This is a genomic window from Caballeronia sp. GAWG2-1 (genome assembly GCF_023631405.1).
Taxonomy (GTDB): Bacteria; Pseudomonadota; Gammaproteobacteria; order Burkholderiales; family Burkholderiaceae; genus Caballeronia.
The window spans coordinates 57,198-114,742 of the sequence record NZ_JALQDD010000039.1 but is presented as its reverse complement, the minus strand read 5'-3'; the positions used below and the strand labels follow the sequence as shown (position 1 = coordinate 114,742).

At 63.1% G+C, this 57,545-nt stretch carries 52 protein-coding genes (2 of these 52 cut by a window edge); 13 read left to right on the top strand and 39 right to left on the bottom strand.

Annotated features, from left to right (window positions below; all coding sequences use genetic code 11):
* Window positions 1-479, top strand: the 3' portion of a protein-coding gene (locus NCR98_RS26575) for a TauD/TfdA dioxygenase family protein (RefSeq protein WP_250527821.1). It extends 346 nt beyond the left edge of the window; only the last 479 of its 825 coding nucleotides appear in the window; its start codon lies off the left edge, out of view; its stop codon occupies window positions 477-479.
* A 40-nt stretch (window positions 480-519) separates the two neighbouring features.
* Here the strand turns inward: NCR98_RS26575 and NCR98_RS26570 are convergent, their stop codons facing one another.
* The 9 genes from NCR98_RS26570 to NCR98_RS26530 all read right to left on the bottom strand — a co-directional run bounded on the left by NCR98_RS26570 (window position 520) and on the right by NCR98_RS26530 (window position 10,506).
* A complete protein-coding gene (locus NCR98_RS26570) occupies window positions 520-1,392 on the bottom strand; it encodes an SMP-30/gluconolactonase/LRE family protein (RefSeq protein ID WP_250527820.1) in 873 nt (290 codons plus the stop codon).
* Window positions 1,389-2,783, bottom strand: a complete 1,395-nt coding sequence (locus NCR98_RS26565; protein ID WP_250468295.1) for an MFS transporter — start codon at window positions 2,781-2,783, stop codon at window positions 1,389-1,391. Before NCR98_RS26565 ends, NCR98_RS26570 begins: the two co-directional genes overlap by 4 nt.
* A gap of 32 nt (window positions 2,784-2,815) precedes the next feature.
* Window positions 2,816-4,264 carry an MFS transporter gene (locus NCR98_RS26560; RefSeq protein ID WP_250468294.1) on the bottom strand — a complete coding sequence of 483 codons (1,449 nt, stop codon included), beginning with the start codon at window positions 4,262-4,264 and terminating at the stop codon, window positions 2,816-2,818.
* Between the two features lie 282 nt (window positions 4,265-4,546).
* Window positions 4,547-5,890: a citrate synthase gene (locus NCR98_RS26555; protein ID WP_250527819.1), complete on the bottom strand. Its 1,344-nt coding sequence runs from the start codon at window positions 5,888-5,890 to the stop codon at window positions 4,547-4,549.
* A gap of 165 nt (window positions 5,891-6,055) precedes the next feature.
* Window positions 6,056-6,988, bottom strand: coding sequence for a hydroxymethylglutaryl-CoA lyase (locus tag NCR98_RS26550; RefSeq protein ID WP_250527818.1), 933 nt, complete (start codon window positions 6,986-6,988; stop codon window positions 6,056-6,058).
* Between the two features lie 46 nt (window positions 6,989-7,034).
* Window positions 7,035-8,204, bottom strand: a complete 1,170-nt coding sequence (locus NCR98_RS26545) for a CaiB/BaiF CoA transferase family protein (protein WP_250527817.1) — start codon at window positions 8,202-8,204, stop codon at window positions 7,035-7,037.
* Window positions 8,204-9,487 carry a CaiB/BaiF CoA transferase family protein gene (locus NCR98_RS26540; RefSeq protein ID WP_250527816.1) on the bottom strand — a complete coding sequence of 428 codons (1,284 nt, stop codon included), beginning with the start codon at window positions 9,485-9,487 and terminating at the stop codon, window positions 8,204-8,206. The genes NCR98_RS26545 and NCR98_RS26540 overlap by 1 nt, the downstream gene beginning before the upstream one ends.
* On the bottom strand, window positions 9,484-9,969 hold the full coding sequence (locus NCR98_RS26535) for a hotdog family protein (RefSeq protein WP_250468289.1): 486 nt from the start codon (window positions 9,967-9,969) through the stop codon (window positions 9,484-9,486). Before NCR98_RS26535 ends, NCR98_RS26540 begins: the two co-directional genes overlap by 4 nt.
* Window positions 9,970-9,981: 12 nt before the next feature.
* On the bottom strand, window positions 9,982-10,506 hold the full coding sequence (locus NCR98_RS26530; protein ID WP_250527815.1) for an FAS1-like dehydratase domain-containing protein: 525 nt from the start codon (window positions 10,504-10,506) through the stop codon (window positions 9,982-9,984).
* Window positions 10,507-10,663: 157 nt separating this feature from the next.
* On the opposite strand from NCR98_RS26530, the gene NCR98_RS26525 reads away from it, so the two are divergent.
* Together NCR98_RS26525 and NCR98_RS26520 are read left to right on the top strand one after the other, a co-directional pair.
* Window positions 10,664-11,737 carry an Ldh family oxidoreductase gene (locus NCR98_RS26525; RefSeq protein WP_250527814.1) on the top strand — a complete coding sequence of 358 codons (1,074 nt, stop codon included), beginning with the start codon at window positions 10,664-10,666 and terminating at the stop codon, window positions 11,735-11,737.
* Between the two features lie 90 nt (window positions 11,738-11,827).
* Complete coding sequence (locus tag NCR98_RS26520) at window positions 11,828-12,730, top strand: LysR substrate-binding domain-containing protein (RefSeq protein WP_244830394.1); 903 nt, start codon at window positions 11,828-11,830, stop codon at window positions 12,728-12,730.
* 18 nt (window positions 12,731-12,748) lie between these two features.
* On the opposite strand, the gene NCR98_RS26515 is transcribed toward NCR98_RS26520, so the two are convergent.
* The 10 genes from NCR98_RS26515 to NCR98_RS26470 form a co-directional block, all read right to left on the bottom strand.
* Complete coding sequence (locus NCR98_RS26515) at window positions 12,749-13,672, bottom strand: SMP-30/gluconolactonase/LRE family protein (RefSeq protein WP_250527813.1); 924 nt, start codon at window positions 13,670-13,672, stop codon at window positions 12,749-12,751.
* A gap of 16 nt (window positions 13,673-13,688) precedes the next feature.
* The gene (locus NCR98_RS26510) at window positions 13,689-14,714 is read right to left on the bottom strand and encodes an ABC transporter substrate-binding protein (RefSeq protein WP_250468285.1); all 1,026 of its coding nucleotides are present in this window, start codon (window positions 14,712-14,714) and stop codon (window positions 13,689-13,691) included.
* Between the two features lie 32 nt (window positions 14,715-14,746).
* Window positions 14,747-15,502 carry an SDR family NAD(P)-dependent oxidoreductase gene (locus NCR98_RS26505; RefSeq protein WP_250527812.1) on the bottom strand — a complete coding sequence of 252 codons (756 nt, stop codon included), beginning with the start codon at window positions 15,500-15,502 and terminating at the stop codon, window positions 14,747-14,749.
* 38 nt (window positions 15,503-15,540) lie between these two features.
* A complete protein-coding gene (locus NCR98_RS26500; protein WP_244830399.1) occupies window positions 15,541-16,347 on the bottom strand; it encodes an ABC transporter permease in 807 nt (268 codons plus the stop codon).
* The gene (locus NCR98_RS26495) at window positions 16,328-17,200 is read right to left on the bottom strand and encodes an ABC transporter ATP-binding protein (protein WP_250527811.1); all 873 of its coding nucleotides are present in this window, start codon (window positions 17,198-17,200) and stop codon (window positions 16,328-16,330) included. The genes NCR98_RS26500 and NCR98_RS26495 overlap by 20 nt, the downstream gene beginning before the upstream one ends.
* Window positions 17,197-18,222, bottom strand: coding sequence for an ABC transporter substrate-binding protein (locus NCR98_RS26490; RefSeq protein ID WP_250511233.1), 1,026 nt, complete (start codon window positions 18,220-18,222; stop codon window positions 17,197-17,199). The genes NCR98_RS26495 and NCR98_RS26490 overlap by 4 nt, the downstream gene beginning before the upstream one ends.
* A 143-nt stretch (window positions 18,223-18,365) precedes the next feature.
* Window positions 18,366-19,436 carry a 3-isopropylmalate dehydrogenase gene (leuB, locus tag NCR98_RS26485; protein WP_250527810.1) on the bottom strand — a complete coding sequence of 357 codons (1,071 nt, stop codon included), beginning with the start codon at window positions 19,434-19,436 and terminating at the stop codon, window positions 18,366-18,368.
* Between the two features lie 49 nt (window positions 19,437-19,485).
* The gene (leuD, locus tag NCR98_RS26480; protein WP_250527809.1) at window positions 19,486-20,082 is read right to left on the bottom strand and encodes a 3-isopropylmalate dehydratase small subunit; all 597 of its coding nucleotides are present in this window, start codon (window positions 20,080-20,082) and stop codon (window positions 19,486-19,488) included.
* Window positions 20,083-20,084: 2 nt separating this feature from the next.
* Complete coding sequence (leuC, locus tag NCR98_RS26475) at window positions 20,085-21,515, bottom strand: 3-isopropylmalate dehydratase large subunit (protein ID WP_250527808.1); 1,431 nt, start codon at window positions 21,513-21,515, stop codon at window positions 20,085-20,087.
* Window positions 21,516-21,662: 147 nt separating this feature from the next.
* The gene (locus tag NCR98_RS26470; RefSeq protein WP_244830407.1) at window positions 21,663-22,601 is read right to left on the bottom strand and encodes a LysR substrate-binding domain-containing protein; all 939 of its coding nucleotides are present in this window, start codon (window positions 22,599-22,601) and stop codon (window positions 21,663-21,665) included.
* A gap of 209 nt (window positions 22,602-22,810) precedes the next feature.
* Here NCR98_RS26470 and NCR98_RS26465 point away from each other — a divergent pair, with 209 nt between their 5' ends.
* From NCR98_RS26465 to NCR98_RS26445, 5 genes are read left to right on the top strand one after another with little or no spacing between them, the layout of a single operon-like run.
* On the top strand, window positions 22,811-23,488 hold the full coding sequence (locus NCR98_RS26465; protein WP_250468278.1) for an aspartate/glutamate racemase family protein: 678 nt from the start codon (window positions 22,811-22,813) through the stop codon (window positions 23,486-23,488).
* A complete protein-coding gene (cuyB, locus tag NCR98_RS26460; RefSeq protein WP_250468277.1) occupies window positions 23,485-24,258 on the top strand; it encodes a cysteate racemase in 774 nt (257 codons plus the stop codon). The genes NCR98_RS26465 and cuyB overlap by 4 nt, the downstream gene beginning before the upstream one ends.
* Window positions 24,240-25,766 carry a dihydropyrimidinase gene (gene hydA / locus NCR98_RS26455; RefSeq protein WP_250527807.1) on the top strand — a complete coding sequence of 509 codons (1,527 nt, stop codon included), beginning with the start codon at window positions 24,240-24,242 and terminating at the stop codon, window positions 25,764-25,766. Before cuyB ends, hydA begins: the two co-directional genes overlap by 19 nt.
* Window positions 25,763-26,719, top strand: a complete 957-nt coding sequence (locus NCR98_RS26450) for an N-carbamoyl-D-amino-acid hydrolase (RefSeq protein ID WP_250527806.1) — start codon at window positions 25,763-25,765, stop codon at window positions 26,717-26,719. The genes hydA and NCR98_RS26450 overlap by 4 nt, the downstream gene beginning before the upstream one ends.
* A 22-nt stretch (window positions 26,720-26,741) precedes the next feature.
* Window positions 26,742-28,022, top strand: coding sequence for an MFS transporter (locus NCR98_RS26445; protein WP_250527805.1), 1,281 nt, complete (start codon window positions 26,742-26,744; stop codon window positions 28,020-28,022).
* Between the two features lie 73 nt (window positions 28,023-28,095).
* Here NCR98_RS26445 and NCR98_RS26440 read toward each other — a convergent pair whose 3' ends face one another.
* Entirely contained in the window at window positions 28,096-29,505 is a 1,410-nt protein-coding gene (locus NCR98_RS26440) for a DEAD/DEAH box helicase (protein ID WP_250527804.1), read from the bottom strand.
* 862 nt (window positions 29,506-30,367) lie between these two features.
* On the opposite strand from NCR98_RS26440, the gene dacB reads away from it, so the two are divergent.
* Window positions 30,368-32,035 carry a D-alanyl-D-alanine carboxypeptidase/D-alanyl-D-alanine endopeptidase gene (gene dacB / locus NCR98_RS26435; protein ID WP_350029529.1) on the top strand — a complete coding sequence of 556 codons (1,668 nt, stop codon included), beginning with the start codon at window positions 30,368-30,370 and terminating at the stop codon, window positions 32,033-32,035.
* Between the two features lie 34 nt (window positions 32,036-32,069).
* On the opposite strand, the gene NCR98_RS26430 is transcribed toward dacB, so the two are convergent.
* From NCR98_RS26430 to NCR98_RS26420, 3 genes are read right to left on the bottom strand one after another with little or no spacing between them, the layout of a single operon-like run.
* A complete protein-coding gene (locus tag NCR98_RS26430) occupies window positions 32,070-33,173 on the bottom strand; it encodes a porin (protein WP_250527803.1) in 1,104 nt (367 codons plus the stop codon).
* Between the two features lie 54 nt (window positions 33,174-33,227).
* Entirely contained in the window at window positions 33,228-34,556 is a 1,329-nt protein-coding gene (locus NCR98_RS26425) for a uracil-xanthine permease family protein (RefSeq protein WP_250527802.1), read from the bottom strand.
* Between the two features lie 38 nt (window positions 34,557-34,594).
* Window positions 34,595-35,710: an aryl-sulfate sulfotransferase gene (locus tag NCR98_RS26420; RefSeq protein WP_250527801.1), complete on the bottom strand. Its 1,116-nt coding sequence runs from the start codon at window positions 35,708-35,710 to the stop codon at window positions 34,595-34,597.
* Window positions 35,711-35,813: 103 nt separating this feature from the next.
* Here NCR98_RS26420 and NCR98_RS26415 point away from each other — a divergent pair, with 103 nt between their 5' ends.
* A complete protein-coding gene (locus tag NCR98_RS26415; protein WP_244830425.1) occupies window positions 35,814-36,767 on the top strand; it encodes a LysR family transcriptional regulator in 954 nt (317 codons plus the stop codon).
* A gap of 11 nt (window positions 36,768-36,778) precedes the next feature.
* Here the strand turns inward: NCR98_RS26415 and derI are convergent, their stop codons facing one another.
* The 12 genes from derI to NCR98_RS26355 all read right to left on the bottom strand — a co-directional run bounded on the left by derI (window position 36,779) and on the right by NCR98_RS26355 (window position 49,259).
* Entirely contained in the window at window positions 36,779-37,231 is a 453-nt protein-coding gene (derI, locus tag NCR98_RS26410; protein ID WP_244830427.1) for a D-erythrulose-4-phosphate isomerase, read from the bottom strand.
* A gap of 43 nt (window positions 37,232-37,274) precedes the next feature.
* Window positions 37,275-38,036, bottom strand: coding sequence for a triose-phosphate isomerase (locus NCR98_RS26405; protein WP_250527800.1), 762 nt, complete (start codon window positions 38,034-38,036; stop codon window positions 37,275-37,277).
* 98 nt (window positions 38,037-38,134) lie between these two features.
* Window positions 38,135-39,088: a D-ribose ABC transporter substrate-binding protein gene (locus NCR98_RS26400; RefSeq protein WP_244830431.1), complete on the bottom strand. Its 954-nt coding sequence runs from the start codon at window positions 39,086-39,088 to the stop codon at window positions 38,135-38,137.
* 69 nt (window positions 39,089-39,157) lie between these two features.
* Window positions 39,158-40,252: an ABC transporter permease gene (locus NCR98_RS26395; protein ID WP_244830432.1), complete on the bottom strand. Its 1,095-nt coding sequence runs from the start codon at window positions 40,250-40,252 to the stop codon at window positions 39,158-39,160.
* A gap of 27 nt (window positions 40,253-40,279) precedes the next feature.
* The gene (locus NCR98_RS26390; protein ID WP_250468269.1) at window positions 40,280-41,836 is read right to left on the bottom strand and encodes a sugar ABC transporter ATP-binding protein; all 1,557 of its coding nucleotides are present in this window, start codon (window positions 41,834-41,836) and stop codon (window positions 40,280-40,282) included.
* Window positions 41,833-42,489 (bottom strand): DUF2291 family protein, encoded by a 657-nt coding sequence (locus NCR98_RS26385; protein WP_250527799.1) that lies wholly within the window; start codon window positions 42,487-42,489, stop codon window positions 41,833-41,835. The genes NCR98_RS26390 and NCR98_RS26385 overlap by 4 nt, the downstream gene beginning before the upstream one ends.
* A gap of 27 nt (window positions 42,490-42,516) precedes the next feature.
* A complete protein-coding gene (gene dhaL / locus NCR98_RS26380) occupies window positions 42,517-43,170 on the bottom strand; it encodes a dihydroxyacetone kinase subunit DhaL (RefSeq protein ID WP_250527798.1) in 654 nt (217 codons plus the stop codon).
* Window positions 43,167-44,189: a dihydroxyacetone kinase subunit DhaK gene (locus NCR98_RS26375; protein WP_244830439.1), complete on the bottom strand. Its 1,023-nt coding sequence runs from the start codon at window positions 44,187-44,189 to the stop codon at window positions 43,167-43,169. The genes dhaL and NCR98_RS26375 overlap by 4 nt, the downstream gene beginning before the upstream one ends.
* A gap of 10 nt (window positions 44,190-44,199) precedes the next feature.
* Window positions 44,200-45,132, bottom strand: a complete 933-nt coding sequence (locus NCR98_RS26370) for a sugar phosphate isomerase/epimerase family protein (RefSeq protein ID WP_250527797.1) — start codon at window positions 45,130-45,132, stop codon at window positions 44,200-44,202.
* 15 nt (window positions 45,133-45,147) lie between these two features.
* On the bottom strand, window positions 45,148-46,656 hold the full coding sequence (locus tag NCR98_RS26365; protein WP_244830443.1) for a glycerol-3-phosphate dehydrogenase: 1,509 nt from the start codon (window positions 46,654-46,656) through the stop codon (window positions 45,148-45,150).
* A 21-nt stretch (window positions 46,657-46,677) separates the two neighbouring features.
* A complete protein-coding gene (locus NCR98_RS26360) occupies window positions 46,678-48,282 on the bottom strand; it encodes an FGGY-family carbohydrate kinase (RefSeq protein WP_250511219.1) in 1,605 nt (534 codons plus the stop codon).
* Entirely contained in the window at window positions 48,282-49,259 is a 978-nt protein-coding gene (locus NCR98_RS26355) for a sugar-binding transcriptional regulator (protein WP_244830446.1), read from the bottom strand. Before NCR98_RS26355 ends, NCR98_RS26360 begins: the two co-directional genes overlap by 1 nt.
* Before the next feature lie 178 nt (window positions 49,260-49,437).
* Between NCR98_RS26355 and NCR98_RS26350 the strand changes: the two genes are divergently transcribed.
* The 3 genes from NCR98_RS26350 to NCR98_RS26340 all read left to right on the top strand — a co-directional run bounded on the left by NCR98_RS26350 (window position 49,438) and on the right by NCR98_RS26340 (window position 53,641).
* Window positions 49,438-50,955: an FGGY-family carbohydrate kinase gene (locus NCR98_RS26350; RefSeq protein ID WP_250527796.1), complete on the top strand. Its 1,518-nt coding sequence runs from the start codon at window positions 49,438-49,440 to the stop codon at window positions 50,953-50,955.
* A gap of 15 nt (window positions 50,956-50,970) precedes the next feature.
* Complete coding sequence (locus NCR98_RS26345; RefSeq protein WP_250527795.1) at window positions 50,971-52,698, top strand: glycerol-3-phosphate dehydrogenase/oxidase; 1,728 nt, start codon at window positions 50,971-50,973, stop codon at window positions 52,696-52,698.
* 112 nt (window positions 52,699-52,810) lie between these two features.
* Window positions 52,811-53,641: a MetQ/NlpA family ABC transporter substrate-binding protein gene (locus NCR98_RS26340; protein WP_250527794.1), complete on the top strand. Its 831-nt coding sequence runs from the start codon at window positions 52,811-52,813 to the stop codon at window positions 53,639-53,641.
* 169 nt (window positions 53,642-53,810) lie between these two features.
* On the opposite strand, the gene NCR98_RS26335 is transcribed toward NCR98_RS26340, so the two are convergent.
* The 4 genes from NCR98_RS26335 to NCR98_RS26320 all read right to left on the bottom strand — a co-directional run.
* Entirely contained in the window at window positions 53,811-54,203 is a 393-nt protein-coding gene (locus NCR98_RS26335) for an EAL domain-containing protein (RefSeq protein WP_250511217.1), read from the bottom strand.
* A gap of 121 nt (window positions 54,204-54,324) precedes the next feature.
* Entirely contained in the window at window positions 54,325-55,971 is a 1,647-nt protein-coding gene (locus NCR98_RS26330; protein ID WP_250511216.1) for a carboxylesterase family protein, read from the bottom strand.
* Between the two features lie 276 nt (window positions 55,972-56,247).
* Complete coding sequence (locus NCR98_RS26325) at window positions 56,248-56,994, bottom strand: dienelactone hydrolase family protein (protein WP_250511215.1); 747 nt, start codon at window positions 56,992-56,994, stop codon at window positions 56,248-56,250.
* Between the two features lie 67 nt (window positions 56,995-57,061).
* Window positions 57,062-57,545 carry the 3' portion of a 3-oxoacyl-ACP reductase gene (locus NCR98_RS26320; RefSeq protein WP_250494728.1) on the bottom strand. Its footprint extends 278 nt past the window's final position, so only the last 484 of its 762 coding nucleotides appear in the window; its start codon lies beyond the right edge, outside the window; the stop codon is at window positions 57,062-57,064.

The window sequence follows — 57,545 nt, the reverse complement described above, 5'->3', positions numbered from 1 at the left end:
TTCCGCCCTATGGCGGCGACACCCTGTTCGCGAACCAGCAGCTTGCGTACGACGCGTTGTCCGACACCATGAAGCGGCTCCTCGAAGGACTGAAGGGCATCAGTTCATCGGCCAAGGCGGATGTGTCGCGTACCCGGGAGGATCGCATTCGAACGGACGGCGCGGGCAAGAAGCCGGACGATTTCGTGGCGAAGCATCCCGTCGTGCGCACGCATCCGGAAACGGGACGCAAGGGGCTTTACGTGAACATTGCGCATACGGTCGGCATCGACGGCATGACCACCGACGAAAGCGCGCCGCTGCTCGACTTCCTGTTTCGACATCAGGTGAAACCGGAGTTCACGTGCCGGTTCGTCTGGTCGAACAACGCGATTGCGTTCTGGGACAATCGCGCGGCTCAGCATAATCCGGTGAACGATTATCACGGGTTTCGGCGGGTGATGCAGCGGATCACGCTCAAGGGGGACGTGCCGCGATGAGGGGGGCGACGTGGGATTGGCTCGAGTTTGTAAGGCGCGCTCAGCCAACGTATGCCGCTTCAGCGCATCCTTCAATATCGGTGCGCAAACAAAACAACGCCCCTGCAAGCGGTTGCGTCTCGAGCGCTTCCACGGACAACTTACGCGTACCGCTCGTCACAAAAAGCGTACGCATATCCGGCCCGCCGAACGTGCAGCTTGCTGGCTGCGTGACCGGCATCGGCACGACGCGGTCGATGCGTCCATCGGGCGCGTATCGCTTGACGACACCGCCGCCATATTGCGCGCTCCACAGGTAGCCATGACGATCGACGGTTGCGCCATCGGGAATTCCCGTGTCGCGGTCGAGCCGCGCGAAGAGACGTCGCTCGCCCGGCATGCCCGTCGAAATATCGAATGGAAACGCCCAGATCACGGGCTCGATGCCGTCCGCAAAGTACATCGTCGCGCCGTCCGGCGAGAAGCACAGGCTATTGGGCACGGCTACGCGTTCGATCACGCGCGTATAACGCCCCGCTTCGAAGCGATACAGCGCGCCCACCGGCGCGCGTCCGATGTCATCCATCGAGCCGACCCAGAATCGTCCCTGTCTATCGCACTTGCCATCGTTGAAGCGCATTTGTGGCTGGCTTGCGTGCGGCGCGTCGAAACGTTCAATGGCGCCGCTCGCCGGATCGAAGAACGCGATGGCCGAGCGTAGTGCCACGATTAATCCGAGCCGCGACGCGCATGGCGCGATCGAGCCTACGAGTTCGGGCATGGTCCAGGTTTGCGTGTGGTCGTCGCCCCATTTGCGGCGGCGGATCAGATGGCTGCGGATGTCGACCCAATACAGCGCCTTTTCTTCGACCGACCAGTACGCAGACTCCCCGAGTACATCGCGCGTATTGCCGACACATTCCAGCTCGCTCAATGGGCGATCTCCTCCAGCGCGCGGCCGGTGACACGCGGACCGAGCCACGCCACCGTCGTGGCGATGATCGCCATTGCACCGCCGATGAACGCAAACACGCCAGCCTGCCCGAATTCACGCAGGAAAAAGGCGATGAAGAAGCCTGCGAATATCGAACTCAACCGGCTCCACGAGAACACGAAGCCGACCGCGCGAGCGCGCATCCAGGTTGGAAACAGTTCCGACTGGTAGGCATGCACGATGGTGGACATCCAGTTGACGACAAGCGTCTGCAGGCATCCAACCATAATGAGCCAGCCCGGCGCGTTCAGCATGGCGAAGATCGTGCCGATGATCGCCACGGATATCACACTGCACACGAGCTGCCATTTGCGCTCGAAGCGGTCGATCACGAGCATGACGAGAAGCGGCGCGACCGGATAGGTCAACACGATGAGAAACGTGTATTCGAGACTTCGCGTGACAAGAATGCCCTTCGCTATCAGAAGCGTTGGAATCCAACTCACGAAGCCGTAATAGCCGATGGTCTGGCAGAAGTTCACGATCATCAACATGATGGTGCGCGTGCGGTAAACCGGCCCGAACATTTCGGCGATACGCCCTTCCGGATGTACCGTGCCAACGGCCTTTTCAGGTTCGGGCAACGCTTGGCCGTACTCCTTTTGCACCTTCGCTTCGATAACCGAAAGCACGCGGTCGGCCTCGGCGAGCCGCCCATGTTGCGCGAGCCAGCGCGGCGACTCGGGCAAGCGGCGCCGCAAGAACAGCACGAGCACCGCGCCGAACGAGCCGAAAAGAATCACCCAGCGCCAGCCATCGAAGCCGAACGGTCTCGTCGGCACGAACATCCACGCTAGAAAGGCCACGAGCGGCGCGCTGATTTGCGCCAGCCCGTAGAACAACGCGAATGCTTTGCCGCGCGCACCGCGGGGCGCGAGTTCGGAGATGTAGGTGTCGATCGTGATCATCTCGACGCCGATGCCTATACCGCCTATCAGCCGCCATATCTCGAGACCGTGCACCGAGCCCTGAAACGCCAAAATGAACGTCGTGACGCTATACCAGATCATCGAGCCGAGAAAGACCACCCGCCGCCCGAAGCGATCGGCGATATAGCTGAAACAGATCGTACCGATGAACAGCCCGAGGAACAGCGACCCGAGAAAGGCTGCAAGACCGTTGAGATCGAAGAACGATGCAGTGGTCGAAGTCAGCAGCTTGCTCTGGAACAAACCCGGCGCGATATAACCTGTGAAATAGATATCGTATTGTTCGAAGAGACCGCCCGCTGCGATCAGCATCAAGAGCGTCCACATGTGCCGAGTCATCGGCAGCCGGTCGAGCCTGCCGTTGATGGTGCCGGATACGACCTTCGGGTCTACGGAATCCATTGGCTGCTCCGCAAGGGCGTCGATGCGCGTACTCACCGCGCGATGTCGTCGAGCGCCAGCCCCGTGGTGCGCGGCCCGAAGAGCGCCACCGCCACGACGACGATCGCCATCGCGGCGAAGATGAAGGCGAACACGCCCGGCACGCCGAACTCGCGCAAAAAGAACGCGATGAAAAAGCCCACGAAGATCGACGACAGCCGGCTCCACGAATACACGAAGCCCACCGCGCCCGCTCGCATGCGCGTCGGGAACAACTCGGCCTGGTAGGTATGCACGATAGTCGACAGCCAATTGACCACGAGCGTCTGCACGATCCCCACCGCGATGAGCCAGCCCGGCGCCTTGAGCATCGAAAAGATTACGCCGATCACGGCCACCGAGATCGCACTGCACACGAGCTGCCATTTGCGCTCGAAGCGGTCTGCCACCAGCATGACGATGAATGGTGCGATTGGATAAAGCAGCACGATCAGAAAAGTGTATTCGAGGCTGCGCGTCACCATGATGCCCTTGGCGATGAGCAGCGTCGGAATCCAGCTGACGAAGCCGTAGTAACCAATCGTCTGAAAGAAGTTCACGACCACGAGCATCAGCGTGCGGCTGCGATAACGCGGGCTGAATGCCTCGCGCAACGTGCCTTCCTGCTCCTCGGCTTCGGGCGCGTCGGCCGGTGGCGGCAGGTCCTTGCCGTAGTCACGGCGAACGCGGGTTTCGATCATCTGCATGACGCGTTCAGCCTCGTCGAGGCGACCTTTCTGCACGAGCCAGCGCGGCGATTCCGGCAGACGCAATTGCAGATACCACACGAGCAGCGCGCCCACCGATCCGAGCGCGATCACCCAGCGCCAGCCCTCGAAACCCAGCGGGGAAATCGGCACCAGCACCCACGCAAGGAACGCGATCAGCGGCGCGCAAATCTGCGCCACGCCATATACAAGCCCGAACGCCATGCCGCGTGCGTGTCGCGGCGTCAATTCGGAGACGTAGGAATCGATCGTCACGTACTGCACGCCGACGCCGATGCCGCAAATCACACGCCACACGTTCAGTCCTAGCGCCGTATCCTGAAACGCGATGAAGACCGTCGCAATGCAATACCACAGCATGGATGCGGCGAAGACGCGGCGCCGGCCGAATCGGTCAGCGAGACTGCCGAAGCAGATCGTGCCAATGAAAAGCCCGATGAACAGCGACGCCAGAAAGCCGGCGAGACCGTTCATCGCGAAGAAAGTGGGCGTGGTCGCCGTGAGGATGCCCGAGCGGAACAAGCCCGGCGCGATATAGCCCGCGAAGTACACATCGTAGAGTTCGAAGAAGCCGCCGAGTGCGACGAGGGTGAGGAGCTTCCACAGCGTGGCGGTCATTGGCAACCGGTCGAAGCGTGCGGTCACGCCGCCTGCCGTGATGACGCGCGCCGGATAATCCGCGCTGTCGAGCGACCCGGCGACATCGGCGCCGATGGCCCTGTTCGGGGTGTTCATCCTCTTCTCCTCCTGTGCAGCCGGCTGAATGCCTAAGGCGCATCGTACCGGTCGTGAATATCGGGGATACTAACTATTCGATGAGGACGGTGTGGAATTGCTGGCTTGGTTCGCATTGTCTGTCGCTAGCTTGTCCGGGCCGCTGTCTCCTTTCGATTAGCCCAGTCTAGTGACGCATGGAGCGGCCCACAATACTTGATCGTTGAATCAACTTGATCGCGGCGCCCAAGAAAAACGGCCCTCGCGAAGGGCCGTCGGCGTCATGTCGTGCGATGCGGAGATTCAGGGCGGCAGGATCGACGTCAACAAGCGCCTCTCGTCCGAATCGTTCTGCGGGGCGTTCGCCTCGAGGTAGTCCGCGCGTGGGCGTATCAAAGCGCCGGATTCGCGCTGCTCGATGATATGCGCCACCCACCCCGCCGACCGTCCGATGATGAACAGGCAAAACGCGCTGCGCGGCGGCAGCCCCAATGCCACGGTTAGCATGGTCAGGCCAACTTCCAGGCTCGGCAGACAGCCGTAGCCCGCTGCGATCTTGAGTGCCGCGAAGAGCGGATCGACCGCGGCGTGCCGCCCTTCGAGCCGCCGCGCGAGATCGATCAGGTAGCTCGCGCGCGGGTCGCCATCCGGATACAAGGGATGATTGAAGCCCGGCAGATTCCGGTGTGCCGCATAGTGCTCCGTGAAGAGCCGTTGCGCTTCTGCAACCGTGCGGCATGCGCGCAGCAGGTCCTCGGTGGCTTCGTACGATCGCGCGGACGTGAGCCCCGTCTGCGTGAGGATGGCCGCCGCCACGCATTCGCCGATATCCGCTCCCGCCGACGCCGCGATACGCGCCACGAAGGTCGCCTGCGCGAGTTCGTGATCCGCGCACAGCACGAGCGCGGCGTCGAGCGCGGCACGATGCGCGGCAGACGCCGAACCACCGAGCACGGTCAACAGCGTCGCGGCGAGACCGTCCGCGCGTTTGCGCGTGACGCCCGCCGCAGCGCCCGGCGTTGCGCGTCGCAAATGCGCAAGGCAATGCGCCATCGTTGCGATCATGCGACTGCATTCGATGAACTGCGCGTCGCCGGCCTGCAACGCGCGCAGATGCTCGCCGCCGAAGCGCATTGCAATATCGGCGAAGAAGCGCACGAGTTCTCGACGTGGCTGGAGACCCGCCGTGCGCGACCAGGCATCGGCGAAACGTAACGTGCGACCGCACGGCTGCCACGAAAGGATCACGTCGTCGCGTGGATTCCAGAGCGCTTTCACGACCTGTTCGAAGGTCTTTCCCTTGCGCGCGAGTTCGAGCGCCGCGACGCCGCGATAACGCGGACCTTCGGCCGTGATTTCGGTGAGCGTGCTCGATATGATCGGCTCGCCCCAGCGCATGGCGGCCGCGGCGACGGGCGCGTGGCCACTGCGGGCATCGGCGCGCGATTTCATGCGTTCGACATCCTGGCGCGCATAAAGCCGGCGCCCCTTGTCGCCTTGCGGCACGCTGCGAATCAAGCCGCGGCTGACGTAGGCGTACAACGTTTGCAGCTTGATCTGCAGCAGCGCGAGCGTTTCAGCGCGTGTCAGGTAATCGCCGGGCGCGTCGGGCGGCGCGCTGGCGGCATCATGCGGGTTCGATTGCACCTCGGTCTCCTGTCGACCCAGGACGGGCGCCGAAGCGCCCGTCCTGGTCCCATGCGAAGCTGCCAGCGCAAAAGCGCCGGACGGGGCACAGTGAACCACAAGATAATCAAACGCGTGGATGCTCACAATCGGGTCATGCCAGTACCGCGGTCGAACACGCTCCGTTTATGCATGAAGTCCAGCCGTCCGGCGGAAAGTCTTGGGAATGCCGGCCTTTGGCACCTGCCCGTACATCGGCTCGCCAGGCAGCCCTTCGTGCAGCAGTTCGCGCGCGGCGATCAGCCGTTCCAGGTCTATTCCAGTATCGAAGCCCATGCTTTCCAGCATGAAGACGAGGTCTTCCGTGACGATGTTGCCCGACGCGCCCGGCGCGAACGGACAGCCGCCAAGGCCCGCGAGCGCGGAATCGAAGGAACGGATGCCTTCTTCGAGCCCCGCCAGCGCATTGGCGAGGCCGAGTCCCATCGTGTCGTGCAGATGCAGTTTGGTCAGCTTGTCGCCGATCTCCGCGCGCACGGCCTTGACCATCTTGCGTACCTGAACGGGATTGCCGTAGCCGACGGTATCCGCGAGCGCGACGGCATCGACGCCTGCTTCGGCTAGCGCGACGGCCGTTTCGATTACCTTTTGCAAGGGAATCTCGCCGTCGATGGCGCAGCCGAAGGCCGTCGCGCAACCCGGCTCGATCGCCATTGGCCGCTCCTGCTCGCGCACCCATTCGACGATTCGCCGTACTTCGTCCACCTGCTCCATGGTGCCCTTGCGCGTGTTCGAGCGGCTGTGTCCCTCGCTCACCGAAACCGGTATGCCGACGCCATGTGCGCCCGCCGCATATGCCGCCTGCGCACCGCGCAGGTTGGGCACGAGTGCCATCACGCGCAAGCCGGGTTGTAGCAGCGCCGCCTTGACGATTGCCTCGGTGTCCGCCATTTGCGGCACGAGCTTTGGCGGAACGAAACTGCCGACCTCTATTTCGCCGATACCCGCTTGCGCGATTGCCGCGATCCAGCGCGTTTTCTGCTCGGTCGGCATGATCTCGTGAGCCATTTGCAGACCGTCACGCGGCCCGACTTCGCAAACCATCGCTTTTTCTTTCATGGTCCTGCTCCTTCAAAAATGAGTCTTTGCACGAACGCGCTCGTCATCAACGCAGCACGCCCGCTTCGGTCAAGGTTTCAATTTCGTGCGCATCGAGGCCGAGCAGCTCACCGAACACGTAGTCGTTGTGTTCGCCGAGGCGCGGCGGCGGCGTGAATTCGCCGCGAAAGCCGGCGTTATCGCGCCACGGAAGCGCAATGCTGCGTGAGCCGTCCGCGAGCAGCGGGAAGAGGCCGCCATCGGCGAAATACGGGTCTTCCATCACCACGCCAATGTGTCTCGAACGCGCGGCCGGCACGCCACGCGACTGCAGCGCATCGAGTGCTTGCGCGGGCGTCTGGTCGCGCAGCCACTCTGCCAGTAAATTGTCCGCCGCTGCGCGATGCGCGGCGCGGCCGAACGCATCGGAGAAGCGGGGATCGGTAGCAAGTTCGGGCTTGCGCATGGCGTCGCAGAGCGCTCGCCATTGCCGGTCGTTGCCAATGGAAACGGCGAGCCAGGCGTCGTCGCCTGAGCAGCGGAAGCATCCGGATGGTGCGGCGTCCCATTCGCGCGCGCCCGTGGCCGTTGGCGTCTTGCTGCCGAGCGCCTCGCGAAACAGCTGTTCGGGCAATAGCGCGACGGTGCTTTCGAGCATCGACAGATCGATGTACGCGCCCTCGCCGCTCACGCGCCTGTGCCGGATGGCCGCAAGCACCGCGCAGCTTTCCCAGAGCGCAGTAATCGGATCGGTCCACGCAGGCAGAATGCCCATGGCCTCCACGCGCTCGTTCGGCGTGCCCACCACGCTGGCGCGACCGCTGTACGCCTGCAATAACGAGCCGTAAGCAAGCGCATCGCGCTGCGGGCCTTCGCGACCCGTGCCCGACGCGGACACGAAAATCAGATCGGGGCGAATCTGCGCAAGCGTCGCGTAATCGAGGCCAAACTTCGCCAGCACGCCGTTGGAGAAGTTTTCGACGACCATATCGCTCTGCGCGATCAGACGCCGGATCAGTTCCGGACCTTGCGGCCGGCTCAGGTTGATCGTGCAGCTCTTCTTGCCGGCGTTCACCACTGCCCACCAGGGCGGACGCTGCGTATGTTCGGGCCGCGTCGCGGATTCGATCTTGATGATCTCCGCGCCCATGCCCGCGAGCATCTTGGTAGTCATGGGTCCGGCCAGCACCCAGCTGAAATCGACGACGCGCAAGCCCGCCAATGCTTTCTGTGTCATCACACGACTCCATGCCGGCGCAAGCTTTCGACTTCATCCGGCGACAGTCCGAGGCGCTCTTCGAACACCGCGCGGTTAGCGGAGCCAAGTGCGGGCGATACGACATCGCGCGCGCGTGGCAACTCTGCGCCCGAAGTCGTGCGCATGGCAAACGGCAGGCCGGGCATCGACAGTGGCGTGCCGCCCGCGCACTGCCAGCGATCGAAAAACCCGCGCGCATTCAGCTGCGCGTTATCCAGAAGATCGCGCGCACCGCTCACCGGAAAACACGCCACGCGCGCCGCCTGCGCGCGCTCGAAGACGTCGGCGCGGCTATGCTCGCGCGTCCACTTCGACATCTCGTCTTGCAGGATCATCCAGTTTTCGTTGCGCGCCGTGCGTTCGCCGCACAGCGTCTCATCGCGCGACCACGCCGGGTTTCCGAGCAATTCGACCCAGCGTTCCCATTGATGTTGTTCGCGCGGCGAAATCATCACGAAGCCGTCCTTGCACGGCAACAGCCAGATCAGCCCGCCCGCGACCTCGGTGCCCTGCAGTTCCTCGCGCAGCCGGCTGAAGCTGCGTTCGCCGCGCCCATGATCGGCGACGGGCTCGATCATCAGATGCGCGATCACATCCAGCTCCGCGCATTCGATACTGCGTCCCTCGCCATTCATCTGCGCTTCGAGCAAGCCCCAGAGCGCGGCGTTCGCGGCGGCCACACCCGTGGCCAGCGCCACTTCGCGGTCGGCACAGGCGACGGGCGCTTGCTGATCGGGTGCGTGAACGGGGCGCGCCTGATGGAACGCATAGCCCGCGTGATGCGTGAGGGTGAAGTCGGTGTACGCGGACGGCGCGTCGGGTCCCGCATGCGTAGCCCAGGGCGTGACGGAAAGCGTGACGAGCGCGGGCTGAATGTGCCTGAGCGTATTGCCGTCGAGTTGCAGTTCCGCAAGGCGGCTTGTATTGGACGTAATCAGCAGATCGGCGGATTCCACGAGACGCCGCAGCAACGCAGCTCCTTGCCGATGCGACGGATCGAGCGTGGCGCTTTCCTTGCCGTGATTCAGATACGCGAAGAGCGCGGCATCTTCACCATAAGGAGCATTGGGTGCGAACGGGCCGGTTCGACGCAACGTATCGCCAGTACCGGGCGGTTCCAGCTTGAGCACCTGCGCGCCGAGGTCGCGCAGCACGCGCGCACAGAAAGCGGCGGGCATGGCGTCGCTCCATTCGATCACGCGCACGCCGGCGAGCGGCGCGGCGACCACGCGCGCTGGGGATACGAAGTCAGCGGCGCTCATGCGGCCTCTTCGAGAACGGCTGGATCGAAGGGATAAGGCACGGGCGCGCCGTTGCGCAAGGGCAGAACGACCGTTGCGCTGCCGGGCGTGCTTTCCCTGCCTTCCTGATTACGCAAGCCGATTTCCAGATGCGCGAGACCGAAGCCGCCGCGCCGTTCGGTTCCGGTCACGCGGCCCCACGCCGTGAGCAGATCGCCCGGCACGTTCATGCCGCGAAACTGGAACTGGAGCTTCCATGCCCAGCCGCTTTCACCGGCCCAGTCCGTCAGCAGTTGCAGCATGATGTGCTGTTTCCACGAGCCGTTGACCATTACGTCGGGTAACTTGTCGTGTTGCGTGGCGAAGCGCCAGTCGTAATGAATGCGATGCCAGTTCTCCATGGATGCCGACCAGCGCACGATATGCGCCGTGGTCATCGGTCCCTTGACGAGCGCCGGGATCTCCATGCCTGTTTCGACATCCTCAAAATACAGTGCAGCCATGATGACCCTCGCCTAGCGCATGATCTGGGTGTTCGTGACCTTCAAAAGCTTCTCGCCCTTCTCGTTCACGTAGGTCTCTTCGATGATGACGAGCACCATCGGTCCGCTTTTGCCGTCGCGCTGCACGATGTCCTTGTAGCGCGCCTGACGCAGCACCTTCTCGCCGATGCGCGCATAACGGTAGAGCTCGTATTCGTAGCCGCCGTTCAGATCGCGTGGCAACTCCACTTCGACGGCCGGCAGGCCGCTGAAACTGCGGCTCAGGCCATCGTAGTCAGGCTTGTTCATGTCATCCAGCGGGTCGGGCGATGACGGCGGTCTGCGAAAGGCATGCACCGGAAAACCCGGCGGCGCGACCAGTGCGCCATAACGACTTGTCGCGGCCCAGTCTTCGTCCCAGTAACGACGCGCGTCATCCATGGTTGCATGATGGAAGCGGCGCACTTCGCTTGCTTCGACGGCATGCGTCGACGTGACCCACTCGGTCTCGGCGCCGATGATGGCTTTCACCTTGCCGGTGATGTATTCGTTGCTCACGGCTCTAGTCTCCTGTCGCTACATCGACGAAGCCAGTCTAGGGGAGCCGCCCTTTAGCGCACAATACTTGATCGTTGAATCAACGTCTTCTCAGGGTCGCATCGATCGACTATCGTGCCTCACGTACCGCTCGACGCATGACACCACCAAGGGAGAGATGTCGATGAGAACGACCCGCTACGACGCGAACGCGCTCTTTGAATATGCAATGGAAGTGCTTTGCCGGGCGGGGCTCGCGAGCGCTCATGCGCGGGACGTGGCACGCACTCTCGTCGATGGCGACTTGATGGGACACGACACGCACGGACTCGCGCTGTTGCCAGGCTACGTGAAGCAGCTCGAACAAGGCGCCATGACACGCGACGGCGCGCCCGCAGTCATCTCTGATCGTCCTGCCGCGTTGCTGTGGGACGGACGGCGTCTGCCCGGACCCGCGCTCGTGCATGCCGGCATCGACGTCCTTGCCCCGCGCGCCCGCGAACTCGGCGCCGCTACGCTCGTGATCCGGCGCAGTCATCACATTGCATGTCTTGCCGCGTATCTCCTGCGCGCCACCGAAATGAACCTGGTGATGATGCTGGCGAGCTCCGATCCGAGCGTGCAAAGCGTCGCGCCGTTCGGCGGCACGCGGGCCTTGTTCACGCCGAACCCGATCGCTCTCGGCATACCGACATCGACGACTCCGATGCTGATCGACATCTCGTCCTCCGTGACGACCAACGCGATGAGCGCGCGCCGCCATCAGAACGGCCAATCGTTCGACGAACCTTGGATGATGGATGCACAAGGTAACGCGACGCATGATCCCGGCGTGCTGTTTGCCGATCCACCCGGATCGATCCTGCCGCTCGGCGGACTGGCCGCCGGTCACAAGGGATTCGGCATGGCGTTGATGATCGAGGCGCTAACAGGCGGACTGGCCGGCTTTGGCCGCGCCGATCCACACGAAGGCTGGGGCGCGACCGTGTTCATGTCGCTGCACGATCCGGCAGCATTCGGCGGTATCGAAGCATTCCAGAGGCAGATGGATTGGCTCGGCGACGCCTGCCGCACCAACCCGCCTCGCACGATCAACGACCCCGTGCGCCTTCCCGGCGAGCGCGCAATGGCAAGGCGGGCCGAGCAACTGAAGAATGGCGTGCATCTGCATGCCGATCTCGACACACCGCTCAAGGCTTGCGGAGAACGCTACGAGGTGCGCTTTCCGCAGCCCAAGCCGGAGGCAGCATGACGCCTAAACCTTTGCGCTCACCCCAGACCCGATGCATACTTTCTCTTCGGAAGCAGCGCTGCGGCGAAAAGACCGCACCCCGGAGACTCGATGCGATTCGACCTGCAATCGTTGAAACTGTTCATCGCCGTGTGCGAGCACGGCAGCATTGCCCGCGCGGCGGAAGCGGAAAACATTGCGCCTTCCGCGCTCAGCAAGCGCATGTCCCATCTTGAAGACACGCTCAAGAACGCGCTCTTCGTGCGCAGCAACAAGGGACTCGAACTGACGACCGCCGCTGCGGCACTCCTGCAGCACGCCCGCGTGCTGTTGCGAGACATCGCCCAAATGGAGAGCGAGTTACTGGACCACGCCGAAGGCGTGCGCGGTCAGATTCGCTTACATGCGAGCCTCTCGACCATCGTTCAGTACATCGCCAACGACATACGCGTTTTTCTGGAGATGCACCCCGGGCTGCGCATCGATCTTCAGGAAAGCCTGAGCCCCGCGGTGGTCCGCGCCGTGGCGGAAAACGCGGCGGATATCGGCGTGTTCGGCGGCACGACGGTTACCACCGGCCTGCAGGTCTTCCCTTATCGCAGCGACCGGCTGGTGGTCATCATGCCGCCCGATCATCCGCTTGGCCGCGCCGAACGGGTCACGTTCCGCGAAGTCGCCGAGTATCCGCTCGTGGGGCCGCAAGTGGGCAGCTATCTGAATTCGTTGGTGCTGCGCGCGGCGGCGGATCTCGATCACCCGCTCAAGCTGTCGATTCGCGTCAACGGTTTCGAACCGGTGCGCAGCATGGTGGAAGCGCGGCTTGGCATCGGGCTCGTGCCGGAGCATCACGCCGAACGGTACGTCAGTTCCGCGCCGCTGATCGCCGTGCATCTGGATGAAGCCTGGGCGGAGCGCCACTGGAAAATCTGCGTACGCGAAGCCGAGTCGCTTCCCGTGCCGGTGCAACTGTTTCTCAAGCATCTGCTTGCAAGTCAGGATGCGGCACACCATTAGGCGCCGGCAATCGGTCAATCACGAATAAGCCAGCTGCAATCCTGCTTGCCGCCATTGCAGCCTGGCCAGGCGGCCCGTGCCGGAGAGCGTCACGTAGGCCGTCTTCATGTCGGCGCCGCCGAAGCAGATGTTGGTCACCATGCCATCGGGCACCGGCACCTGTCGCAGCACTTCACCGGATGGCGCGACGACCGTGATGCAACCGGTCACGAGCGTGGCCACGCAAATGTTGCCCTCGGCGTCCAGCGCCAGGCTGTCGAAGCGCTGATAACCCGGCAAGCCGCAAACCAGACGCCCGCCATGCGGCGACGGATAAGGGTGCCTGCGCGCCCGGCCGGGCGCTTCCAGATCGAATGCCCAGAGCCGCGCGGTCTCGGTCTCCGCCACATAGACGATGCTGTCGTCGGGCGACAGACCGACGCCATTGGCCGTGGTGAGCGGATACGCCACCTCGACGATGGCCGAACCATCGGCGCGAGCGTAATAGAGGCCCGCGTGATCGCGCTCGCGCAGCCGGTTCTTTCCGAAGTCGGTGAAGTAGAAGCCGCCGTCGTGGTCGAACACGATGTCGTTCGGACCGCACAGCGGATGATCGCCGCAGTGGTCATACAGCGTCGTGAGCAAGCCCGACTGCGGGTCGAAGCGCTCGATACGCCCGCTCGTATAGCGCGGATGCACGCCCGGTTTCGTGCGATTCAGTCCGGCAACGGTACGAAACAGAAAACCGCCGTTATTGCAGATGTAGAAGGCGCCATCCGGCCCGAGCGCCAGACCGTTGGGGCCGCCGTCCACCGCCGCCAGCACGCTCACTTTACCGTCGGGCGAAATGCGGCTGATGGTCTCCCGCTCGATCTCGACGAGCACCACGGAGCCGTCGGGCATCGCCACCGGCCCTTCCGGGAACTTCAAGCCTTCCGCCAGGATTTGTATTGGGCTTTCCATCGCTGTCGTCCTCCCTTCAGCGCTTGTCGGCATGCTCGACAAAACGATTGTCGTAAGTCGCCTTCAGATCGATGGACGCCTTGCCGATGTCGGGATCGAACGCGGCCAGCACGTCGTGCACGGTGTGGGCCGCCGCATCGGTCATCAGGCCATCGCGCGAAATGCAGTCATGCATGTTGGCGTAGGCTTGCGCGAAGACATCCTTGTCGGCTAAAGCGTATTGAGCCGGCACGGCGGCGGCGACTTGTTCGGGCGTCGCCTGCGCCATCCAGCGTTCGGCTTCCAGAATCGCATTGGTCACCGCCTGCACCGTGTTGGGATATTTGGCCGCGAACTCCCGCGTGGTGTAGATGGAGGCTTCCGGATAATCGCCGCCAAGCGTTGCTCGGGTGCCGGCCGGGTCGCGCATCACGGCAAGCGGAAAGAGATCGCCACTCGTCTGCAGCACGGTTGCGACCGGGTCGTTGCTCATCAAGGCGTCGATCTGCCCGCTGCGCGCGGCGGCAATCGCGCCTGCCGACGAGCCCACGCCGATGATCGAAACATCGCCCGGTTTCACGCCCGCCTTGTTCAGCAGATAGTTCGCGCCCATATGAAAGCTCGACCCCGGCGAACTCACGCCGATGCGCATGCCCTTCAGATCGGCGTAGGTCTTGACCTTGTCGTGACTCGCTCGCGTCACGCCGAACACCCAGCCGGGGCACGAAGCCAGCGTGACGAACGACACGAGCTTCTGGCCTTTCGCGGCCATCGTGATGGTGTTCGAATACGCGCCCGCGACGATATCGGCGCTGCCGCCCATCATCGCCTGAAGCGCTTTCGCGCCGCCGCTGAAGACGCCGATTTCGACTTCCAGCCCGGCCTGTTTGAAGTATCCGCGGCTATCCGCAATGACGAACGGCAGATACGGAAAGCCCACACCCGCCGCGGCCAGATGAAGCCTGGGCTTTTCCGGCACGGGAGCGGCGCTGCTCGCCGACTGGCTGACCAGTGCCGCACAGATGGCGAGCGCTGGCAACGACAGGCGCCTGAGCGTTCTCACGATGATGTCTCCCTCTTCCCAGGCTGACGTTGCTAGTAAGTGGCCCGACCGCCGGACAGATCGAAAACCGCTCCGGTGGTGAATGAGTTTTCCTCGCTGGCGAGCCACGCGATCATCGCGGCGGCTTCGTCGAGTTCGAGAAAACGGCCGCGCGGAATCTTGCCGAGCATGTAGCGGATATGCTCGGGCGATTGCTCCATCGCGCCGGGCGTTCGCGCCACGGCGGGTGTCACGCAGTTCACCGCGATATCGTGGCTTGCCAGTTCCTTGCCGAGCGACTTGGTCATGGCGATGACGGCCGCCTTCGCCGAGCTATACGCGGCCGCACTCGGATTGCCTTCCTTGCCGGCGACCGAGGACAGATTGACGATGCGCCCATAGTTCTGGTCGATCATGACCGGGGCCACGGCACGGCAGCAGTGGAAAGTGCCGTTGACATCGATATCCATCACCTGCTTCCAGATATCGATCGGATACTCGATCAGCGTGGCGTTCGGGCCGACGATAGCCGCGTTGTTGATGAGAATATCGATGCGCCCCGCGGCCTTCAGCGTGCCCGCCACGGCGGCCTGCACGCTGGCGTAATCGGCAATGTCGACACGCTCGAAGTGGACATCGTGCTCGCCCAGTTGCTCGCGCGCCTCGTCCATGCCGGCGGGGTTGATATCCCAGATGGCAAGCCGCGCGCCGGAAGCAAGCAGCCTGCGGCCGACCGCGAAGCCGATCCCCTGCGCGCCGCCCGTCACCACGGCAACGCGGGCCCTCAAATCGATTGCATTGGTCTGCAAAACGGTCTCCTCTAGTGATCTTCGATTGCGCCGGGGGTTTAAGCGCTCGTGGCCACCGTCTGTCCGGCGACAGGACGCCAGCGCAGCAAATGATCCTCGACCATCGACACGGCGGTATCGAGTATCAAGGCGAACACGGTCAGCACCAGAATGCCGGCGATCACCGAGTTGATATCGAATACGCCTTCGGCCAGCAGGATCAGGTAACCCACGCCCTTTTCCGAGCCGAGATATTCGCCCACCACGCTGCCCACGAAGGCGATGCCGATTGCGTTATGCAGGCTGGAAAAGACCCAGCTCGTCGCCGATGGCAAGTACACATGCCGCAACAATTGACGTGAGTTGGCGCCCAGCATCCGCGTGTTGGACAACACCGTCGGGCTGACCTCGCGCACGCCCTGAAAGACGTTGAAGAACACGACGAAGAAGACGAGCGTCACGCCCAGCGCCACCTTGGACCAGATGCCGAGTCCGAACCAGAGCGCGAAGATCGGCGCGAAGATCAGGCGCGGCATCGAGTTCATCGCCTTGATGAACGGATCGAAGACCGTGGCGAGAAACGGGCTGAGCGCAAGCCACAGGCCGCATGCCAACCCGAGGACCGTGCCGATCACGAACGCCAGCATGGTTTCGACGAGCGTCGTGTACAGATGACGGTAGATCGAGCCCGTCACGAACCAGTCGACGATACGCACCGCCACGCCGAGCGGATCGCCGAAGAAGAACGGCGACAGCCACTTCTGATGCGTGCCGAGCCACCACAGGAACAAGACACCGAACAGGATCAGAAGCCGCGTGACCAGGACGGTGAAGCGATTGTTTGAGTCAAACTCGATTGCGCGCATAGCTTTTCAGAACCTCGCCTCTGAGCACGTCCCAGATCTGGGTGTGCAGTTGCAGGAAACGCTGCGTCATGCGGATTTCCGACATCTCGCGCGGACGTTCGAGGTCGATCTTGAACTCGGCGATAGGCCGCGTTCCAGGCCCGGCCGAAAGCACGATGACGCGGTCCGACAACGAGATGGCCTCCTCCAGATCGTGCGTCACGAACATCACGGACTTGCGGTCGTGCGACCACAGTTGCAGCAACTCGTTTTCCATCAGGTGCCGCGTCTGGATATCCAGCGCGCTGAACGGCTCGTCCATCAGAATGATGCGAGGGTTGAGCGCGAGCGCCTGCGCGAGACCGGCACGCTTGCGCATGCCACCGGACAACTGATGCGGATACTTCTTGCCGTGTCCTTGAAGTCCCACGCGATCGAGCCAGCCGCGCGCCACGCTGAGCGCCTGTTCGCGCGGCGTTCCCCGAAAGATCAGACCCATCGCGATGTTGTCTTCGGTCGTCTTCCAGGGCATGAGCGCGTCGACCTGAAAAAGATAGGCTGCCTGCGTATTCAAGCCGTGCGTCAGCTTCTTGTCGAAGACGCTGATGCTGCCCGACGAGGGCCGCGTAAGCCCGGCAGCAACGTTGAGCAAGGTGGATTTGCCGCAGCCCGTGGGACCGACGATCGACACGAACTCGCCGTCGCCGATCGACAACGTGGCCTCCGAGACGGCGGTGTAGGTCTGCGCCCTCTTGCCGTTGCCGGCGAAGGTGCAGGTCACATTGTCGAAACGCAGGGCTTCGCGCACTTCGGTTTTTTCGCTGTCTAGGGGGACGCTCGGGGTGCCCTTGATTCCATACGTTGCCGTGCTCATGGCTGGATCTCCGCCGCTTTCCTGACGAACCGGTTGTCATACGTCGATGCAAGATCGATCTTCGCCGATGCCACTGCAGGGTCGAATGCCGCCAGCACCTCGCGCACCGTCTGCGCGCCCTTCGGCGTGATCTCGCCGTTCTGCGCAATGCAACGGCGGCTGTTCGTGAAGGCCTCCGCATAGAGCGCCTTGTTCTCGCCGATATATTGCGGGGGCACGTTGTCGGCGACTTCCTGCGGCGTCGCCTTGGCGATCCACTTCTCGGCGCGCACGATCGCATTGGCAACGGCCTGCACCGTCTTGGGATTCTTGCCGATGAACTCCTGCGTCGCGAAGAGGCTCGACTCGGGGTAATCCGAACCGAACACCTTGACGTTCCCTTCAGCCGTGCGCATGTTCTCCAGCGGCTTGAGGCTGCCATCCTTCATGAGGATAGTGGCGCTCGGGTCGTTGACGATCAGCGCATCGATCTGCCCGGCCCGCACGGCCGCCACCGCGCCGGCCGCTTGTCCCACGCCGATGATCGACACGTCGGAAGACTGCAGCCCCGCCTTGTGCAGAATGTAATTGAGTGCCATGTGCGTGCTGGAACCCGGCGCGCTCACGCCGATTCGCATGCCCTTCAGGTCCTTGGCCGATTTCACTTCGCCCTCGCGTTTCTGCGACACCCCGAAGATCCATCCCGGACAGATGACTTGCGCCGCGACCACCACGAGATGCTGTCCCTTGGTGGCCATGGTGATGGTGTTCGAATACGCGCCCGCCACCATGTCGGAGCTGCCGCCGAGCAGCGCTTCCAGTGTCTTCGATCCGCCGGAGAATGCGGCGATGGTCACGTCGAGCCCTTCGTCCTTGAAATAGCCGCGCTGTTTGGCGACGAGCATGGGCAGGTAGGTGATGCCCACCGAAGCCGCCGCGATGTGCAGTTCGGGCTTCTCAGGCACATCCTTGGCTGCGGCCGTCAAGGAACCGCAGGCGAGCGCGAACGCGGCACACAGCGCGATGGCGAGTTTCAGCTTCATGGTTGTCTCCTCCCTTTTTAGGGATTTTTAGGTACTTCAGGGACGACAGAGTGTCAATTGCGGACCGGCTTATGAATATCCTGGCATCTCCCGCGACTGCTGATTATCGACATAGCGGAGCCGGTCCGCGCAACGCGATCTTCTTAGGCCGCCTGTTTGCGCAGCGCCTCGACCACGGCATCGCCCATGTCGCGGGTGCCGACGCGCTGCGTGCCTTCCTGCTGGATATCCGCGGTCCGGTAACCGGCCGCGAGCACCGCGCGCACGGCCTGCTCGACCCGGCGCGCGTCGTCTTCCATTTCGAAGCTCTCGCGCAGCATCATCGCGCACGACAGAATCGCGGCAAGCGGATTGGCGATGTCCTTTCCGGCAATATCCGGCGCCGACCCGTGGACCGGCTCGTACAAGCCCTTGCGGTTATAGCCGAGCGAGGCCGAAGGCAACATGCCGATCGAGCCGGTCAGCATGGCGGCCGCGTCCGACAGAATATCGCCGAAGAGATTGCCCGTGACGATCACATCGAATTGCTTGGGGCGCCGCATCAGCATCATCGCGGCGGCGTCCACGAAGAGATGGCTCAGTTCGACGTCCGGGTATTCCCGCCCGACGCGCGTGACGACCTCGCGCCACAACTGACTTGCTTCCAGCACGTTGGCCTTGTCCACCGAGCAGAGCTTGTGATGACGGCGCTGCGCGGCCTTGAAGGCAGCATGCGCGACGCGCTCCACTTCCGACTCCGAGTAACGCATGGTGTTGAACCCCACACGCTCGCCCGCCTGATTGGTCTCGAAGCCGCGCGGCTGGCCGAAGTAGGCGTCGCCGTTCAACTCGCGCACGATCACGATGTCGAGTCCATCCACCACTTCCGGACGCAACGTCGAAGCGCCGATCAGCTCCGGGAACATGAAGGCCGGGCGAAAGTTGGCATAGAGCGTCAGTGCCTCGCGCAATTGCAATAACCCGGTGCCGGGACGCTCCTCGCGCGGGATATCGGCTTCGTCGGCCACGCCTACCGCGCCGAAGAGAATCGCGTCGGCCTTGCGCGCCACTTCGAGCGTGGGCGGCGGCAGCGGCACGCCGTGCGCCCGAATGCCGGCATCGCCGATGGCAGCCTCCTGCGTCTCGGCGTGCGGCGCCACGATTCGCAGCACCTTGAGCGCCTCCGCGACAACTTCGGGGCCAATACCATCGCCGGGCATGACTGCAATCTTCATCTGTAATCTCCTTGGTCGTTATTGGAAACAGCGCGCCGTGTGCGCGCCGTCAAAAGGTTTCGGCACGGTCGCGCTCGAATGCCACGATGCGGTCCAGATGCGAAAGCGTGTAGTCGATCTCGTCCATGCCGCGCAACAGGCAATCCTTGGCGAAGGGCTCCAGCTCGAAGGCGTGCGAGGACCCGTCGGGCAAGGTGACGGTCTGCGCGGGCAAGTCGATGGCGATGCGGCTGCCCGGACTCTCCGACAACCTATCGAGCAGCGGCAGCACCACGGCCTCGGGCAACACGATCGGCAGCAGTCCGTTCTTCAGGCAGTTGATGAAAAAGATGTCGCCGAAGCTCGGTGCAATCGCCGCGCGGATGCCGTAGTCGTAGAGCGCCCAGACCGCATGCTCGCGCGACGAACCGCAACCGAAGTTATGGTTGGCCACGACGATGCGCGACTCCCGCAAAGACGCCTGGTTGAGCAGGAAGTCGGGACGTTCCGCGCCATTTGCATCGAAGCGCAGCGCACGAAACAGGAACTGGCCGAAGTCGTCGGAGCGGGGTTTTTGCAGATAGCGCGCGGGCAGAATCTGGTCGGTATCGCAGTTGATCGCGACGATCGGCGCCGCGACTGCATCGAGGTACTCCAGTCGTTCCATGTTCACACTCCCAGGAGACGGCGGACATCGGTGAGACGTCCGGTCACCGCCGCGGCGGCCGCCATCGCCGGGCTCATCAGATGCGTGCGCACGCCGGGTCCCTGACGGCCCACGAAATTCCGGTTGGATGTCGAAGCGCAGCGCTGGCCGGGTTCGGCAATATCGCCGTTGGTCGCGAGACACATCGAACAGCCGGGATAGCGCCACTGAAAACCCGCTTCCATGAAGATGCGGTCGAGCCCTTCCGCTTCCGCCTGCGCACGCACTTCATGCGAACCCGGCACGACCCACGCTTCCACGCTCGGCGCGATATGACGGCCGCGCGCCACTTCCGCCGCGCTGCGCATGTCCTCGATGCGCCCGTTGGTGCACGAGCCGATGAACACCCGGTCGATCGCGACGCCTTCGAGCGACTCGTTCGCCGCGAGGCCCATGTAGTCGAGCGCACGCGACATCGCCGCGCGCAGGTCGGGATCGGGCTGCTCCATGGGGTCCGGTACGCGGCCGTCGATGGCGCAGGCATAGCCGGGCGTAGTGCCCCATGTGACCATCGGGACGATCTCGGTCACGTCGATAAGCACTTCGCGATCGAACACCGCGCCTGGGTCCGTGAACAAGCCGCGCCAATACGCGAGCGCCCTTTGCCACCGGTCGCCCGTGGGCGCGTAGTGCCGTCCGGCGAGATAAGCGAAGGTGGTTTCGTCCGGGGCGATCATGCCGGCGCGACCGCCCGCCTCGATGGTCATGTTGCAGAGCGTCAACCGCCCTTCCATCGACAAGCCGGCGATGGCGGAGCCGGCATATTCGATCACGTGTCCCGTCGCGCCAGCCACGCCGATTCGCGCGATGACCGCGAGAATCAGGTCCTTCGCCGTTACGCCAGCACCCGGCGTGCCGTCGAGCGTGATACGCATGTTGCGCGACTTGCGCTGCCACAGGCATTGCGTGGCGAGCACGTGAGCCACTTCGGTGGCGCCGATACCGAAGGCCAGCGCGCCCACCGCGCCATGCGTGGACGTGTGGCTGTCGGCGCAAACGACGGTCATGCCGGGCAGACTCAGGCCCTGCTCCGGCCCGACCACGTGGACGATGCCGCGCCGCGTGTCGTTCATGTCGAACAGGGTGATGCGCGATTCGTTGGCGTCGCGTTGCAGCGACTCGATCATGGCGCGCCGTTCGAGGTCGGTCACCGCCGCGATATCGTTCGCCGTGCTGGAAACGTAGTGATCCGGCGTGCCGAAAATGCGCTCGGGCGAACGCGGCTTGAGCCCGCGCTGGCGCAACAGGTCGAACGACTGCGCGGTGACATCGTGAATGTAATGACGATCGACGTAGAGAAGATCCTGCCCGTCGTCGCGGGACATCACGCGGTGGCTGTCCCAGATCTTGTCGTAAAGCGTGCGTGGACCCGCGCTAACCTGATCGAGTTGCATTGCTTCGTCTCGCTCCGTCAAATGACCGCCTCGTCAGGCGCGGTGCAGTTTTGTTGTCGGTGGCTGTTTGAGAAGCATCTTGCATCAGGCCGGCTTGCTTGGACGTGGTCATTTGGCAAGGCACCATCGCCAATGGCGATGACAAAGCTACGTCGAACGGCTGACGCCATGCGCGTTCAGCACGTCGCGCAGGATCTCGACGAAGCGCCGGGCCGCGTTCGACAGCGGCTCGACGTGCGAATAGATGAGACTCGCGGTCAGCCGATGCTCGGCTTCGGCACGCAACGGCACGACATCGAGCAGGTCTCGCATGGCGGAATCGATGCAGAACGGATCGACCACCGCGACGCCGACGCCTTCCCTCGCGAGCGTGCAGGCGCTGATGGCCGAGCGCACGCGCACGACCGGCTCCGGCCGACGCTCGTTCCTGAATACGTGCCCGACGATCCGTCCGAGCGGCGTGTCCTGCTCGTAATCGATCCACGGCATGGCGGCGACCTGTTTCGGGTCGAGCGCACGCCGCCGGGCCAGCGCGCCTTTTTTCGCGACACAGAGAAGCCGTCCGCTTGCAATCGGCATGGTGACGAGGTTCGGGTGCTCGACGGCGAACATCGATACGCCGATGCAGTTCTTGCCGAACAGCACGCGAGGCACGAGATGGTTGTGCGTGAGCGGTTCGAACTGAATGGGCAACTGCTGGAATTCGGCGTGGAATCGTGCAATGGCGAGCGGCACGAGATGCACGCCGAGACTCGGGCTGCATACGATGTTGAGCTTGCCGCTCGTGCCGTCGGCGAGAGAACGGACGAGATTATCGACGCGCTCGATGCCTTCATACGCGCGCATGACTTCGTCGAAGATACGTTTTGCCTCGGGCGTCGGATAGAGCCGGCCGCGCATGCGTTCGAAGAGCAAGAACCCGAGTCGGCTTTCCGTCACCTGCAAGACACGGCTCACGGAGGGCTGCGCCACATACAGCGAACGCGCGGCCTCGCTGATTGAACCCGTCATCATGATCGCGCGGAATACTTCAATCTGCCGCAGGCTCATGGTGCGCGTGTTGGGAATTTCCTCGTCGTAATTCATGGGCTTGGTCGTTGTTCATCGCGCCGTCATGTTGCCGCGCCGCCGCTTTCGGATGTAAGTGAACCGCCCGCAGTGTAGCGCGGGCACCGCCGCGCGACGAATCCATGCAGCGCGTCTATGGGATACGAAATTTGAACTATTTCACGGCGAATATCGACGTTGCTATGGTTCGTTCTAGTCGAGCCCCGCGAAGAGAGTCGATCCGAGCCATGCCCAAGCTTATCCATTTCCTGAATCCGAACGGTCTCGCCACCGTCACGCGCGAGATCGAAAAGACCGTGTGCGCGCTTCGAGGCGCGGACGACGCGCCCGTTTGCTTCGAGACGCTTTTCGCGGTCGACGGCGGCATCGAAACCCAGCGCGATGCCGACCGCGCCGCCGTCGCCGTGGCCGAGTACGTCGCGCGGCATGAAGCGTCGGCGAGTGCGTTCGTCATCGCGTGCTACAGCGATCCCGGCTTGCACGCCGCGCGCGAACTCACGCAACAGCCGGTGCTCGGCATCGGTGCCGCGGCCATGGGCGTCGCGCTTGCGCGCGGGTCGCGCATCGGCGTGATCGCGGCGAGCACGCACGGCATGCTGCGTCACTGGCGGTCTTATCATGCGGCGCGCATCGCACAGACGGTCGCGGGAGAACGCGCCGTGAATCTTGGCGTGGCCGAATCGGGCAACCGAGACGCCGCGCTCGACAAGCTCATCGCGACCGGCCGCGCGCTGTGTGACGAAGATGGCGCCGATGTCATCGTGCTCGGCTGCGCGGGCATGACGCCGCTTCGCGCCGATATCGAAGCGGCGCTCGGCGTGCCGGTAATCGATCCGTGCTCGACGGCCGCCTCGCTCGCCTTCGCCATCTGTCGCGAGCGGCAGGACCCATGGCGTCCGACATGAACGCCGCGCTCATTGCGCTTCCGCGTCTCGGTGTGCTTGGCGGCATGGGGCCGCTCGCCACCGCCGACTTTCTCGTCAAGCTGATTCAGGCGACGCCCGCCGCGTCCGATCAAGAGCATATGCCGGTCATCGTGCATAACGTGCCGCAAGTACCCGATCGCAGCACGGCCTTTCTCGCGGGATCGGACGCGCCTTGGCCGCATCTGCTCGACGGCCTGCGCACGCTCGAAGCGGCCGGTTGCGCGGCCATCGCGATTCCTTGCAATACGGCGCATGTCTGGCACGAGCGGCTCGCGCAGGAGACGGCACGGCCGGTGCTGCATATCGGCGAGGCAGCGCTTCGAGCGCTTGCGGTGACGTGCCCCGGTGCGCGGCGAGTCGGCATGCTCGCGACGACAGCGACGCTCAAAGCGCGCATCTATCACGATCAACTGGCTGCAAGCGGCATAGACGCGATCGAACCGGGTCAGATGTCGCAGACGACGCAGGTCATGGGCGCAATCGCCGCCGTGAAAGGCGGGAGAATCGACGAAGCGCGTGCGTGGCTCAAACGCGCCGCTCATGCACTGATCGATCGCGGCGCCGACGCGTTGCTCATGGCGTGCACGGAAATTCCGGTGGCGCTGGCGGGCGTTGCGCTCGACGTGCCCGCAATCGACCCGACCGAAGCGCTCGCCCGTGCAAGCGTCGACTGGTGGCTCGCCGCGCGCGAGCGAACCAACACCTCTGAATTCTCAAGCGGACAAAAGACATGCAGCAATTTGATCTGACCATACGTCATGGACTCGTCGCGTCGGACGAGGCAGTCTTCGAGGCGGACGTCGGCGTGGTCGGCGACCGGATCGTCGAAGTGGCGCGCGGCCTGCCCGCAGGCAAACGCGATATCGACGCGACCGGACGCTACGTGCTGCCGGGCGGTATCGACACGCACTGTCACGTCGAGCAACGCTCGGGCATGGGAAACATGGGCGCCGACGACTGGTACTCCGCAAGCGTCGCGGCGGCCCACGGCGGCACCACCATGATCGTGCCGTTCGCCGCGCAGCATCGCGGACAATCGCTCAAACAAGTGGCCGACGACTACGCGGCGCTCGCGCGGGCAAAGTCGGTGATCGACTATAGCTATCACCTGATTGTCTCTGAGACGGACCACCGCACGCTTCAGGAAGATCTCGTCGAGCAGATTCGCCGGGGCATCACGTCATTCAAGGTCTACATGACCTACGATCAATTGAAGATCGACGACTACCAGATGCTCGACGTGTTGGCTCTCGCTGCACGCGAACGCGCGCTCGTGATGGTACATGCCGAAAACAACGACGTGATCCGCTGGGTCTCGCAAAAGCTGCTCGAAAGCGGCCGCACCGCGCCGAAGTACCACGCGACGAGTCACGTGGCGCTGGCGGAATCCGAAGCGACGAATCGCGTGATCCAGCTCGCCAGGCTTTTCGACGCGCCCGTGCTCATCGTTCACGTGTCCGCGCAGGACGCGCTCGCGACCATCGGCGCGGCGCAGCGCATGGGCGCGCAAGTGTACGGCGAAACTTGTCCGCACTATCTGCTGCTCACCGAAGACGCGATGGACCTTCCCGGCGTCGAAGGCGCGAAGTATTGCTGCAGCCCGCCGCTGCGTGACGCGAACGCTCAGGAAGCCTTGTGGACGGCGCTGAAGGCGGGCGTGTTGCAGACGGTGTCGTCGGATCATGCGCCGTATCGCTTCGACGAATCCGGCAAGCTGCCGCATGGCGAAGCCACCACGTTCAAGCAGATGGCCAACGGCATGCCCGGACTCGAAGTGCGCCTGCCGCTGCTGTTCTCCGAAGGCGTTCACAAGGGGCGCATGACGTTGCCCGAATTCGTCGCGCTGAGTTCGACGAATCATGCGCGCATGTACGGCATCGCGCCGCGCAAAGGGCTGATCGAAGCGGGCGCGGATGCGGACATGGCGGTTTGGGACCCGCACCATGAAGTCGTGCTGACAGCCTCCGCATTGCACGATCGCGTGGGCTACACGCCCTACGAGGGGACGAAGGTAACGGGCTGGCCGCGCACGGTGGTGAGCGCGGGCCGCGTGATCGTCGATGACGCCGGCTTTCATGCCGAACCCGGCAGCGGCCGCTTCATTGCACGCTCGACGCCGTTGCCCTATCAGGCCACGCGCGAAGTCTCCGCGAGCGGCCGGTTTTTCCGCGCGCTTGCCGACGCCGGGACAGGCGCTCTCCACCCGTCTTTCGGATACCCCGAACATCAACACCCGGAACAAAAGAGGAAGTCATGAGCAAGTCACGCAAAATCGGCCTGGCCGTCGCGCAAATGGGACCGGTCCATCTCGCAGATGACCGTCGGGCGGTCGTCGAGCGGCTCGTCGCCATGCTGTACGAAGCGAAGGCGCGCAGTGCAAAGCTGGTCGTGTTCCCGGAGCTCGCGCTCACCACTTTTTTTCCGCGCTACTGGATGAGCGAGGAAGCGGCCATGGAACGCTTCTTCGAGCGATCGATGCCGAATCCCGACGTACAGCCGCTTTTCGACGCCGCGCGCGACGCGGGCATCGGCTTCTATCTCGGCTATGCGGAACTGACGGCGCAAGGCGAGCGCTTCAATACGTCGATCATCGTCGATGACAGCGGCAAGATCGTCGCGAAGTATCGCAAGACGCATTTGCCGGGGCATTCGGAGCACAAGCCGGACGCGCCTTTCCAGCATCTGGAGAAGAAGTTTTTCGCGGTGGGCAACTCGGGTTTTCCTGTCGTCGACACGATGGGCGCGCGCCTCGGCATGTGCATCTGCAACGACCGCCGCTGGCCGGAAACATGGCGCGCGATGTCGCTGCAAGGCGCGGAACTCGGCGTGCTCGGCTACAACACGCCGTCCGAGAACATTCATTGGCCCGAACCGGTCCATTTGCGCATGCATACCCATCTCGTCACGTTGCAGGCGAGCGCTTATCAGAATGCGATGTGGATTGCCGCCGCCGCCAAATGCGGCAAGGAAGACGGCTTTCATATGATCGGCGGCTCGGTGATTGTCGCGCCTTCGGGCGAGATCGCCGCGCAAAGCATGAGCGAAGACGACGAGGTGATCTTCGCGAACGTCGATCTCGCGCTTGGCGACACGTTCCGCGAGCACGTCTTCAACTTCGCGAAGCATCGGCGGCCGGAACATTACGGGCTGATCGTCGAGCGCACCGGCGCGGGCGCGCCGCTGCCGCACGATCCGGACGCGCTCAATTAAGGCGTCCACGGGGAGACCACACATGAACGACGACATCACGCAAGATGTATCGGCGTCGGCACGGCCGGCGTCTTACGGCAGCTCGCCACAAAGCGCCACGGACAAATCGATATTCGGACCGCCGCACGTGCGCGCGCTCGTCGCATCGATTTCCGGCTACGCCATGGACGGCTTCGACCTGCTGATCCTCGGTTTCATGCTGAGCCTCATCTCGGCGGACCTTGGACTCAGCTCCGCGCAAGCGGGCTCGCTCGTTACGTGGACGCTCGTCGGCGGCGTCGCGGGTGGCATCGGCTTCGGGATACTCAGCGATTATCTCGGCCGCGTGCGCGTGCTAACTTACACCATTCTGCTCTTTGCGCTGTTCACCGGTCTGTGCGCTTTCGCGACCGGATACCACGACCTGCTCGCGTATCGCTTCGTGGCGGGCCTGGGACTTGGCGGCGAGTTCGGTATCGGCATGGCGCTCGCCATCGAGGCGTGGCCCGCCGAAAAGCGCGGACGCGTCTCCTCGTATGTCGGCATGGGCTGGCAGATCGGCGTGCTGATCGCCGCGCTGCTGACGCCGGTATTGTTGCCGCATATCGGGTGGCGCGGCATGTTTCTCGTGGGACTCGCACCCGCCGTGCTGTCGTTTGTCATCCGCAAGGCGATTGGCGAACCGAAGATCTTCATCGAGAAAGCAATCAGGAGGCGGCACGAATTTCCCCTCAAGACGCTGTTTCGCGATCGGGAAACGCGACGCCGCAGCATCGGCATGATCGTCATGTGTTCGGTGCAGAACTTCGGCTACTACGGTCTCATCATCTGGATGCCGGGCTATCTGACGAAGGCGTTCGGCTTCACGCTCGCCAAGTCGGCGACATGGACGGCGGCGTCGATTCTCGGCATGCTGGTCGGCATCTGGATCTTCGGGCAGCTCGCGGACAGAATCGGCAGGAAGCCTACCTTCGTGATCTATCAGTTGGGCGCGCTCGTCATGGTGTTCGTCTACTCGCGCATGACGACGCCCGAGGCGCTACTGATTGGCGGCATGGTGGTCGGCGTGTTCGTAAACGGCATGATGGGCGGCTATGGCGCACTCATGGCCGAGTTGTATCCGACTCATGCACGCGGCACCGCGCAGAATGTGCTGTGGAGCATCGGTCGCGCGGTCGGCGGGTTCGGACCGCTCGCGATCGGCGCGGTGGCGAGCTATTACTCGTTTGGCACGGCCATCGCGGCGCTAGCTTGTATCTATATCGTCGATGTCGTCGCGACTGTCGTGCTGATTCCGGAGTTGAAGGGCGTGGAGTTGGAGTGAGCGGACGTGACAGGCGGAAAACGCTGGCCGGCGGTCGGGATGCATTGCGAGACCGATCACACCCCGACGAGGGCTAGCGTTTGCCACGCCCGCCAGCCGGCTTACCTGCAACCGCGGCTGGCTTGTTGCCGGATTTACTACGCGGCTTCTTCACGCTAAACGGATTGACGCCAGACAATCCTGTGTCTTGTTGTGCCACAGGCTTGCGCTTGTTTTCACCATCCTGCGGGCGCGACTTCTTGCCGGGCACCGGCGCCGCGCCCGGCGTAACCTGCGGCACTTTCGGCTTTTTGGGCTTTTTAGGTTTTTTGACGATCTCGCCCGTCGCGCTGGTTTGCGGCACGCGATGCTCGGCTTCGAAACCTGGTTCTTCCCGGCGTACCAGCGTTTGCCGGATCAGCGCTTCGATCGCGGCGAGTTGCGGCGCTTCATCGGCACATACGAGCGACACCGCCACGCCGCTCGCGCCCGCGCGGCCGGTGCGGCCTATGCGGTGCACATAGTCTTGCGCCACGATCGGCAGATCGACGTTGATGACCAAAGGCAGGTCGTCGATATCCAGTCCGCGCGCAGCCACATCGGTGGCGACCAGCATATGGACTTCGCCGGTCTTGAAGCGTTCGAGTGCACGCAAACGCGCGGGTTGCGGCTTGTCGCCGTGGATGGTGTCGACCGAATAGCCCGCTTCATCCAGCATGGCCGCCAGATAGTCGACGCCATTACGGGTCTTGACGAACACCAGCGCGTGCTCCCACTTGTTCTCGGCCACGAGGTGCATGAAGAGTTCAGGCTTGTTCCTCTTATCCACCGTCACCACCCACTGCTTGATATTGCTGGCCGTGGCATTGGGCGGGCTAACGCTGATATTCACCGGGCTGCGCAGAATGCTCGCGGCCATCGTGCGGATTTCATCGGAGAACGTGGCGGAGAACAGCAGCGTCTGGCGCTTTGCGGACAAGGCGGCGAACACGGCGTTGAGTTCGCGTGCGAAGCCCAGATCGAGCATGCGGTCGGCTTCATCCAGCACTAGCGTCTGTACTCGATCGAACTGCACCGCGTTCTGGCGATTCAGATCCAGCAAACGGCCCGGTGTGGCGACCAGCACATCGACGCCTTTGCGCAAGGCCATCATCTGCGGATTGATACTCACGCCGCCATACGCGGCCAGGAATCGCAGGTCGAGGCCTTCGCCGTAATCGATAAAGCTTTGCAGCACTTGTTCAGCCAGTTCGCGCGTGGGCACGAGCACGAGAATGCGCGCGCGATTGCTGGACACCGCCGGCCCGTGTTGCACCAGCCGTTGCAGCAGCGGCAGCGCGAAACCCGCGGTCTTGCCCGTGCCGGTCTGCGCGGCCGCCATGACGTCCTGGCCACCGAGCACAGCAGGAATCGCCTTGACCTGCACCGGCGTGGGTGTCTGGTAATTGAGCTTCTGCAGGTTGCGCAGCAACGGATCGATCAGGCCAAGCGAGGCAAAAGACATGCAGGTATTCCGGGCTAAAACCGCAATTTTAGCGGTTACGGCGCTCGTTGCATGCGCCGAGCCATATCGACAGTGAGCAGCGTCGGCAGCCTCTCTTACAGGACGTCGACGGAATCCAACGGTAAGGAGCGCTCATGCAGCAGGAAGCGGCTTGAGTGACGCCCTTCACTTCTCGGTGCGTGGTTTCTCGATGGTGACTTTCGCCATGGCCGACCAGTCTCGCTCGCCCAATCCCGCCGCGACGGTTTCAGTCATGCGTTCCTAGACGGCGGCGAGCATCGGCAACGCGGCGCCCAGCTCTTGCGCGGCTCCAGACGCGAGTCGCAGATCCTTCAGTCCGAGCGATGCCTTGAACCCGGTTCGTAGTGTCCATCCGCGATATTCGCCGAATAGACTTGATACGACCGGCTGCCGAACGACGTATTTAGATCGTGAGATTTGCCGCTGCCGGCATTAGGGCGCTCGTCGCGACAAGTCCGGACGCTGTGCCGAAACTCGCTGCGACACCGCCAGCGGCGAAGCGTTCGAAGCGCGTGGAGCAGTCGGGTTCAGCATGACGGGAGCCTGACGGAATGATCATGCAAGGTGTCGGGGCACGTGCAACGCCTGACGCGACGCGAACGTGTTGGCTATCCGGTCGTTTCCATTCCCGCAGAATTCGGACAGCCGCGTCTCTGTTCGTCATCGCACAGTTCGTGTATGGGAGTACGTAGTCAGTCTCGCCTTCCTAACTTATATTTGCATCGGCACCGCAAAAAAAAACGTCCCCGCCCTGATCACCCGCGACCGATGTCCGGTCAAATGCTTCCTCCAAGCGGCGACTCTCAACGCATTGCGCTACAACCAAAAAGGATACGACGCAATGATGTCTTTCCGCTCGGCGATCAAGCCTTTGATGGAACCGACCGTCACGCGCTGCATGGCGCTGGCGTCCGCCGTGTTGCTGGCATCGTGCGGCGGCTCGGACCATACCGATACCACGGTGCCCGACACCATCATGCAGGTGATGAAAAAGCCTGCGTACAGCGGCGCGACGTGGACCATGCAGGTCGTCGATCTGGACTCCGGACATGTCATCTACGATCTCGACTCGGGCTCACAGGTGTTCATCGCGTCCGTGCGTAAGCTCTTCTCCACAGCCAATGCGCTCGACGTCATCGGTGCGCAGCATCGACTGGTGACGCCGGTCTACAAGCAAGGCACCGTCGATGCAAACGGCACGCTCACCGGCAATCTCGTACTCGTCGCGAGCGGCGATCTCACCATGGGCGGTCGCGCGAATCCGGACGGGACGATCGCGCTCACCGCGTTCGATCACAACGAAGCCAATAGTGTCGGCAACGCGCAACTGACCACGCCCGATCCGCTCGCCGGTTACAACGCGCTGGCCGCGCAGGTCGCCGCCTCGGGCATCAAGACGGTCAATGGCGATGTGGTGATCGACGATCGTCTGTTCGACGCGTTCGACTTCCGCGATGAATTCAACGTGACGCCGATCCTGGTCAACGACGATCTCGTGGATGTCGCCTTCAGCGCAAGCGCGCAAGGTGCGCTGCTGCCGTTCGTGTACCGGCCCCAGTCGGCGGCGTTCACGGTGCAATCGACGCTCACCACGGGTGCGCCGACGTCGGACTTTGCCGTCGTGCTCAATCAGGCATTCCCGGATGAGCCGCTCAACTGTATCGGCCAGGCTACCTGTGTCGGCGAAGTGAGCGGCACGGTGCCGGCGGGGGTTCCGCCCGCGCTGACCGGCGCGTATCCGCTGGTGCAGACGTTTCGCATCACCGATCCCTCCACATATGCGCGCACGGTGCTGATCGAAGCGCTCGCACGCGCGGGCGTAACCGTGACGGCCGCGCCCGTCAAGGCGAATCCGGTTGCATCCTTGCCGGCGCAAGGTTCTTATTCGAGCGCGCAACGGGTCGCCCAACTCACCGCCGCTCCGTATGCGCAGGATCTGCGTTTCGTGAACAAGGTCAGCTACAACATCGGCGCGGACATTACGCTGATGCAATACGGACTGGCGAAGAACGGCTCGCGCACCATGGCCACGGCGCTTACGACCGAACAAGGCGAACTGTCTTCGACCTTCGGCATTTCGCCGGACCAGTATCACTTCATCGACGGCAGCGGCGGCGGCGATACCACCGCGAACGCGAAGGCTGTCATCACGCTGCTGCGCGCCATGCGGCTCAAGCCCGACTATGCGACATATGTCGATACTTTGCCGGTACTCGGCGTCGATGGCTCGCTCACGACCGTCACCGGCTTCGAGGCCGATCCGACGCTAGCCGGTGCCAAGGGTCGTGTCTACGCCAAGACCGGCACGTATGGCGGTTTGAGCAACACCACACCGCCCGTGCCGCTTCTCAAGTCACAGGCGCTTGCGGGGTATATCGATGCAAAGAGCGGCCGGCGGCTTGCCTTCTTCCTGACCGTGAATAACGTGCCGTTCGTGGGCCTGGAGACCATCCTCGATGCTTTCCAGGACGAAGGCGAGATCGCGGCGCAAATCTGGAAACTGCAATGATGCGGCGCAAGCCGTGCCGAAAGATCGATCATTCTCAGAACAGGTGATGAATCCCGGCAAGACACACCACCTGCTTCCCACCCGAAGCCGCCCCGATGCCAAGCGTATTGGCCACCGCGCCGCCGCCCGCCGTTTCGAACATCACATCGGCATAAAGCTGGGTTGTCTTCGATAGCGAATACACATTGGCCGCTGTGAATTGCGTCCAGCGACGCGCGCTGAGCGTCGCCGTCCATGCGCCCACGCCGATTTCCTCCGCGGGTGTCACGCGCAGATTCGCGCCGCCGTCGATGCTGCGAAAATGTTCGCTGCCGCCCTTGGACGCGATGCGCATATCGGTTGCGAGCGCATGCAGCGTGACGCGCTCGAACCGGTACGAGCCACCAATACCCATCTCCCGCACCTGGCTCGCATTGAACGTGACGCCGGGCGCGAGCGTCTGACCTTCGAACGAAGTCAGCCCGAGCCCGCTGGATAGCGGCAGCAGCCGGTCGCGGTACTCCGAATACACCGCCACCAGTTTGAGCGGACCATTGGCATAGTTTCCACCGAAACTGATTGTCCGCCCGTTGGTATTGCTGGCCGACGCGCCCGGAAATCCATAAAGCGCGCCGACGCTCAGGCCGCGATAAGCAGCGCTCTTCCACTTGACCGTGCTCGATAACTGCACGGGAAGCGTGCTGCCGAGACCATCGAGATTGCCTGGATGAAACGCGGAAAAGTCGCCGAGCAACTGCGCTGTCGAAACCGAGCCGAGCCAGTCGAAGTTCCAGTCGGTTTGACGCCCGAGCGTGACCGTGCCGAGCGTCGCGTCGGACATTCCGACATAGGCTTGTCGATTGAAGAACGTCGTGCTGCTGGCGGATGCACCCGTCGTCGTGACAAAACCGCTTTCGAGCCTGAACAGCACCGAGCGCCCCGCGCCGATTTCCTCGACACCCTGAAAGCCGAAGCGGTCCGCCTGCAGGGTCCCTTGCTGCGCGATATAAGCCGACGAGCCGCGCAAATTGCTCACGTATCCAATACCCGAATCGATGCTGCCGTATAACGTGACGCTGCTTTGCGCGAATGCCAGCGGCGAAACGACGAGCGTGGTCAAACCCGCGACGAGTGTCGCGCGATGAGTTTTTGTTGTCATGCTGTCTGGGAGGAGCGTTAGAAGGAGAACTGCCTGAGCTCGAAAGTCCGGAAATCAGGTTGACTGAACCTTCTCCACCGGCGCGAGACGCCACGCGCCGAATATGAGATTGACGATGATCGCCGTCAGCGTGCCCGCCGCCATGCCGTTACCCATCACGATCTGCAGCGAGCCGGGAAGCGCTGCATAGACGTTGGGCACGAGTATCGGTAACAGACCCATCACGAGCGCCGCAGCCAGCGTGTACTGATTGCCGCGCGCGTGCAGATCGACCTTGCCGAGCAGGTTGATCCCCATCACGCCGATCATCGCGAAGACGATCAGCGCGGTGCCGCCGACCACGGGCGCCGGAATCGCGTAGGCAAGGCGTCCGAGCGGCACGAACAGCGCGATGAGCATCAGCATCACGCCCGCCGTCGCGGTGACGTAGCGAGACCGCACACCCGTGGTCTGCACGACGCCGATATTCTCCGCGCTCGTGATGATGAGCGACGTGCCGAGCAACGAGCCGATCAGCGACGCGAGCGCATCGCCGCGAATCGTGCGCGGTACGTCGCGGCGAACGTCGATCTTCCTGCCCGTGATCTCGCCGACGGCAACCGTCTGTCCAGTGGCTTCGGCCATCGAAATGACACTGAAGATCAGCATGGGAAGCGCGGCCAGCACGTCGAAGCGCGGCATGCCGAAGGGCAATAGCATCGGCCACGTGAAGAGCGGGCCGCTCCAGAGGCCGCTTAGCGACATCGAACCCATTGCCCAGGCGGCGAACGTGCCGATGACAAGACCCAGCAGCACCGCGAGCCTGCCCAGCGTGCCCTTGAAGAGACGCGCGACCGCGAGCGTGGCCACGATGGTCAGCAGCGCAAGTCCGAGCGCCTCGGGCCGCGCAAAGCCCGGCGTCCCCGGCTGCCCGACGACGATTCCGGCGTAAATCCGGATGAGACTGACCGAGACGAGCAGCAGCATGGCGCCCACGACCACGCGCGGAAAGAAGCGCAGACAGCGCGCGAATACCGGCAGCACGATCCAGTAGAAGAGACTGGTGAGGATCGCCGCGCCCGCCGCGGTACGCAGATCCGTTTGCATCGCGATGACGGCGAAGAGCATCGCGGGCGCGCCGCCCGGCACCATCACGAATGGCAGCCGCGCGCCCACCGGCCCCGCGCCGAGCGACTGTAAGATCGTGCCGGCGCCGCACACGAAGAACGTCGCGCCGATCAGATGCACGGTCATCTCGGCTGGCAGCGACAACATGCGCGACATCAGAAAGACCGCCGTAACGGGCGATGCGGCCATGGACAGCACATGTTGCAGACCGAACAGCGCGAGTTGCCATGCGGGCAAACGCGCGTCGACATCATGCGTGGCGGATTCAGCTTTCACGAGACCCCCATGGTTTCGAAGCGCGCGGCGCACGGCGCTCAAGCAGGCAACCATGGCAATTGCTCGCGGCGGTAGCGGAAGGTTTGAAAGACGCTGTTCAATTGCCCCGGACCTGTCTCGCGGGCCGCTTCGTCCGGGTATTCGGCGAACCACGGAATCACGTATTCCCATACCACTTCGCCTGCGGGCGTGACTTCGAAAAGACGCCCCGTCGCCGATTCGGTGATATGCGTGTTGCCGTTCGCGAGCCGCTGCGCGTTGCCCATGAACGCGCTGTAGAACATGTTGACCATGTCGTCGGCGTAAGACCATACGATTTCGTGCGTCGACGGATCGATCTCCAACACACGCGAGAATGCCACGTGCGCGCCCGCGCGAAAGTTGCCGTTGTCGAACGTGAGGATGTTGCCGTTGGCGAGCGCGACCGGCGCATGCTGATGCGAAATCACGTCCGGTGGGATATGCATGGTCACGTGGCCCGTTCGACGGTCGACCGCGATAATGCCCGACGTGGTGCGTAAGCTCATCAGCACCTCGCCTTGCGCATTCACACCGAGCCCGTTCACGAGCGGCCAGTGATAACGGCCGAAGCCCGGCGCGATAGGAAAGTCTTTCGGATCGAGATGCTCCCAGGCTTTCCATTCCCACACGAGTTCGCCCGCGCGATTCACTTCGCGGATCACGTCCGCGAACATGGGCTCGTCCGGACCATGCGCCGTGCCGCCCGGCACGCGATCGGCGAAACCCGCGGGCACCGGCGCGCACGCGGCGTACAGCAGGTTTCCGTTCGGCAGCCACTGCGCGTCGTGATGATGCGCCGGGTCCTGGTACCGCCACACTACCTCGCCCTCCGGCGTGGCTTCGTAGAAATCGCCGCCGTGCCACATCGACCAAGGCGCATATCGATCTTCCGAATCCGCATGATTGCCGTTGTAACCGAGATTGCCGTTCGGGAGAATCACCGCATGACGGCCGGGGCGCACCGGCATCTGCCATTCATGCACGACTTCGCCGCGCATATCGACGAGAAACACGCGCCCGCCTGCCGTTTGCGGCGCGATCAGTGTATAGCCGCCAGCGGACAGGTTCGGGTCGTGCGCTATGAGCCCGACGCCGCGGCGACGCTGGGTGATTTGATCGACGGTGGTAGTCACGGTTTGCTCCGTTAAGATGATGGAGCAAAATTTAGGCTATTCCACGCGTCAGTAAAACCTGATTGTTTTAAACGGGTCGTCAGAAAAATCCATACGGTAAGCCATGCGTCCGATATCACAGACCTTCCGTTGCTTCGACGAAGTCGTCAGGCGCGGTTCCATCCGCAAGGCGGCCGAATCGCTGCATCTGACCGCGGCTGCGGTGCATCAGCAGATCCTCAATCTGGAAGAACAGGTCGGCTCGCCGCTCTTCGACCGCTTGCCGCGCGGCATGCAGCTCACCACGGCGGGCGAGATCATCATCGCGGCCGTGCGGCGCGGTCAGCGCGATTTCGACAACGCGATGACTCAGGTCGAGGACTTGCGCTCGCTGCGGCGCGGACACGTCAATCTGGCCGTGTCGCCTTCGTCGGCGGAGTATCTGGTGCCCGGCGCGATTCAGGCCGCGATGACGCGCTATCCGGGCGTCACCTACAGCGTGCGTTCGGGTAACGGCGAAAACATCTTGAAGTGGGTGGAGACCGGTGAGGCCGACATTGGCTACGGCCTGCGTCGCAAGCCGCCGCCCGGCGTCGTGGAAGTGCGCGCATATGTGCAGCACCTCGGCGTGGTCACGCCACCGGGACATCCGCTCACGAAACTCCAGCGACGTCCGCGACTACGCGACTGCCTTGGCTATCCGCTCATCCTGATGTCGCCGGATACCGAATTGCGCGCGATGGTCGATCAGATCGATCACCGCGACCGGCGCAATGCGCGACCGCTCGTCGAAACCAGTTCGGTCGCCATGGTGCGCCGGCTGGTGGCGGATGGCATCGGCATCGGCTTTCTGATTGCGGAGAATGTCGCGGAAGACGTCGCCGGGGGCAAGCTCGCATGGACGCCGCTCGCCGATGCGGGCGCGCAATCGTCCAGTTGCCTGTATCAACGCTCCGATCTGACGACCACGGTCGCGATGGGCATGTTCCTGCAATTTCTCGGACAGGCTATCGAGCAAACCGAGGACCGCTTTCACACGTCGACGCGCCCCGTGCGCAAGCGCGGCGCACGGGTCTAGCGAGCACTATCCTAGCGATGATACTTGTCGTCGAGCTCGTTGATCGCGTTCACATTGCCCGCGCTGCGTCCATTCTCGTCGAAGGTATTGGCGAGAAACGAATCGGCTATGGTCTTCGCGACTTCAGGTCCGATCACGCGCGAGCCCATCGTGATGATCTGCGCGTTGTTGGAAAGCGCCGCGCGTTCCGCCGAATAAGTATCGTGGCACAGCGCGGCGCGAATGCCCGGCACCTTGTTCGCCGAGATGCTTACACCAATGCCCGTCCCGCACACGAGAATCGCGCGATCGTATTCGCCGCTCATCACACCAGAGGCCACGCGGTCCGAGAGATTGGCGTAAAACTCGTTCGGGCTCGCCTCATTGTGCGACACCTCGAATACCTCGAAGCGGTCCTTCAAATAATCCGCCAGCACGCGTGCAAGTCCCACTCCGGCGCTGTCTCCACCAATTGCTAGCTTCATGAGTATCTCCGTCGATTGTTCGATGCAGGTGGCGCATGCCAAGTCAAAGCACCGCGCCGACGCGTTTCAAAATATCCAGATAGCCGCTCACGCTCCACGCCGAACGGCCGATGAAAAGTCCATCGATGTGCGGGCACGCGGCCAGTTCCGCGCAGTTGCCCGGATTGACGGAGCCGCCGTACAAACAGGGAATGCTTCGCTCGAGCGTTTCCTCCGCCACTTTGCTGATCTCGGCTTGACGCGCATCCGCATATTCGGGACTAGCCGGAATGCCGCTCTCGCCGATAGCCCATACAGGCTCGTACGCGAGCAGAATCGGCGCCGTTCGTTGTTCAGGAGAAAGACGCGCCAACGCGCCGCGCACCTCGGTGGCCAACACGTCCGCAGCGCGTCCGCTCTCTTTGTCGGCGAGCGTTTCGCCAATGCAGATCAGCGGCGTCAATCCGTGACGCACGGCGGCCTCGACCTTGCGTCCGACGGTGTCGTCGGTTTCGCCGAAGTGCTCGCGCCGTTCGGAATGGCCGAGTTCGACGAGATCCATGCCGCAATCGACCAGCATCGGCGGGGAAATTTCGCCGGTCCACGCGCCCTCTTCGGCCCAATGCATGTTTTGCGCGCCGACCTTGACATTGGTCTCGGCGAGAATCGACTTCACTTCGCGAATCGCGGTGAACGGCGGAATCACGAAGCACTGGATTCGCGGGTCGTCAGGGCTCGCGAGCAAACCCTCGGCGAAAGCGATCGCTTGCGCCAGGGTCTTGTTCATCTTCCAGCTCGTGCCGACCCAGAACGGGGTATCAGACATGGTTAGGTTGTCGGACAGTGTGTCTTGCAAATGAGGCCGCGTCATGCGCCGGACGTGCCTCATGCCCGCCCGGCGCGCGGATGAAAACGCCTGCTAGGTCACTTCGAAAGCACGAACGGCGCGGTGTATTTCGACACGTTCGCCTTCGTGATCAGCACGCAGTCGAACAACTGCTTTTCGCTGGCGGCGCCCGTCTTGCCGGTCTTCAGGAACTGATCGGCTTCCTGCACGGCCTTGGCGGAAAACTCCGCGACCGGTTGCAGCACGGTGTACTGCAACTCGCCCGCTTTCACTGCCTCGACCGCGGCCGGCGAGCCATCGAAACCACCGACTTTCACGTTCTTCAGCTTGCCCGATTGCTTGAGCGCCGCAATCGCGCCGAGCGCCATTTCATCGTTGCCGCTGATCACGCCGATCACATCCGGGTGCGCCTGCAGCAGGCTCTGCGTCGCATTGAAGCCTTGCGTACGATCCCAGTTGGCCACTTGCGAGCCGACCATCTTCAGATCCGGATACTGCGAGAGCACCGACTTGTAGCCGTTGGACCGCGTCGCGGCGTTGTTGTCCGAAGGCGAGCCGAGCAATTCGACATAGTTGCCCTTCGACCCGACATCCTTCGTCCATTGCTGAGCACCGAGCGCCGCGCCTTGCGCGTTGTTCGACACGAGCTGCGCCTTCGCGAGCCCCGGCTGGTTGATTTCCGCGTTGACGAGGAACACCGGAATGTTCGCGGCAATCGCCTTCTTCACGGCGCCGACGGAGCCGCTCGCATTGGCCGGATCCAGAATGATCGCAACCGACTTGTTGGTGATGGCCGTGTCGATCTGCTGGCTTTCGGTGTTCGTGTCGCCTTTCGACGCCGACACGTTCGCGCTATAGCCCAGCTTCTTGGCTTCCGCCGCCGCGATGTTGCCTTCGGCGAGCCAGTACGGATTGGCGGGATCGTTGACGATAATGCTGATCAGCCCGCCCGCCGCCTGAGCCTGGCTCGCAAACAAGGGCGCAGCCACGGCGAGGGCCGCAAGGATCAAGGTCTTTCTCTTCATAGTCATGGCGTGTCTCTTTCTTGGGTTGGTGTTGGCGCAGGACTTCGATATTCTTCTCGCGTGCCGGAGGTCGGGCTATGCCTTGCCGCCGCCTTGCGGAGAAGCCAGTGGGCCGCCGGTCGGCGTCGGACGCTTGACCTTGCGGCGATATTGAATGGCGTTGAGCAACACCGCGAGCACGATGACCGCGCCGGTGAATACCGTTTGCCAGTAAGACGAGATGCCGATGATCACGAGCCCGTCGGACAGAAAGCCGATCACGAACGCGCCGAGCAACGTGCCGCGAATGTTGCCGGTGCCGCCCATCAGCGATGCCCCGCCGATCACGACCGCCGCGATGGCCGTGAGTTCGTAGGTCGTGCCCGCGGTCGGCCCGGCGGACGTGAGCTGCGACGAAAGAATCAGTCCCGCGATAGCCGCGCACATTCCCGACAGCATGTACACGCTGATCAGCACGCGCTTCACGGGCACGCCCGACAATTCCGCCGCGCGGTCGTTGCCGCCGGACGCATAGAGCCAGCGCCCGAAGGCCGAGCGATTGAGCGCGATACTGCCGAGAATCGCGATGATCGCGAGAATCAGCACGCCCACCGGCACGTTGAACAAGCGGTCGAAGCCCAGGTAGTCGAAGCCGGTATTGCCCAGGTCCGCCTGACCGCCCAGGTTGTTGTACGTGAGGCCATTGGTCATGAGAAGGGCGAAACCGCGCACCACGTACATCACGCCGAGCGTGGCGACGAAAGCCGGCACCTTGAAGCGCGCAATGAGAATGCCGTTCACGAGCCCGATGAACGCGCCGAGCGCGCAGCACAGCACCACCACGACCCAGACCGACGGGTACATGACGACCCCGAACATGTTGAGCGTCACGCCTTGCATGAAAAAACCCGCGACGACGCCCGACAGCCCGAGCGTCGAACCCACCGACAAATCAATGCCGCCGTTGATGATCACGAGCAGCATGCCGATCGCGAGAATCCCGTAGATAGCCACGTGTGAGGCCATCGTAAGGAAGTTTTCTACTGCGAAATAATTCGGCGAGAGAAACGAAAAGATGATGATGATGGCGATCAGCGCGAAGAAGGCGCGTCCTTCGAGCAGCACTTTGCCGAGGTCGAACCCTTCGCCGGACGATCCGGAGCGAGTCGATGTTTTGGCGGCGTCGTTCATGTTCAATGTCTCCAGGCATGTTCTGATTCAGGCGACCACGGCTTCGCCGGAGGCGGCCATGATGTCGTCCTTGTTGGCGTCGGGGCCGAATTCCGCGGAAATCTTTCCGCGCCGCATGACGATGATGCGATGCGCAACGCTCAGGCATTCGCCCACTTCCGACGTCGAATACACGACGGCCAAACCCTTCTTCGCGTTCTCGGCGAGCAGACGAAAGACTTCCGACTTCGCACCGATGTCGATGCCGCGACTGGGTTCGTCGAGCAGAATGACGCGCGGTCCGGTTGCCAGCATCTTGCCGATCACCACCTTCTGCTGATTTCCGCCCGACAGCGAACGGATCGAAGCGCCCGGGCCCGAGGTCTTCACGTGCACGTTGCGGATCGACTGGCCGACGAGTTCACGCTCGACCGGCGGTGACATCAAGATGCCCTTCACGAAAGAGCGGATGCTCGCGAGCGACAAGTTCGAGCCGACGCTCATCGTCGGCACGAGGCCGTCGCGCTGACGATCTTCCGGCACCAGCACGAGCCCACGGCCAATGCGCTGCGCAATACTCAGCCCCGCCATGCTCTCGCCTTCGAGCCGAATGGTTCCGCCCGTCACCGGCAGCCGCGTGCGTCCCGCGACCGCTTCGAGCAGTTCCGTGCGGCCCGCGCCCATCAGTCCGTAGATGCAGACGATCTCTCCCGCGCGCACCTTGAGCGACAGACGATCGACCACGGACACGCCTGAGCCGGATTCATCGGCGATGCTGACATCGTCGATATCGAGCGCGACTTCGCCGAACTCGTAGCCGGTCGGCGGCGAGCCGAGGTCGAAGTTCTCGCCCACCATGTTGCGCACGATCCATCCGAGGTCGATGTCCTTGCGCTCCGCCGTCGCGGTGATGCGGCCATCGCGCAGCACCACGGCATAGTCCGTGACCTGCAATGCTTCTTCCAGATGATGCGAGATGTAGACGATCGATACGCCCCGGCTCGTCAAGTCGCGAATCACCTTGAACAGCACCTCCACTTCGGATGCGCTCAGCGCCGAAGTCGGTTCGTCCATGATCAGAATGCGCGAATCGACCGACAACGCCCGCGCGATCTCGACGACCTGCTGCTGACCGAGGCGCAGATCGCGCACCAGCGTCATGGGGTCGACGTCTTCTTCGAGTTCCTCCATCAGCGCGCGCGTCTGCCGCGCTTCTTCGGCGAAGTTGACGCCGGTCGGCGTGCGCAGCTCGCGGCCCATGAAGACGTTGTCGCGCACGCTCAGGTTCGGCGCGAGACTCAGTTCCTGATGAATGATCGAGATGCCGTGATTGCGCGCATCCGTCGATGACGTGAACGCCACGCGTTCGCCATCCAGCTCGATTTCTCCGGAGGTCGGCTTTTCCACGCCGGAGAGGATTTTCATGAGCGTCGACTTGCCCGCGCCGTTTTCGCCGAAGAGCGTCGTGACCTTGCCGCGATGAATCTCGAAGTTCACGCCCTTGAGCGCATGCACGCCGCCATACGACTTGACGACATCGCGCGCAGACAGCAGCACGCCATCCTTCGCCGCGCCCTGTTCGTTGGTTGGATCGATGGTGCTCATTTCGCGTCCAGCTTCACAGGAGTGACGAGCCAGCCGTTCGGATTGATCAGCTGGAACACGCCGACGACATCGACTGTCTTGCCCGTCAGCTTGGCGGTATCGACCTTCGACAGAACCTGTTTCTTCATCTCCGTGTTGATGGCGTAACCGGCGTTCTGGTAGTCGATCTGATTCGTGAACTGCCCGAAGCTGATGTCGCCCGTGGCATCGCGCAAGTCGGTGCCGTTGATCGCCGGTCCCGTCTGCACGCGTATGACGAGCGAATCGGGCAGGCCCGGCACCTTGACTTCGTACACGCCGGAGTCTTCCTTGCCCGCGACACCCGAGAACTTCACCGACATTTCAGGACCGATGCCGCCGCCCGCGATGCCGTATTGCTTGCCCGCCGCGTCCTGATCCTTGGCAATGGCGGCGGCCAGCGCCGCCGCATCGACGGCGCGCTTTTCTATCGCGGCCTGCGTCTTCGGAAACTGCTTCTTGCCGTAGGCTTCCGGCTCGAATTCCTTGGTCTGCGTATCGGCGCCGGAACCGATCTTCACGATTTTGGTACTCATGGCCATCGCGATCAGCAAAATGGCCAGCAACACGATGCCGATCACAACGCGCATGCCGCGCTTGCCCTGATGCTTGATCGACGGAGTCATTGCGCTCATTGGCTCACCTCGCGGCTGTCCATTCGTTCAGTGCGTGTCATGTCTTCCCCAGTTTTCTGCAATCACGTTGATGACCATCGCGGCGGAGGCCGCGCCCGGATCGATGTGACCGATGCTGCGTTCACCGAGGCGCGCCGATCTTCCCTTGGTCGCCACCATCGCCTTCGTGGATTCCGCGCCCGCGTTCGCCGCTTCGCGAACGCGCGTCAGGATCTCGCTCACGGACAAGCCGTCCGCCATGCCTTCTTCGGCTGCCGAGGCGGCAGGCGCCCACGCATCGACCATGGTTTTTTCGCCGACTTCCGCCTTGCCGCGCGACCGGATGCCTTCGGCCATCGCGACGATCAACCCCGGCGCGTCGTTCAGCGGCAATGCCTGACGCGCACCCGCCGCCTTCGCCGCGCGCATGAACGCCGTTGCGTAAAGCGGCCCCGACGATGCGCCGACCGCGTTGAGAAAACCCTTGGCCGCGGCGTTCCACTGATCCGCGAACGTGCAGTCGGACGGTAATGCGTCGATGGCCCTCGACGCGGCAGAAAAGCCCTGCTCCATCGCGATGCCGTGGTCCGCGTCGCCGATCACGCCGTCGAGCCGGCACAGTTCGTCGCGCGCCGCCGCAATGGTGCTCGCGAGTTCGCGGAACAGTTGCGCGTTGTCGGCGGTGGAAAGCGCGGACATCATGCGGCCCTCTGCTGAAACATCGCGCACTCGCACGGATGATCGATGAGGCGCTGCAATTCATCGTCGAGATGCATGACGGTGATCGACGCGCCCGCCATTTCCAGCGATGTGCACAGCGGCCCCACGAGCGTGCGATGCACGACGAGTCCCGCCTCCTGCAAGCGCTGCGAAACGCGCCGGTTGAGAATGTAAAGCTCCATGAGGGGCGTCGAGCCGAGCGAATTCACGAGTACCGCCACGCGGTCGCCCTTGGCCGCGCCCATCTCGGCGAGGATCGCATCCATGATTTCGTCGGTGATGTCGTCGGCCGTGCGCAAGGCTTCCCGGCGCATGCCCGGTTCGCCATGAATGCCCATGCCGATTTCCATGTCGCCGGCGGCAATCTCAAAGTTCGGTTGACGCGTCTGCGGCAGCGAGCAAGGCGCGAGCGCCACGCCGAGCGTGTACGTGCGCGCATTGGCATGGCGCGCGACGCGCTCCACCTCGCCGAGCGGCATCATCAGGTCCGCCGCGGCGCCCGCTGCCTTGAAGATGAACACGTTGCCCGCCACGCCGCGCCGCGTCTCGCGCTTGTCGCGCGGCGCGGAGGCGATGTCGTCGGTGGTCAGCACGGTGCGCGCCTCGACGCCGTCGAGTTCGAGCAGTTCGGTCGCCATGTCGAAGTTCATGACATCGCCCGCGTAATTGCCGTACATGAACAGCACGCCCGCGTTGCCATGCGCGGCGAGCGCGGCATCGACGGCCGGTTGCGGCGGCGGCGAAGCGAAGACGTTGCCGATCACGGCGGCATCGGCGAGACCGCGGCCGACGAAGCCCAGAAACGTCGGCTCGTGTCCCGATCCTCCGCCGATGATCAACGCCACCTTGCCCTCACGCGGCCCGTTGCGCGCGATGATCGCCCGGGGCGCGCTGTCGCTGCGCGTCAGCAGATCGCCGTGCGCGGCCATGACGCCTTCGAGCATCTCGTCGACGGCGGCGTCGCCATCGTTGATCAGCTTTTGTGTCATCGTGCCTGGCATGTCTGACTCCTCAGATGTTGAGATCGGCGATGCCGGTGTCGAAATGCGGCGCCCAGAACGCCACCGATTCGGCGATCTGCGCGACGACCTGCCGATCCGTCGGCTCGCGTTCCTTGAACGAGAGTTCCAGGCAAATTTCGTTGTCGCGCCCGCCGCCCGCGTGCAGCGCCTCGATGAGCGGTTCTGGCTGAATGCGGCCGCGCGCGTTGTACTCCGCGGTGAACGGGCGATGCCCGCCCTTGTCCATCAACGACTGCTTGATATGGATGATCGGCGACACGCGCGGCACGGCGCGCGCCCACGCATAGGGATCGAAGTCGTCGGGGTTGGAACTGGTGACGTCGCCGTGGTCGATGTCGGCCATCATCCACATGGGAATGGCCATGTTCGCGGCGCTCAGGCGGTCTTGCAGCGCCATGCACGCGGCGATGGTCTCGCCGAATTCGCGGGCAATGGACATCGGTTCCCAGAACACGTATTTCAAGCCGGCCGCTTTGGCATGCTCGGCGACTTCGGCCCAGCAATCGATCGCGGTTTGAAGCAGCGCGTCACGCCGTTGCGGATCGTCGAAATCCCTGTAAGTGAAGATCGCGAACTGCGTGCCGATGGAGTCGCCGCCCAGATCGGCGGTGATATCCGCAAAGGACTTGAACCAGTCGATGTAGTAGCGGCGCACGTCTGCATCCGGATGACCGAAGTGATTCAGACGGCCATACGGCCCGGTCATGCCCGAGGTGATCCGCACGCCGGTGCGCGTCATCGCCGCGCGCATCTCGCGCGTGAGCCGCCGCGTGGTTGCCGCCGGCCACGACGGATTGATGAACTCGTGCGTCAACTGCACGTCGCGGATTTTCATGTCGTGCGCGATGGTGTCGATCAGGTCGCCCGGTTCGGCGAAGCGGTTCACCAGCGGATTCGTGTTCAGTGCAAGCGTGAATGCCATGTTCGTCTCGTGTCTTTAAGCGGATTTACGCACGAGGCCGTCGAGCCAGGCTTCGAACGCGGACTTCTGCGCGGCGCTCATGTGCAAGCCATGCTTGGTGCGCCGCGTGAGCATGTCGTCCGCCGACTCGGCCCATTCGTGCGACATCAGGTAGCGCGCTTCCGCTTCGTGGAAGTTCGGTCCGAACTGCTGGCCGAGACCGGCGAGCGAGGTCGCGCCGTCGATCACCTGCGAGGTCAGCGTGCCGTAGGTTTGCGTGTAATAGCGCAGCAGATTGCGCGGCAGCCACTCGTAGCGGCTTTGCAGACTCGCCATGAAGCGCGGCACGTCGGCGCCTTCCATGTCGCCGCCCGGCAGCGTCGCCGATGAAGTCCAGTCGGGGCCCATCTTCGGGAAGGTCGGCTGCAGCTTTTGCAGCGCATGTTCGGCGAGCTTGCGAAACGTCGTGATCTTGCCGCCGAAGACATTCAGCAAGGGCGCGCCGCCGCTGGCGTCGAGATCGAACACGTAGTCGCGCGTGACCGCCGACGGATTGCCCTTGCCGTCGTCGTAGAGAGGACGCACGCCCGAGAACGTCTGCACGATGTCTTGCTTGCGTAACGGATGCTTGAAGTAGCGGTTCACCGCCGTCAGCAGATAGTCGATTTCCTCGTTCGATATCTGCACGGTTTCCGGCGCGCCGTCCCACGGCACATCGGTCGTGCCGATGAGCGCCTTGTCGCCCTCATAGGCGTTGATGAAGATCACGCGCTTGTCGTGGTTCTGCACGAGATACGAGTGCGGACCGTCCCAGAACTTCGGCGTAACGATATGACTGCCCTTCACGAGCCGCACCTTGCGCGTCGACTTCGCGCCCGCGCGCCCGATGACATCCGATACCCACGGTCCCGCCGCATTGACGAGCGCGCGTGCGTTCACGACGCGCGTCGATCCCGTGCGCGTGTCGCGCAGTTCGACGCGCCACGCATTGCCCTCGCGCCGCGCGCCGATGCATGCGGTGCGCGTGAGCACTTCGGCGCCGCGCTTGGCGGCATCGACGGCACTCAGCACGACGAGACGCGCGTCGTCGACCCAGCAATCGGAATACTCGAAGCCACGCCGGTACTCGTCCTTGATCGGCGCGCCTTCCGGATTGCGCCACAAGTCGAGCGAACGCGTGCCCGGCAGCTTCTTGCGGCCGCCCAGATGGTCGTACATGAAGAGGCCCGTGCGCACGAGCCATGCGGGACGATCACCCGGACTATGCGGCAGCACGAAGCGCAGCGGCCAGATGATATGCGGCGCGGCATTGAGCAGCACTTCGCGCTCGATCAGCGCCTCGCGCACGAGCCGGAATTCGTAGTATTCGAGGTAACGCAGCCCGCCATGCACGAGCTTGCCGGAACGCGACGACGTGCCCTGCGCGAGATCGTCCTTCTCGCACAGAATCACCGAGAGTCCGCGGCCCGCCGCATCGCGCGCAATACCCGCGCCGTTGATGCCGCCGCCGATGACACACAGGTCCACCCTATCCTTCTCGCTCATCTCAGCGTTCCATGTTCGACGTTAGTTGAGGCCTGCGGCTAGCGCGTTCGGCCGATGCCGCGATTTCAGCAACCGCGCCGTTTCATCCCAGGTCGGTACGAGCGCCTCGCGCGCCTTCCGATACGCGGGAAAAAGCTGCGCATACAACTGCGTCAGTTCCGCATCGGGCGCTTCCACTTGTCCGAGCAGCGGCGTCACCCATTGCGCGATGCACGTGTTCATGTCGGGATACACACCGAGCGCGACCGCCGCCATCATCGCCGCGCCCGCCGCGCCCGCTTCCTCGCGCAGCGAGATACGCACCGGCGCGCCGACCACCGCGCCGAGCACGCCGCGCAACGCGCGCGAACGCGTCGCGCCGCCGGTGAGACGCAGTTCATCGGGCATTGGAATGCCCATCGACGTATAGCAATCGCGCGCGGCCATGCCGAGCCCTTCGACCACCGCGCGAAACAGATCCGGGTAGCGGCTCTCGCTCGTGAGTCCGATGAAATCCGCGCGTGCGTTCGGGTCCACGAAAGGACCGCGCTCGCCGGCATCGGAGATATAGGGGTGATACAGAAGCGCACCGGGACGTCCCGACTGCAGCCATCCGTCGATACACTTCATCCGGTCGCCGTGCGAAAGGCTCGTGCCGAACTGCGCGAGCAGATCGCACGCGAGATTCAACACCCAGTCCACGTTCAGCGTCGCCGCCATGTTCGACTGCACTTGCGCCGACATGCCCGGCACCGGCAACGCGATCACGTAACCCGTACCTTCCGCGTTCAGATGGATGTCGGCGTTGTGCATCGCGCGCATGTGCATGCCCGTGGAGCCGACGATCGAGCAACTCGCGCCCGTCGCGCCTTCCGTGTGAATGCCCGCGCCGAGCGCCGTCAGCACGATATCGACGAAGCCCAGACACACGGGCGTGCCTTCGAGCAGGCCGGTCGCGGCGGCGGCGTCTGACGTCAGCGGATGCATGATCTCCGTGCCGTCGATGATTTCCGGCAACAGGTCGCGCCACGCGGTGAGGCCGAGCGCTTCGATCACCGTGTCGTCGTATTGGCGCGTGCGAAAGTCGCCGTAGGTGAAGCTCGCCTCGGACGGATCGGTGGCGCGCACACCGGTGAGATTGAGATACAGCCAGTCCTTGCAATGCAGTGCCACTTCGGTGCGTTCGAGCACTTCGGGCGTCGTCGCGGCCATGTGCGCGATCTGCGCGCCCTGACTGCACGCGGCGAGTCCCGTGCCGGTCGCCTGGAACCGCGCGCGGCTCGCCGGTCCTTCCTGCAACAGCCGCACCGTGTTCGCGGCGCGCGCGTCGAGCCATAGCCATGCGTCGCTCGCCGGCTTGTTGCCTGCGCCGACGAGCCATGTGCCGTCGCCTTGACCCGTCACCGCCAGCGCGCGCGTGCGTTGCGCGAGACCTTCGATCTTCGCGCCCAGATCCCGCAAGGTCTTCGCGCAGTCGCCCCAAGTTTGATCGAGCGATTGAGTCGCCGCGCCATCGGGGCTCGTGGTGTAGCGGTTCGGCACCGAGGCGACGGCAATCTGCCGTCCCGTCAGGTCGAAGGCCACGGCCTTGATGACCGAGGTCCCCGCGTCGATGCCGATGAGAAGGTCGCGTGCGTTCTCGCTCATCACGCCGCCTCCGTCGCGACAGGTTCCATCTTCAGCGCCAGCGCCGAGGCTTCGTCGGTGATCAATCCGCTCAGAAGGCCGCTATTGAGCACCGCGCGAATCGCCGCGATCTTCGACGCGCCGCCCGCAATCGCGATGATGCGCCGGCCCTTGAGGTCGTCGAGTTCGGGCGCGACCGTGCGCGCCGCCAGCGATGTTTCGACGGATTGGCCGGTATCGCTGAAAAAATGTCCGAGCAATTCGCCTTGACCGCCCTTGTCGCGCACTTCCTGAATTTCGTCGGGCTCGATCATTTGCGATGCGACGAGTTGCGCGTCCGCATTCACCGATCCGATACCGACGACCATCAGATCCGCATGCGCCGCCATGTCGAACACTTCGCGCACGCCACGCTGCGCCAGCAACACTTCGCGATCCTCGGCCTTGTTGGCGAAAAACGGCAGCGGCAGCACATACGACACCGCGCCCGTCTGCTCGGCGAGCCGGTGAATCACGTCATACGGATTTGCCGTGTATTTGCGCGTGACGCCGCCAAGCAAGGACACGAAGCGCACCGTGCCCGCGTCCAGGCGCGGAATGTTCTCCACGACGGCCGCGAGCGTTCGCCCATGTCCTATGCCGATCACGCCGCCTTGCCGCGTCGCGATCTCGCGCTGCATGAAGTGCGCGCCAGCGACGCCAAGGGCACGCAGCGGCAGATCGCCTTCGTTCAGATCGGGGACCACTTCGCAATAGCTAAGACCGAAGCGCTGCGCAAGCTCCGCTTCGAGCACGACGCATTCGGCGACATCGCCGTCGATGGTGAACTTGACCGCGCCGCTCTGATTCGCTCGCATGATCAGCCGATGCGCCTTGACACTGCTCACGCCGAGACGAGCCGCGACGTCGGCCTGCGTCTGACCGGCGGCGTAGTGCAGCCACGCCGCGCGAATCGCAAGACTGTCCTCGGCGTCACGCCTGTCGGCGGATTTCGTCATGTCGTCTCCGTGCGCACATTGAAGTGATATTTTTTCTACGTGCTGAAATTTTTTTCACTGTAAGCACAATAGGCAACCCGATCCTCGATTACCATCCGCTATAACCCTAGATAAGCATCGCGCAGTCCGAAGGCGGAATGTCGGCTTGACGCGATGCAACAAAAAATTCGGAGACACGATGGAGACGTATCTGCTTGGCGTCGACAGCGGTTCGACAGCCACGAAGGCGGTTGTTTTCGACACGGCCGGGCGCACCGTCGCGGTGGGCAGCCGGCGCGTCGAACAGCGGCAGCCGCGTGCGCGCCATGTCGAACGGGACATGCGAGAAACCTGGGATGCGGCCTGTGGCGCCATTCGCGATGCGTTGAGCGAGATTGCGCCTGGTTCCATTGCGGCCGTCGGCGTAACCGGACACGGCGATGGGCTCTATCTCGTGGATTGCGCGGGCGCGCCGCTCGGCGCCGGCATTCTCTCGCTCGACAGCCGCGCCTTCGACGTCCGGGAACGCTGGCGCGAGGAAGGCGTGCTGGAACGGGCGCTGTCATTGACCGGACAGCAGCCTTATCCGTACGCCGCCGTCAGCCTGCTGAAATGGATTCAGCTCAACGAGCCAGCGCGCTTCGCGCGGATCGGCCATGTCTTGTTTTGCAAGGACTGGCTGCGGCTCTGTCTCACGGGCGTCCCCGCCACCGATCCAACCGAAGCCAGTTCGTCCTTCACCGATGTGAACACGCAGCAGTACAGCGCCGAGGTCATGGCGCTGTACGGCCTGGGGACTATCGGCCAGGCGCTCGCACCCATCGTCGCGTCCACGGCGCAGGCCGGCCGCGTGACGGCGCTTGCCGCATCGCAAACCGGCTTGAAGGAAGGCACGCCCGTCGCAACCGGGCTGCACGACGTCACGTCGAGCGCGCTCGGCATGGGCAACGCCGAACCGGGCGTGTTGTCGGTGACGGCGGGAACGTTCAGCATCAACGAAATACTGTCGGATCGGCCGCAACTCGATCCGCGCTGGTCGTGCCGTAACGGCACACGGCCCGGCCAGTGGATGAACATGTCGATTTCGCCCGCTTCGTCGAGCAATGTCGATTGGGCTTTGCGCGAACTCTTTCAGCACGAAACGCAGGAAGCGGCACGGCGCGGATGCTCGCTGTTCGATCTCATCGGCGACGAAGTGCAGGCGGTGTCGGCCGAACCGAGTTCGGTCATGTTTCATCCCTTCCTGTTCGGTTCTCCGTTCGAGCAGCCGGCGAGCGCGTCGTTCTTCGGCTTGCGCTCGTGGCACCGGCGCGCGCATCTGGCGCGTGCGGTGCTCGAAGGCATGGTGTTCAATCACCGCTGGCACATCGAAGCGTTGACGAGCGCTTTTCCGGCGCATCGTGCGGGGTTGACGGGCGGTGGATCGTCGAGTCCGTTGCTTGCGCAGTCGTTCGCGGATGTGCTTGGCATCGCTATCGACATACCCGAAAGTCAGGAGGCGAGCGCGCTCGGCGCGGCGCTTTGCGCAGGCGTCAGCGTGGGCGTTTTCGATTCGCTTGCCGATGCCGTGGCGCGCGCCTGCCGCGTTGCGCGCACGCATGAGCCGGACCCGCAACGCCACGCGAAGCTCGACGACGCGTACGCGCTCTGGTCGCAACTCATCGCCGCAGTTCAGCCCTTGTGGCCCGCGCTCGACCGCGCGGCCACCTCGCATTGAAGCCGGAGAATCTCGATGACAGAACGAAACCGCAATTTCTTTCTCGACCGGTTGAAGCAGAGCCCGAAGATCGGCGTGTTGATCGTGGGCGGCGGCATCAACGGCGCGGGTGTGTTTCGCGATTTATCGCTGCAAGGCGTCGACTGCCTGTTGATCGACAAGACCGACTTTGCCGCCGGTGCGAGTAGCGCGCCATCGCGGCTCATACACGGCGGCGTGAAGTATCTGGAGACGGGCGAGTTTCGCCTCGTCGCCGAGTCGACGTTGGAGCGCAACCTGTTGCTGAAGAACGCGCCGCATTACGTGCTGCCGCTCGAAACCGTGCTGCCGATTCACTCGTACTTCGGCGGCATGGTGGCGTCCGCTCGACGCTTCTTCGGCATGAAGGCCAAGCTTGCGGATCGCGGCGCGATCATCTCGAAGATCGGCCTTGCCATGTACGACTTCTTGGGACGGCACGACCGCACGATGCCGCGTCATCATCTCGCGACGCGAGCGCAGTCGCTTAAAGACCTGCCGCTGCTCGATCCGGCAATCAAGGCGACCGCCACGTATTACGACGCCAAGGTGACGCAAGCCGAACGCCTGAATTTCGAACTCGTCGCGGACGGGCTTGCCGCGTGCAAGCAATCGGCGGCGGCCAATTACACGAGCGTGGAGCGCGTCGAGGGCGGCGTCGTGTGGTTGCGCGACCTCGTAACGGACGAGCTCGTCGCGGTGCGGCCCGAGGTCGTCGTCAACGCGGGCGGTGCGTGGATCGACAGCGTGAATGCTTTGCTCGGCATAAAAAGCAAGTACATCGGCGGGACGAAGGGTTCGCATCTGATCGTCGATCACCCCAAGCTCCATGCGCAACTGCGCGGCCGCATGGTGTACTACGGCTCGAAGGACGGGCGCATCTCGCTCATCTATCCCTTCATGGACAAGTTGCTGATCGGCTCGACCGATATCCGCACAAGCGAGCCCGACGCCGTGCGCTGCGAGGACGATGAAGTCGCCTACATGCTCGGCGCGCTGCGGGAAGTTTTTCCACGCGTGGTGTTGAACGAAGCGAACATTGCGTTCCGATACAGCGGCGTGCGCCCGCTGCCCTATTCCAATGCCGCCGATCCCGGCGATGTAAGCCGCGATCACGCGATGCATGTGGATCGTCTTGCCGGCACGCAAGTCCCAGTTTTATCGCTCGTCGGCGGCAAGTGGACGACGTTTCGCGGATTCGCCGAAACGGTCACCGACGACACGCTCGCACGCCTCGGACGCTCACGCGCGGTCCGCACGCGTCACACGGCGATCGGCGGAGGCCGCGATTTTCCGCGCGATGCGTATGCACGGGCCGAATGGATCGGCAATGTCGTTCGACAGTATGGGGTGTCGGCCGAGCGTGCCGGCGGCTTGCTCACGCGCTATGGCACGACTGCTTCGGCCGTCGCGGCCTTTTGCGCGGGCGCACCGGATCGGCCCTTTGGCAGCGCATCGGACTTTACGGTGCGCGAGATCGAGTACCTGTGCGCGCATGACATGGTCACGCGTCTTGCGGACCTATTCTTCCGTCGCACGACGATCGCGATCTCCGGACATCTGACGAACGCGCTGTTGCTCGAAGGCGCGGAGATCGCGGCACAGGTGCTGGGTTGGGACGAACTTCGCAAGCAGAAGGAAATCGATACGACGCGTCAAGCGGCTCGCGAGCGGCATGGCATTGCGCTGCCCAGAGTCGAACTCGCGCGACAGACTATCGATTGATGCGGAGCCTCCCGGTTATCGCATTGCGGACTAAGGTTAGCTCGATCAATCTGTTCCGCCCGCATGGGTTGCGTTGATACGATTTCTGCTTTCGTTCAGCCCACTCATTCCCATGATTGCATCGGTAAAACTCAGGACGTTCCTGCTCGCGCTGACGTTGAGCCAAGCCGTCTTCATCTCGCCCGGCTTCGCCGCGGACAATACCGCGCACACACTGCGCGTGGGCTTCGTGCCCGGCCCTTACGCGGACGAGTTTCGTCAGGGCGTCGAACCGCAACTCTCGAAGAAGGGCTACACCGTGCGCTACGTCGAGTTCAGCACCGGCCTGGAAGCGAACCAGGCGGTGTATCGCGGCGAGATAGCGGCCGACGTGATGCAGCACAGCGTGTATCTGAAGTCCTATAACGACCGCAACGGCACCGATCTCGTCGGCGTGGTGCAAGTGCCCACGCCACCGATGGGCCTCTTCTCCACGAAGCACCATGCGCTTGCCGAGGTCCGGAAAGGCGCTACGGTTGCCGTGCCCAACGATCCCGTCAATCTGGAACGCGCGCTCAAGATCCTTCAGCGTATCGGCTGGATTCGCATCCGTCCGAATCCGAATCCTGTCGATGTAACCGAGCGCGACGTGACCGATAATCCTGCCGGCATCAAGCTCGTGCTGCTCGAATCGGCACAGGCGCCGCGCGCGTTGGAAGACGTGGATTTTGCGGCGATTCAGGGCAACTTCGCGGTATCGAGCGGACACGCCCTGACAACGGCGCTGGCGCTCGAGGAGATGACTTCGCCCTACGTGAATCAGGTCGTGGTGAAAGCCGCGAACCAGCATTCGCAGACCACCGACGATATCGTCGAAGCGTATCGTTCGGATGCGTTCAGGCAAGCCATCGTCGGCAATCACGCGTATGACGGCTTTCGGCTGCCCGACTATTTTCCTCGATGACTTCGAGCGGCGCCCCCTTCACTGCTGTGCGCGACTGCTCGAAGCGAGCAATCGTTTGATCGAAGCAAGCCCACGTCCGTGCGCTGGCGGCATGGATGTCCACGCATCGGCTTGCATCGGAAATGTCGTCGAACGAGAAAGAACGGATGAACGTGACTTGCGGATGAGTTCACGCGAAACGCAGATTGCTCTCCTCGACCCCACCCGCGAGCCAGAGTTCGAGCTTGGCCGGCGGCAGCGGGCGGCTCAAATGAAATCCCTGCGCAAGATCGCATTGCAACTCCCGCGGGCGCGTCATCATTTGTTCGCTCTCGACATCTTCGGCCACGACCTTCAGTCCCATGTTGTGCCCGAGATCGATGGTCGAGCGCACGATGGTCTCGTCGTCTTTATGATCCGTGATGCCCATGACGAAGGATCGATCGATCTTGATCTCGTGCACGGGCATGCGCTTCGGGTACGACAAAGAAGAGTATCCCGTGCCGAAGTCGTCGACAGACAGGCGAATGCCGAGCGCATGCAGACGGTCAAGGGTTTCGATAGCATGGTTCGGGTCGTCCATGCGTTGGACTTCGATCCGGTGATCGATGCCGCGCACCGAGCAGCAGCCAGCGAGCGGGCACCGACGCGATTGCGGAATAACGGCGCATGAGTATGAAGCGCCGTTTTCCCACATCGATAAATCAGGCAGTCAGATTCACGGGCAAGTCCACGACATGCCAGTACGACGCATATTCCGGCCCTCGCGGCGCACTCGATAACTTTTTGGTGAAGCGCACATAAACCTTGAGCGCAGTGCCCGTGTAAGTGTCCGCGAGAGCGATCCTCAGGTAGACCTGCTTGCCATCGAGAACATTCGGCGTCGCAAGCGAGTTATTGACGTTCGGGCCGCCGCCGTTCGTCAAGTTCACCGTGCTCGGTCGGGCAATGGGCGCCGGGCTCGCCTGATTCGTCAAGACGATGCTCGTAACCTGCCCCGCCATCACGGCCCATTCCACGGTCCAGTTCGCGTTGAAGGAGGCGAAGTCGTCCCCGTACGCACCGGTGTAGCCCTGAATGGTCATGCATAGCAATTGGCCGGACTTGAGACCCGCGGTTGCCGTCGTCGCGCTGTCATAGGTGGTCTGCGTTTCGTCGCCGATACGAAAGCGTCCGATCACATAGCCGCCGCTGCTCGTTCCGTTCACCGTGGGAACAGCAAGCCGGGTCTTGATGGTGTCCCAGGTCGGATTGTCCTGTGGCTCGGTCCACGTTGCGTACGGTACGTCGGTAGCCCAAGTTGGCACATCCGGTAATACCGAGCGGCCCGCCCACTGATAGGCGGAGAAGGGGCTGACCTCGGTAAGCACGGGGCCATCGAAGCCCACACCCTTCTTCTGCGTGAGGAGCCAGTCCTGCCACGGATAAACACTCGTAACGGGCGTGGCCGGGAAATACTGCGTGCCCGACAGCGCGTGCGTTCCCGTCACCACGTCCAGCTTGATGTTGCGTTTGCCGAGAGCGGACAAGTCGTTGTACACCCGGTACGCTTCGTTCACTGGAATGTACTGATCCTGCGCCCCGTGCGCGATATAGAGGTTGACGTCCTTTAACTTGGTCAGGTCTGCTTCGTTGCCCCAGGTCGTATGGACGACCGTTCCTGAATTGATGAAGAGTGCCGCGAACAGATCGGGTTGCAACGATGCCGCTTCGTAGGACCAACCCGCGCCCTGCGAGATGCCTGTTGCGTATATGCGCGTCGAGTCGACATTGCCTACGCGCGTCGAGATGGCCTTCATCAACTCGCCGATGGCGTTCATATAGACCATCTCGGCGTCGTAGTTGACGCACGCTTCCCAAGGCAAGGTCACCGTCACGATGTATGACGGATACTTCGCCTGCAAGGCCGCGTTTGCGAAATCCGCCGCGCCGTTGGAGGCATAAAAGTTGGTCGTCATGTTGGCGTCGTTGCCCAACCCGCCCAGCACGGCCACCAGCGGATATGTCGTCGATGCCACCGTTTTCGGCGTGTAAAGCCGCACGTACATCTGGCCGACGCCGTCGTTTGCTGTCCCGACTGCATCCAGCGTTTTGTCGATGGGAAACGTCCACTTGTACCATTCGAAGTCGGTGTAAGTGTCTGGATTCGCGGCTTTGGCCGTTGGATCGAGCGCCAACGTCCCTGAAGATTTGGATGAATCGTCTCCGCCCCCGCCGCACCCGACGAGCAACGCGAGCGGCGCGGCGCCGAGTAATCTGGCAAAGTCTCGCCGACTCATGCCTTCGCGACGCGCATCGCTCGCTTTTACGCCGTGCTTCTGGCTCGCGTCATCGTCCGGTTTCCTGAACATCGTCTCTCTCCTCGTTTGAATGCATGGATCGAACGCATGAGCTAACGTGCCTTCGGTCGATCGCGTCAGCCGTTTTGTTTTTGTAAATGTACTGACTAGTTCGCATGCGGATCAGTAGGAGAACACCTTACGATCGTTTTTTCTCTTTATGGTCTAGTGGGATGCGACGAAGGTAATTAGTGCTGTGACGCGCCGCACCAACGTAACGGCGGATAGGGACTTCGTAAGCGGTGCTTTACTACGATCGCGCGACGACATGATCATCGCGCGAAGATTTCAGACCGGACCTTTGAGCGTCCGATCGAAGAATTCGATCATCGTGGACCAACCGCGCTCGGCGGCCTCTTGGTCGTAGACCGGAAAATCCGGCTTCATCCAGCCGTGCGCGGCGCCGGTATAGGTCTCAGCGACATACCGAACGCCGGCCTGCTTCAACGCGTCTTCGAAGCGCTGCGCCATGGATGACGGATAACTTCCATCGGCGTCGGCCGCTGCGATATAGAGTTCGGCCTTTAGTCGTGGCGCTGAAAGATGCGGGCTGTCAGGGGCATCCGTTGCGAGATTGCCGCCGTGAAAGCTTGCCACCGCCGCGAAGCGATCGGGATATTGGCCAGCGGCGGTGATAGCCATGCCGCCGCCCATGCAAAAACCGACCGCGCCGATACGTTCGGGTTCAACGTCCGTGCGCGTGTCGATGTAGGCAAGCAATGCTTCTGTATCTTCGGCCGCCTTCGCGTTACCCGTGGTGACCATCAGTGGCCCGAGGATCGCTCGCACATCGCCCTTGAATACTTCCACGGGATCGAAAGGCCCGTACGAACCGTAGCGATAGAAAAGGTCTGGCAGCAGGACGACATAGCCCGCGTTCGCCAGCCGTTGCGCCATATCCGATACAGCTGGACGTATGCCGCCCGCATCCATGTAGAAGACGATGGCCGGCGAAGGCGTTGCCGTATCGGCGGTGAAAACGTGAACGGGACACATACCGTCGCGAGTGGAAACGCTCACCTTTTCATAAGCCATGATGTCGTGCCTTGAGTCGAGAGCCGTGCTTGGGAATTGTCGAGAGATCATGTGTGAGCAAGACGCTTCAATCCTTGACCAAACCGCCATCGACGACGAGGTTCTGTCCCGTCACCGCTCGCGCCCACGGTGAGAGAAAGAACAGCACTGCGTCGGCGAATTCTTCCGGCGTCGTGACACGGCGCAACGGCGTGAATCCGGCGACCATATCGAACACGGCTTCGGGCGTCGCGCTGCTGGCATCGGTGGTGCGCAAGAGTCCGCCGGAAACCATGTTCACCGTGATGCCGTCCGGTCCGAGATCGTTCGATGCAGTTCTCGTCAACGCGAGCAATGCCGCCTTGGCCGCCGTGTAGTCGTGATAAGGCACGACGGGGTTCTGAAAAAGGTTGGTGCCGACATTCACGATACGGCCAAAGCCAGCGGCACGCATTGCGGGCAACGCGGCTTGAATCGTATTGAGCGCGCCCTTGAGCGCGCCTTCGATCTGCTGCTGAAAGCGCGTCCATTCGATATCGCCGATCTTCGGTCGCGCGTCGCCATCGAAGCTG

What these genes read in the sequence shown, in the direction of transcription:
- NCR98_RS26520 (WP_244830394.1), top strand. Translation starts at nt 11,828, where the DNA reads ATGCGATTCGACCTGCAATCGTTGAAACTGTTCATCGCCGTGTGCGAG.
- NCR98_RS26335 (WP_250511217.1), bottom strand. Translation starts at nt 54,203, where the DNA reads ATGGACGACCCGAACCATGCTATCGAAACCCTTGACCGTCTGCATGCG.
- NCR98_RS26565 (WP_250468295.1), bottom strand. Translation starts at nt 2,783, where the DNA reads ATGGATTCCGTAGACCCGAAGGTCGTATCCGGCACCATCAACGGCAGG.
- NCR98_RS26330 (WP_250511216.1), bottom strand. Translation starts at nt 55,971, where the DNA reads ATGTTCAGGAAACCGGACGATGACGCGAGCCAGAAGCACGGCGTAAAA.
- NCR98_RS26515 (WP_250527813.1), bottom strand. Translation starts at nt 13,672, where the DNA reads ATGGAAAGCCCAATACAAATCCTGGCGGAAGGCTTGAAGTTCCCGGAA.
- hydA (WP_250527807.1), top strand. Translation starts at nt 24,240, where the DNA reads ATGCAGCAATTTGATCTGACCATACGTCATGGACTCGTCGCGTCGGAC.
- dacB (WP_350029529.1), top strand. Translation starts at nt 30,368, where the DNA reads ATGATGTCTTTCCGCTCGGCGATCAAGCCTTTGATGGAACCGACCGTC.
- NCR98_RS26440 (WP_250527804.1), bottom strand. Translation starts at nt 29,505, where the DNA reads ATGTCTTTTGCCTCGCTTGGCCTGATCGATCCGTTGCTGCGCAACCTG.
- NCR98_RS26560 (WP_250468294.1), bottom strand. Translation starts at nt 4,264, where the DNA reads ATGAACACCCCGAACAGGGCCATCGGCGCCGATGTCGCCGGGTCGCTC.
- NCR98_RS26450 (WP_250527806.1), top strand. Translation starts at nt 25,763, where the DNA reads ATGAGCAAGTCACGCAAAATCGGCCTGGCCGTCGCGCAAATGGGACCG.
- NCR98_RS26390 (WP_250468269.1), bottom strand. Translation starts at nt 41,836, where the DNA reads ATGAGCACCATCGATCCAACCAACGAACAGGGCGCGGCGAAGGATGGC.
- NCR98_RS26500 (WP_244830399.1), bottom strand. Translation starts at nt 16,347, where the DNA reads ATGCGCGCAATCGAGTTTGACTCAAACAATCGCTTCACCGTCCTGGTC.
- NCR98_RS26535 (WP_250468289.1), bottom strand. Translation starts at nt 9,969, where the DNA reads ATGGCTGCACTGTATTTTGAGGATGTCGAAACAGGCATGGAGATCCCG.
- NCR98_RS26445 (WP_250527805.1), top strand. Translation starts at nt 26,742, where the DNA reads ATGAACGACGACATCACGCAAGATGTATCGGCGTCGGCACGGCCGGCG.
- NCR98_RS26365 (WP_244830443.1), bottom strand. Translation starts at nt 46,656, where the DNA reads ATGAGCGAGAAGGATAGGGTGGACCTGTGTGTCATCGGCGGCGGCATC.
- NCR98_RS26345 (WP_250527795.1), top strand. Translation starts at nt 50,971, where the DNA reads ATGACAGAACGAAACCGCAATTTCTTTCTCGACCGGTTGAAGCAGAGC.
- leuD (WP_250527809.1), bottom strand. Translation starts at nt 20,082, where the DNA reads ATGGAACGACTGGAGTACCTCGATGCAGTCGCGGCGCCGATCGTCGCG.
- NCR98_RS26325 (WP_250511215.1), bottom strand. Translation starts at nt 56,994, where the DNA reads ATGGCTTATGAAAAGGTGAGCGTTTCCACTCGCGACGGTATGTGTCCC.
- NCR98_RS26340 (WP_250527794.1), top strand. Translation starts at nt 52,811, where the DNA reads ATGATTGCATCGGTAAAACTCAGGACGTTCCTGCTCGCGCTGACGTTG.
- NCR98_RS26415 (WP_244830425.1), top strand. Translation starts at nt 35,814, where the DNA reads ATGCGTCCGATATCACAGACCTTCCGTTGCTTCGACGAAGTCGTCAGG.
- NCR98_RS26395 (WP_244830432.1), bottom strand. Translation starts at nt 40,252, where the DNA reads ATGAACGACGCCGCCAAAACATCGACTCGCTCCGGATCGTCCGGCGAA.
- cuyB (WP_250468277.1), top strand. Translation starts at nt 23,485, where the DNA reads ATGAACGCCGCGCTCATTGCGCTTCCGCGTCTCGGTGTGCTTGGCGGC.
- NCR98_RS26540 (WP_250527816.1), bottom strand. Translation starts at nt 9,487, where the DNA reads ATGAGCGCCGCTGACTTCGTATCCCCAGCGCGCGTGGTCGCCGCGCCG.
- leuB (WP_250527810.1), bottom strand. Translation starts at nt 19,436, where the DNA reads ATGAAGATTGCAGTCATGCCCGGCGATGGTATTGGCCCCGAAGTTGTC.
- NCR98_RS26490 (WP_250511233.1), bottom strand. Translation starts at nt 18,222, where the DNA reads ATGAAGCTGAAACTCGCCATCGCGCTGTGTGCCGCGTTCGCGCTCGCC.
- NCR98_RS26370 (WP_250527797.1), bottom strand. Translation starts at nt 45,132, where the DNA reads ATGGCATTCACGCTTGCACTGAACACGAATCCGCTGGTGAACCGCTTC.
- NCR98_RS26495 (WP_250527811.1), bottom strand. Translation starts at nt 17,200, where the DNA reads ATGAGCACGGCAACGTATGGAATCAAGGGCACCCCGAGCGTCCCCCTA.
- NCR98_RS26430 (WP_250527803.1), bottom strand. Translation starts at nt 33,173, where the DNA reads ATGACAACAAAAACTCATCGCGCGACACTCGTCGCGGGTTTGACCACG.
- NCR98_RS26545 (WP_250527817.1), bottom strand. Translation starts at nt 8,204, where the DNA reads ATGACACAGAAAGCATTGGCGGGCTTGCGCGTCGTCGATTTCAGCTGG.
- NCR98_RS26470 (WP_244830407.1), bottom strand. Translation starts at nt 22,601, where the DNA reads ATGAATTACGACGAGGAAATTCCCAACACGCGCACCATGAGCCTGCGG.
- NCR98_RS26550 (WP_250527818.1), bottom strand. Translation starts at nt 6,988, where the DNA reads ATGAAAGAAAAAGCGATGGTTTGCGAAGTCGGGCCGCGTGACGGTCTG.
- NCR98_RS26525 (WP_250527814.1), top strand. Translation starts at nt 10,664, where the DNA reads ATGTCGATGAGAACGACCCGCTACGACGCGAACGCGCTCTTTGAATAT.
- dhaL (WP_250527798.1), bottom strand. Translation starts at nt 43,170, where the DNA reads ATGATGTCCGCGCTTTCCACCGCCGACAACGCGCAACTGTTCCGCGAA.
- leuC (WP_250527808.1), bottom strand. Translation starts at nt 21,515, where the DNA reads ATGCAACTCGATCAGGTTAGCGCGGGTCCACGCACGCTTTACGACAAG.
- NCR98_RS26465 (WP_250468278.1), top strand. Translation starts at nt 22,811, where the DNA reads ATGCCCAAGCTTATCCATTTCCTGAATCCGAACGGTCTCGCCACCGTC.
- NCR98_RS26405 (WP_250527800.1), bottom strand. Translation starts at nt 38,036, where the DNA reads ATGTCTGATACCCCGTTCTGGGTCGGCACGAGCTGGAAGATGAACAAG.
- derI (WP_244830427.1), bottom strand. Translation starts at nt 37,231, where the DNA reads ATGAAGCTAGCAATTGGTGGAGACAGCGCCGGAGTGGGACTTGCACGC.
- NCR98_RS26400 (WP_244830431.1), bottom strand. Translation starts at nt 39,088, where the DNA reads ATGACTATGAAGAGAAAGACCTTGATCCTTGCGGCCCTCGCCGTGGCT.
- NCR98_RS26350 (WP_250527796.1), top strand. Translation starts at nt 49,438, where the DNA reads ATGGAGACGTATCTGCTTGGCGTCGACAGCGGTTCGACAGCCACGAAG.
- NCR98_RS26360 (WP_250511219.1), bottom strand. Translation starts at nt 48,282, where the DNA reads ATGAGCGAGAACGCACGCGACCTTCTCATCGGCATCGACGCGGGGACC.
- NCR98_RS26375 (WP_244830439.1), bottom strand. Translation starts at nt 44,189, where the DNA reads ATGCCAGGCACGATGACACAAAAGCTGATCAACGATGGCGACGCCGCC.
- NCR98_RS26355 (WP_244830446.1), bottom strand. Translation starts at nt 49,259, where the DNA reads ATGACGAAATCCGCCGACAGGCGTGACGCCGAGGACAGTCTTGCGATT.
- NCR98_RS26385 (WP_250527799.1), bottom strand. Translation starts at nt 42,489, where the DNA reads ATGAGCGCAATGACTCCGTCGATCAAGCATCAGGGCAAGCGCGGCATG.